Genomic DNA, 55,216 nt, shown 5'->3' with positions numbered 1-55,216 from the left:
GACATACATATATTATGGTATGTCTTAATTTTATAGTAAGAGGAAGATTTTAATATGGCTAAAACAAAATCCAAATTCATCTGCCAATCCTGCGGCTACGAGTCTCCAAAATGGATGGGGAAATGTCCGGGCTGCGGTGCTTGGAATACAATGGTGGAAGAAATGATTAAAAAAGCGCCGGCCAATCGGAGAGCGGCTTTTTCTCATTCTGTTCAAACCGTACAGAAACCTTCACCGATTACATCAATCGAAACATCAGAAGAACCCCGGGTAAAAACCCAGCTTGGCGAGTTTAACAGAGTGCTCGGCGGCGGTGTGGTGAAGGGCTCACTTGTTTTAATTGGCGGGGACCCCGGCATCGGAAAATCGACCTTATTGCTGCAAGTATCCGCTCAGTTATCTGGTTCAACACGTCATGTTCTGTACATTTCAGGAGAAGAATCGGTAAAACAAACGAAATTAAGAGCAGACCGTCTGGGCATAAATAATCCCTCACTGCATGTTTTATCCGAAACCGATATGGAGTATATTTCGTCTGCTATAGAAGAGATGAATCCAGCGTTTGTGGTTGTTGACTCTATTCAAACGGTCTATCAAAGCGATATCACCTCGGCTCCCGGCAGTGTGTCACAGGTAAGAGAATGTACAGCCGAGCTGATGAAAATTGCAAAGACAAAAGGTATTCCGATATTTATTGTAGGTCACGTAACGAAAGAAGGATCCATAGCGGGGCCGAGACTGCTGGAGCATATGGTTGACACTGTTTTATACTTTGAAGGAGAACGTCACCATACTTTCCGAATCTTACGGGCTGTAAAAAACCGCTTTGGTTCTACAAACGAAATGGGTATTTTTGAAATGCGGGAAGAAGGGCTCACTGAGGTACTGAATCCTTCAGAGATCTTCTTAGAAGAGCGTTCGGCGGGATCTGCGGGGTCGAGCATAACGGCTTCTATGGAAGGTACAAGGCCGATTCTTGTTGAAATTCAGGCGCTCATCTCGCCAACAAGCTTTGGCAATCCGCGGCGCATGGCAACAGGGATAGATCATAACAGGGTGTCACTGTTAATGGCTGTGTTAGAAAAAAGAGTAGGTCTGCTGCTGCAAAACCAGGATGCATATTTGAAGGTAGCGGGCGGCGTCAAACTTGATGAACCTGCGATTGATCTTGCTATAGCGGTCAGTATCGCATCAAGCTTTAGAGACACACCTCCAAATCCTGCAGATTGCTTTATAGGAGAAGTGGGATTAACCGGAGAAGTCCGTCGGGTATCAAGGATTGAACAGCGTGTAAAAGAAGCGGCAAAGCTTGGTTTTAAACGCATGATCATACCTGCGGCAAATCTGGATGGATGGACGAAACCAAAAGGGATTGAGGTCATCGGAGTAGCAAATGTTGCAGAGGCACTTCGTACTTCATTAGGAGGATAATAGATGGAAAAAGAGAAAAAAGGGGCGAAACATGAGTTAGACCTGTCTTCTATTTTGCAGTTTGTTGCTCCTGGAACACCGCTCAGAGCGGGGATAGAAAATGTACTGAGAGCAAATACAGGCGGTCTGATTGTTGTTGGATATAATGATAAAGTAAAAGAAGTGGTGGATGGCGGTTTCCACATTAACACTGCTTTTTCTCCGGCGCATTTATATGAACTGGCTAAAATGGATGGTGCGATTATTTTAAGTGATTCTGGTCAAAAGATCCTATATGCCAATACACAATTGATGCCAGAAGCCACAATTTCTTCGTCAGAAACAGGAATGCGGCACCGCACCGCCGAAAGAGTAGCTAAGCAAACCGGCTGTCTCGTTATCGCAATTTCTGAGAGAAGAAATGTCATAACGTTATATCAGGAAAGTATGAAGTATACACTAAAAGACATAGGGTTTATTTTAACAAAAGCGAATCAAGCCATTCAAACTCTAGAAAAATATAAAACAATTCTGGACAAAACGATTAATGCACTAAACGCATTGGAGTTTGAGGAACTCGTTACATTCAGCGATGTTCTGTCTGTGATGCACCGTTATGAAATGGTGCTGCGAATCAAAAATGAAATCAACATGTATATCAGGGAACTGGGAACAGAAGGTCATTTGATTAAGCTGCAGGTCATCGAACTGATTACTGATATGGAAGAAGAGGCTGCTTTATTTATTAAGGATTATGTGAAAGAAAAAATTAAAGATCCATTTGTCCTTTTAAAAGAGCTGCAGGATATGTCCAGCTATGATTTGCTTGACGATTCCATTGTTTATAAGCTGCTTGGTTATCCGGCTTCTACAAATCTTGATGACTATGTTCTGCCTAGAGGATACAGGCTGCTAAATAAGATTCCGCGCCTTCCGATGCCGATTGTGGAGAATGTGGTGGAGGCATTTGGCGTTCTGCCGAGAATTATTGAGGCCAGTGCAGAAGAATTAGATGAAGTAGAGGGTATCGGTGAAGTACGAGCCCAAAAAATCAAAAAGGGCTTAAAACGCCTTCAAGAGAAGCATTATTTAGACAGGCAGCTATGATTTTCGGTTAAAACCATATCTTTACGGGTATATTATTGTTGGTTTTTGTTTATTCTGATATTCGTAGGTTGCTTAAAATCTTGTGAAATACAACAATTTTCTTTAAAGGAGGTGGGGGTATGTTAAAACGAATAGTTCAGGCGTTCTTCATTATCTTCGGCGGCGTTGTTGGTATATTTTTAATACCTGAATTGTTTGTACTGTTAAGTTTACAGGACATACCTTTAATAACAAACGCATATACGTCTGCGGCAATAGGTGCAATTATCTTTTTTCTCATCAGTATATGGGGTACAGATTACGTTGTGAACTGGGTGAAGTGGATAGAGGATTCATTATTAAAAGCGCCGGTTCCAGATTTGTTATTTGGAAGTCTTGGCTTAGTATTTGGACTTATAATTGCTTATCTTATCGTAAACGTTATTCCTTTAGACAATATACCTTACCGCATACTCAGCACAATCATCCCTGTGTTTTTAGCTTTCTTTCTCGGTTATCTTGGCTTTCAGGTGGGCTTTAAGAAAAAGGATGAATTGATCAGCCTATTCTCCATTTCCGCCAGAATGCAAAAGAAAAAAGGAACTGCCGATGAAGAGAACGAGGTCCAAGACAAAAAGCTGAAAATCCTGGACACAAGTGTTATTATTGATGGGAGAATTGCGGATATTTGCCAGACTGGTTTTTTAGAGGGAATTATCGTGATTCCGCAGTTTGTCCTTGAGGAATTGCAGCATATCGCTGACTCCTCAGATGTGTTAAAACGCAACAGAGGGCGCCGCGGTCTTGATATCCTGAACCGCATTCAAAAAGAATTAGATATTAAAGTTGAAATTTATGAAGGTGACTTTGAAGATATTCAGGAGGTTGACAGCAAGCTGGTCAAACTCGCTAAACTGACATCCGGAGTCGTTGTGACGAATGATTTTAATTTAAATAAAGTGTGCGAGCTTCAGAAGGTAGCAGTGTTAAACATTAATGACCTTGCCAACGCGGTCAAGCCTGTTGTGCTTCCGGGTGAGGAAATGAATGTTCAGGTCATTAAAGACGGCAAAGAGCATAATCAGGGAGTCGCTTACTTGGATGACGGCACTATGATTGTCGTTGAAGAAGGACGGAATTATATCGGCAAACACATTGATGTTCTCGTCACAAGCGTGCTGCAGACAGCAGCGGGACGAATGATTTTTGCCAAGCCTAAGCTGTTGGAGAAGGCGCTGTAAAGGGAGAAAGAACAATGAATTATGATGTGGTAATTCTTGCGGCCGGACAGGGGAAACGGATGAAAGCAGGGAGAAATAAACTGTTTATCGAGCTGAAAGGAGACCCGGTTATCATTCACACTTTACGGGTGTTTGACAGCCATCGTCCGTGCGGCAGAATCATTTTGGTGATTAACGAGCGCGAACGGGACGACTTTCAGCAATTGCTGAATCAATATCCGTTTCAAACCGCTATCGAGCTTGTAGCAGGCGGAGATGAACGCCAGCACAGTGTTTATAAAGGGCTCAAAGCCGTTAAACAAGAAAAGATTGTCCTCGTTCACGACGGCGCTCGCCCTTTTATAAAGCATGACCAGATTGACGAACTGATTGCTGAAGCGGAGCAGATCGGAGCGGCCATCCTGGCTGTTCCGGTAAAAGATACGATTAAACGCGTTCAAGATTTAGAAGTCAGTGAGACGATTGAACGTTCAAGCTTGTGGGCTGTCCAAACGCCACAAGCTTTTCGTCTTTCTTTATTGATGGAGGCTCACGCTGAGGCAGAGCGCAGAGGGTTTTTAGGAACGGATGACGCCAGTCTCGTCGAACAGCTTGAGGGCCGTTCGGTTCGTGTTGTAGAAGGTAACTATACAAATATTAAGCTGACGACTCCTGATGATTTAACGTCAGCTGAAGCTATCATGGAAGCAGAAAGTGGGAATAATCATGTTTAGAATCGGACAAGGTTTTGATGTGCACCAATTAGTAGAGGGCCGGCCTCTCATTATCGGCGGAGTAGAAATCCCGTATGAAAAAGGATTGCTCGGACATTCTGACGCGGATGTATTATTGCACACTGTTGCTGACGCATGCCTCGGAGCTGTCGGGGAGGGCGACATCGGCAAGCATTTCCCTGATACAGATCCGGAGTTCAAGGATGCTGATTCGTTTAAATTACTTCAGCATGTCTGGGGGATTGTGAAACAGAAAGGGTATGTACTTGGAAATATTGACTGTACGATCATTGCACAGAAGCCGAAGATGGCGCCGTACATAGAAGGCATGAGAAAAAGAATCGCCGAAGGGCTTGAGGCAGAGGTTTCCCAAGTGAATGTTAAAGCGACCACAACCGAAAAGCTTGGATTTACAGGAAGGGCGGAAGGAATAGCCGCTCAAGCCACAGTGCTGATACAAAAAGGCTAACTTGTTTTGATGCCCGGTCTATTTGGTGGTAGAATAGATGCATACATTTAGCCTGAGGCCATACATGAGATGAAAGGAAGTATATGAAATGGGAAACGAAGTACGCGTCCGTTATGCACCGAGTCCAACAGGACATTTGCATATTGGAAATGCCAGAACGGCGCTTTTTAATTATTTATTTGCCCGCAACCAAGGCGGCAAGTTTATTATCCGTGTTGAGGACACTGATAAAAAACGCAACATTGAGGGCGGAGAACAAAGCCAGCTCAACTATTTAAAATGGCTTGGCATCGACTGGGATGAGAGTGTGGATGTCGGCGGAGAGTACGGCCCATACCGTCAATCAGAGCGTAACGATATCTATAAGGTTTACTATGAAGAGCTGCTTGAAAAAGGGCTTGCTTATAAATGTTTCTGTACGGAAGAAGAACTTGAAAAAGAACGTGAAGAGCAGATTGCCCGCGGAGAGATGCCGCGTTATTCCGGAAAGCACAGAGATCTGACTCAGGAAGAACAGGAAAAATTCCTTGCAGAGGGCAGAAAACCGAGTATTCGTTTCCGTGTCCCTGAAGGAAAAATCATTGCGTTTAATGATATTGTAAAAGGTGAAATTTCTTTCGAATCTGATGGCATCGGCGACTTTGTTATTGTGAAAAAAGACGGAACGCCGACTTATAACTTTGCAGTAGCTGTGGATGACTATCTAATGAAAATGACGCACGTGCTGCGCGGTGAGGACCATATTTCGAATACACCAAAACAGATCATGATCTTTCAAGCGTTCGGCTGGGATATTCCTCAGTTCGGCCACATGACGCTGATTGTAAATGAAAGCCGTAAAAAGCTCAGCAAACGTGATGAATCCATTATTCAATTCATTGAGCAATATAAGGAGCTTGGCTACTTGCCGGAGGCGCTGTTCAACTTTATCGGCCTGCTGGGCTGGTCGCCGGTGGGAGAAGAAGAGCTTTTCACAAAAGAAGAGTTTATTGACATTTTTGATGTGAATCGTTTATCTAAATCACCAGCTTTGTTTGATATGCATAAGCTGAAATGGGTCAACAACCAATATGTGAAAAAATTGGATCTTGATCAGGTTGTTGAGCTTACGCTTCCGCATCTTCAAAAAGCCGGCAAAGTTGGCAATGAACTATCTCCTGAAGAACAAGAATGGGTTCGTAAACTGATTTCTCTATATCATGAGCAATTGAGCTACGGTGCGGAAATTGTTGAGCTGACTGATTTGTTCTTTACGGATGAGATCGAGTATAATCAAGAAGCAAAAGCTGTTTTAGAAGAAGAACAGGTGCCTGAAGTGCTCAGCACATTCGTTGCGAAGCTTGAAGAGCTGGAGGAGTTCACTCCGGACCAGATCAAAGCTTCTATCAAAGCAGTGCAGAAAGAAACAGGTCATAAAGGGAAAAAACTGTTTATGCCGATCCGTGTTGCTGTAACAGGCCAAACTCACGGTCCTGAGCTTCCGCAATCAATTGAACTGATCGGAAAAGAATCTGCAATTCAGCGATTGAAAAATATCTAAATAGATGATTGTTGACAGGGAAGAGTATAAAGCTTTAGACCAATACAGAAAGGATCTTCATTGGCTGAGAGAGATCCAGGAGTCGGGTTTTAGAAGTGCGCCCTTAAGACCTTTGAAGAACGTTTTTTGAAATCAGTATTCAAAGGCGGCCGCCGCCGTTACAGGCTGAAGTTGGGAGAGCAGGAGTCTGCTTTTCAAACAGAGTGGAACCGCGCGGTCAAAGCGTCTCTGTCATGTTTACATGCAGAGGCGCTTTTTTTATTGGGCCTAGAGGAAATAGATAGATGATAGCGGGTAGAATGGGGGGAAGCATGTGTTTTTTAAAATGCTCAAAGAAGACATTGATACGGTGTTCGATCAAGATCCTGCAGCACGAAGTTATTTTGAAGTGATTTTAACTTATTCCGGTTTACATGCTATATGGGCGCATCGGATTGCACATGCTTTATATAAACGAAAATTTTATTTCCTTGCACGCCTTATATCTCAGGTGAGCCGATTTTTTACAGGAATTGAAATCCATCCAGGGGCTACGATCGGAAGAAGATTTTTCATAGACCATGGGATGGGGGTTGTCATTGGGGAGACATGTGAAATCGGCAATAACGTAACCGTTTTTCAGGGGGTTACCCTCGGAGGAACGGGGAAAGAAAGGGGCAAAAGGCATCCGACAATTAAAGATGACGCATTGATAGCGACAGGTGCTAAAGTGCTCGGTTCAATAACTGTCGGTGAAGGCTCTAAAATAGGGGCTGGTTCAGTTGTGCTGCACGATGTTCCGGACTACTCTACAGTTGTCGGCATCCCGGGAAGGGTTGTTGTGCAAAACGGCAAGAAAATCAAACGGGATTTAAACCATCAGGATTTACCCGATCCGGTTGCTGACCGGTTTAAGTCTTTGGAACAGCAGATTTTAGAGCTGAAGACGGAACTTGAAGACAGAAAAGAAAGGATTAATCAAAAATGACAATCACTCTTTATAATACATTGACTAGACAGAAGGAAACGTTTGTTCCTCTTGAAGAGGGAAAAGTGAAAATGTACGTGTGCGGACCGACGGTTTACAATTATATTCATATTGGAAATGCCCGTCCGGCCATCGTTTATGACACGGTTCGAAACTATTTGGAGTATAAAGGCTACGATGTCCAATATGTCTCTAACTTCACAGATGTAGATGATAAATTAATTAAAGCGGCAAATGAACTTGGTGAAGATGTTCCGACCATTTCTGAGCGTTTTATTAAGGCATACTTTGAAGATGTGGGCGCTCTTGGCTGCAGAAAAGCGGACCTTCATCCGCGCGTCATGGAAAACATGGACGCGATTATTGATTTCATAGATCAGCTGGTAAAAAAGGGCTATGCTTATGAATCTGAAGGTGACGTTTATTTCAAAACAAGAGCATTTGAGGGATACGGAAAGCTCTCGCAGCAATCGATTGATGAATTGAGATCTGGCGCGCGCATCCGAGTTGGCGAGAAAAAAGAAGATGCTCTTGATTTCGCTCTGTGGAAAGCGGCTAAAGAAGGAGAAATCTCTTGGGATAGCCCTTGGGGGAAAGGACGTCCGGGCTGGCACATCGAATGCTCTGCGATGGTGAAAAAGTACTTAGGTGATCAAATTGATATCCATGCAGGCGGCCAGGATTTAACATTCCCTCACCATGAAAATGAAATTGCTCAATCAGAAGCGCTGACTGGCAAAACATTTGCGAAATACTGGCTTCATAACGGCTATATCAATATCGATAATGAAAAAATGTCAAAATCACTCGGCAACTTTGTGCTTGTGCATGACATTATTAAACAGCATGATCCGCAGCTGCTCAGATTCTTTATGCTGTCTGTTCACTATCGTCACCCAATTAACTATTCAGAAGAGCTTCTGGAGAACACAAAGAGCGCGTTTAACCGGTTGAAAACAGCGTACAGCAACCTTCAGCACCGTTTAAACAGCAGCACGAATTTAACAGAAGATGATGATAAATGGCTTGCAAAGATTGAAGAACATCGAACAGCATTTGAAGAAGCAATGGATGATGATTTTAATACAGCGAATGCCATTTCTGTTTTATTCGATTTGGCGAAGAATGCGAACTATTATCTTCAGGAAGATCATACGGCAGATCACGTTATTACAGCGTTTATTGACATGTTTGACCGAATGGTTTCTGTCCTCGGTTTCTCACTGGGTGAGCAGGAGCTTCTGGATCAAGAGATTGAAGATTTGATTGAAAAAAGAAATGAAGCGCGCCGCAATCGTGATTTTGCTCTGTCTGATCAGATCCGCGACCAGCTGAAAAGCATGAATATCATTCTTGAAGATACGGCTCAAGGCACTCGCTGGAAACGAGGAGAATAACGGATGCTTGATTTTGAAACGATAAAAGATTCAAAGCAGCTTAACGGCCTTGCGCTTGCTTATATAGGTGATGCCATTTTTGAAGTTTATGTGAGGCATCACCTGCTTAAGCAGGGATTTACCAAACCAAATGATCTTCACAAGAAATCAAGCCGGATCGTATCGGCAAAGTCACAGGCTGAGATCCTTTTCTTTCTGCGGAATCAATCATTTTTCACGGAAGAAGAGGAAGCGGTGCTGAAAAGAGGCAGAAATGCCAAGTCGGGAACGATACCTAAAAATACAGATGTGCAGACGTACCGCTACAGTACAGCATTTGAAGCACTGCTGGGCTATCTTTTTCTTGAGAAAAAAGAAGAAAGACTGAATCAGCTTGTTGCTGAAGCTATACAATTCGGAACGGTCAGGGAGGAAAACAAATGAGTCAGCAACATGATTACGTCATAGGAAAAAATGCAGTGATCGAGACGTTAAAGTCAGATCGCAAGCTGTATAAGCTGTGGATGGCGGAAAACACCGTAAAGGGACAAGCACAGCAGGTGATTGAGCTCGCGAAAAAGCAGGGCATCACCATTCAATACGTCCCTAGAAAAAAACTCGACCAAATGGTGACGGGGCAGCACCAAGGTGTAGTGGCGCAGGTCGCAGCGTATGAGTACGCGGAACTGGACGACTTATATAAAGCGGCAGAGGAAAGAAATGAACAGCCTTTCTTTCTCATTCTGGACGAGCTTGAGGACCCTCATAATCTCGGTTCAATTATGAGAACAGCTGATGCAGTCGGCGCCCATGGCATTGTAATTCCAAAACGCAGAGCTGTCGGTCTGACAACTACAGTGGCAAAAGCTTCAACAGGCGCAATTGAGCATATTCCAGTGGCGAAGGTCACCAATTTGGCGCGAACGCTAGAGGAAATGAAAGAGCGGGGAATCTGGGTTGTCGGAACGGATGCATCCGCGCGGGAGGATTACCGCACAATGGACGGCAGCATGCCTTTGGCTCTCGTCATCGGAAGTGAAGGAAAAGGAATGGGACGCCTGATTAAAGAAAAATGTGATTTTCTTATTAAACTCCCGATGGCAGGTAAAGTTACTTCACTCAATGCATCTGTAGCGGCGGGGCTTTTGATGTATGAAGTCTATCGGAAGCGAAACCCTCTGGGAGAATAATGATCAATGGATATCCTGTTAGTAGACGGATACAACATGATTGGAGCCTGGCCGCAGCTGAAGGATTTAAAAGCGAACAGTTTTGAAGAGGCGAGAGACGTACTGATTCAGAAAATGGCGGAATATCAATCGTATACAGGAAACAGGGTTATTGTCGTATTTGACGCGCATCTTGTGAAGGGAATTGAGAAAAAACAGACTAACCACAGAGTTGAAGTGATTTTCACAAAAGAAAATGAGACTGCGGATGAGCGGATAGAAAAGCTGGCACAGGATCTGAATAACATTGCGACCCAAATTCATGTTGCGACCTCTGACTACACTGAGCAGTGGGCGATTTTCGGACAGGGGGCATTGCGAAAATCGGCCCGGGAGCTCTTGAGAGAGGTAGAAGCGATAGAAAGGCGAATCGAAAGGCGGGTAAGAAAGATCACTTCTGAAAAGCCAGCGGGTAAAATTGCTTTATCGGAAGAGGTTTTGAAAACGTTTGAAAAATGGCGGCGGGGCGACTTAGATTAAGTTGACGCTTTTTTGTCCAGTAATGTATAATATTTCTATCTACGTGCGCCGGGGGGATCGGAGTGAATCTACAGAACAACAAGGGAAAATTCAACAAAGAGCAGTTTTGCCAGTTGGAGGACGAGCAGGTCATTGAAAAGGTTCATGTTGGGGACAGTGATGCGTTAGATTACTTGATTACGAAGTACCGAAACTTTGTTCGTGCAAAAGCAAGATCCTATTTTTTAATAGGTGCGGACAGAGAAGATATTGTTCAGGAAGGAATGATAGGCCTCTATAAGTCTATTCGTGACTTCAAAGAGGACAAGCTTACCTCTTTCAAAGCTTTCGCAGAATTATGTATTACCCGCCAAATTATTACCGCAATAAAGACAGCTACTCGCCAGAAACACATTCCTTTGAATTCCTACGTCTCATTAGATAAACCGATTTTTGATGAAGAATCAGATCGAACGCTGCTTGATGTCATTTCGGGAGCGAAAACGTTAAACCCAGAAGAAATGATTATCAATCAGGAAGAATTTGATGATATTGAAATGAAAATGGGAGAACTTTTAAGTGATTTAGAGAGAAAAGTACTTGTATTATATCTAGACGGAAGAAGCTACCAAGAGATTTCAGATGAGCTGAACCGCCATGTCAAATCGATCGATAACGCCCTTCAGCGAGTCAAACGCAAGCTGGAGAAGTACCTGGAAATTCGCGAGATCAGTTTGTAATAGGGATTTATGGTATATTGACAGTATTTTTCTTACTATGATATGTTACTTAAGATAAGAACTAATGTCTATTTAGAAAAAGGTGTAATGACATGAGAAAAAAGATTACGTTAGCATGCAAAACATGCGGAAACCGTAACTATACGACAATGAAGAGCTCTGCATCAGCGGCTGAGCGATTAGAAGTAAAGAAATACTGCAGTACTTGCAATTCACATACATCTCATCTTGAAACAAAATAGTGTTTGCGCTTTTAAATTGTGGAGGTCTTTTACATGCGTATTATGAGATTCTTTAAAGATGTTGGGAAAGAAATGAAAAAGGTAAGCTGGCCTAAAGGAAAAGAGTTAACTCGCTATACCATCACGGTTATTTCAACAGTTATCTTTTTTATTATCTTTTTTGCCCTCCTTGACACAGGAATTTCTCAATTAATTCGTTTAATAGTTGAATAATGATCAGCAATACGTGCTATAATAGATCATAATATCACTTGCCAAAACCCGTTCAGCGGGTTTTTTATTGTGGGTTAAAAATGAAAGTTATCATAGGCTTACCGCCTATTTTTTGCATGAAGCGTTATGGTAGTACACTAAAACCAAATGCGGGGAGGGAAGGACTGGACAGTCCTGAAGAGAATGGAAAAGAATTGGTATGTTGTTCACACGTACTCTGGTTATGAGAACAAAGTAAAAGCCAACTTGGAAAAACGTGTTGAATCAATGGGGATGCAGGATAAGATTTTTCGTGTAGTCGTACCTGAAGAAGAAGAGACGGATATCAAAAACGGCAAGAAAAAAGTCGTTAAAAAGAAAGTATTCCCTGGTTACGTCCTTGTTGAAATCGTAATGACGGATGATTCTTGGTATGTTGTCCGCAATACACCAGGTGTTACTGGATTCGTAGGTTCTGCCGGCTCTGGTTCAAAACCGACGGCGCTTCTTCCTGGCGAAGCAGAAACCATTCTGAAGAGAATGGGTATGGACGAACGCAAAACTGACATTGACTTTGAATTAAAAGAGACAGTGAAAGTGATAGACGGACCTTTTGCCAACTTTACGGGATCAATTGAAGAGATTGACTACGATAAAAGCAAGGTTAAAGTTTTCGTTAATATGTTCGGCCGTGAAACGCCGGTTGAGCTGGAATTTACCCAGATCGACAAATTGTAATGTGAAAAAACTTGAAATTGCTATATATAAATGATAATATAGCAAAGGTACGTCTTGGACTTATCCAAGGCAGCTAGCTTGATATTTCGTCATTCATATAAAGAATGAAACCTTGAGTGGGAGGGTTTACCCTATTACCACATCACGGACTTAAGGAGGTGTGTCTCGTGGCTAAAAAAGTAGTAAAAGTTGTAAAATTGCAAATTCCTGCTGGAAAAGCTAACCCAGCGCCGCCAGTTGGACCTGCACTAGGTCAAGCCGGTGTTAATATCATGGGATTCTGTAAGGAGTTTAACGCTCGTACAGCTGACCAAGCTGGTTTAATCATTCCTGTTGAAATTTCGGTTTACGAAGACCGTTCATTTACATTTATTACAAAAACTCCGCCTGCTGCAGTATTGCTTAAAAAAGCAGCTGGAATTGAGTCTGGTTCTGGTGAACCAAACCGTAATAAAGTGGCAACCGTTAAGCGCGATAAAGTACGCGAAATCGCTGAAACGAAAATGCCTGACTTAAACGCAGCAGACGTTGAAGCGGCAATGCGCATGGTTGAAGGTACTGCACGCAGTATGGGTATTGTAATCGAGGATTAATTTGTTTCTTGTCGGGTTGCGAGTTTTCACAAGTTCGCAACCCTTATTCGTGGGAGGTTATTCCGCTATAACCACATAAGGAGGAAATTTTAAAATGGCTAAAAAAGGTAAAAAGTACGCAGAAGCTGCTAAGCTTGTAGATCGTGCGAAAGCTTACGATGTTTCTGAAGCAGTAGCTCTCGTTAAAAAAACAAACACAGCTAAATTCGACGCTACAGTTGAAGTTGCATTCCGTCTAGGGGTTGACCCTCGTAAAAACGACCAGCAAATCCGCGGAGCAGTTGTGCTTCCAAACGGAACTGGTAAAACTCAGCGCGTTCTCGTTTTCGCAAAAGGCGAAAAAGCGAAAGAAGCTGAAGCTGCTGGTGCAGATTACGTTGGAGATACTGACTACATCAACAAAATTCAACAAGGCTGGTTCGATTTCGATGTAATCGTAGCTACACCTGACATGATGGGTGAAGTTGGTAAAATCGGTCGTGTGCTTGGACCAAAAGGTTTAATGCCTAACCCTAAAACTGGTACAGTTACTTTCGAAGTTGAAAAAGCAATCGGCGAAATCAAAGCTGGTAAAGTTGAATACCGCGTTGATAAAGCTGGAAACATCCATGTTCCTATCGGTAAAGTTTCTTTCGAGGATGAAAAACTTGTTGAGAACTTCACAACAATGTATGATACAATCCTGAAAGCAAAACCTGCTGCAGCAAAAGGTGTTTACGTGAAAAACGTTGCTGTCACTTCTACTATGGGACCTGGTGTCAAAGTAGACGCTTCAACTTTCAACGTAAAATAATATTGACATGAATTCAACATTCTGATATGATTCAAAATGTTGTAAAATATAATATATCATTTATACCGTAGACAGTAGGGGCTTAACGGCTTAATATCCTACCGAGGTGTATATTATCACAGCTATTACGTTACGTATGCTTGTATATACAGCCTCCATGTCTCATGGAGGCTTTTTATATGGAATCCGTTTCTCAGTCGTGATCACCTGACGGTATAAGTGTTACACAAGAATCTACAGGAGGTGTAACCATGAGCAGCGCAATTGAAACAAAAAAAGTTGTTGTTGAAGAAATTGCTTCTAAATTAAAAGAAAGCAAATCAACGATCATCGTTGATTACCGCGGACTTAACGTTTCTGAAGTAACAGAACTTCGTAAACAGCTTCGTGAAGCTAACGTTGAGTTCAAAGTTTACAAAAACACAATGACTCGCCGTGCGGTTGAACAAGCTGAACTTGATGGTTTGAATGATGTCTTAACTGGACCGAATGCAATTGCATTCAGTACTGAGGATGTTGTCGCTCCAGCTAAAGTTCTTAACGAGTTTGCTAAACAGCATGAAGCTCTTGAAATCAAAGCTGGCGTTATCGAAGGTAAAGTTTCTACTGTTGAAGAAGTGAAAGCTCTTGCTGAACTTCCATCACGCGAAGGCTTGCTTTCTATGTTGCTTAGCGTACTTCAAGCTCCAGTTCGCAACCTTGCTCTTGCTGCAAAAGCTGTGGCAGATCAAAAGGAAGAACAAGGCGCTTAATCTAATCAGTTTTTAAAAATCAAAACAAATGGAGGAATTACAAATGGCTTTAAATATCGAAGAAATCATTGCTTCCGTTAAAGAAGCAACTGTACTTGAATTGAACGACCTAGTAAAAGCAATCGAAGAAGAATTTGGCGTAACTGCTGCTGCTCCTGTAGCTGTAGCTGGCGGAGCTGCTGCAGGCGGAGCTGCTGAAGAGCAAAGCGAATTCGACCTTATCCTTGCTGGTGCAGGTTCTCAAAAAATCAAAGTTATCAAAGTTGTACGTGAAATCACTGGTCTTGGCTTGAAAGAAGCTAAAGAACTTGTTGACAACACTCCAAAACCACTTAAAGAAGGTATTGCTAAAGAAGAAGCTGAAGAGCTTAAAGCTAAACTTGAAGAAGTTGGCGCTTCTGTAGAAGTTAAGTAATCTTCACTTGCCTGTAGGGGAAGCTCGCTTTTATGAGGCGGGCTTTTTCTTTGCCATTCTTTAAGTTATGAAAAAAAGGAGGTTCTAATAATGAGTGAGCACTATTATTCAGAAAAACCTTCAGTAAAAAGCAACAAACAAACATGGTCTTTTAGGCTTCGAAACAAGGAGTTTACGTTTACCAGCGACAGCGGTGTTTTTTCTAAAAAGGAAGTCGATTTTGGCTCGCGCCTGCTGGTCGAATCTTTTGAAGAGCCTGAAGTTGAGGGCAGCTTTCTAGATGTAGGCTGCGGCTATGGCCCGATTGGATTATCGCTGGCCAGTGACTTTAAAGACCGGACCATCCACATGATTGATGTTAATGAAAGAGCCGTAGAGTTATCAAATGAAAATGCAGAACAAAACGGAATAACAAACGCTGAGATTTACCAAAGCGATTTGTTTTCAAACGTTGACTCTGCTCAAACATTTGCTTCTATTCTTACAAATCCCCCAATCCGAGCCGGAAAAAAAGTTGTCCATGCTATCTTTGAGAAAAGCGCTGAACACTTAAAAGCTTCAGGTGAATTGTGGATCGTCATACAGAAAAAACAAGGTGCGCCTTCTGCCATTGAAAAGCTTGAGGAACTGTTCGAAGAAGTTTCTGTCGTTCAAAAAAAGAAAGGCTATTATATCATAAAAGCAAAAAAAGTTTGACTCGGTATTTTGGCTATGTTAATATTATAAAATGCCAATGTATATATTTAGATTGATATGATGAAATGTCAATATCTATGTATAATTTATACAAGTATGGAAATGCTAATAAAATCGGTATTTGTTTTTGGATGTGGTTTTCTTAATTAGAAACCCTTTTTTCTTTTGTCTTGTAAAAGTGTTTTCTTTCTTTCTTTGGAAGAAATGCTTATTACACATATAATACGCATGATTTGAGGGGTGAATCAGTTGACAGGTCAACTAGTTCAGTATGGACGACACCGCCAGCGCAGAAGCTATGCTCGCATTAGCGAAGTGTTAGAATTACCAAATCTCATTGAAATTCAAACCTCTTCTTATCAGTGGTTTCTTGATGAGGGTCTTAGAGAGATGTTTCAAGACATATCGCCAATTGAGGATTTCACTGGTAACCTCTCTCTTGAGTTCATTGATTACAGTTTAGGGGAGCCTAAATATCCTGTAGAGGAATCAAAAGAACGTGATGTGACTTACTCAGCTCCGCTAAGAGTGAAGGTTCGTTTAATTAACAAAGAAACTGGAGAGGTAAAAGACCAAGATGTCTTCATGGGGGATTTCCCTATTATGACAGATACAGGTACTTTTATCATTAACGGTGCGGAACGCGTTATTGTTTCCCAGCTTGTTCGGTCTCCAAGTGTATATTTCAGTGGTAAAGTAGACAAAAACGGTAAAAAAGGTTTTACCGCAACTGTCATTCCAAACCGTGGCGCATGGTTAGAATACGAAACTGATGCGAAAGATGTTGTTTATGTACGCATTGATCGCACACGTAAGTTGCCGGTTACGGTTCTTTTGCGTGCTCTCGGCTTCGGCTCCGATCAAGAGATTCTTGATCTTGTAGGAGAAAACGAATACCTGCGAAATACGCTTGATAAAGATAACACAGAAAACAGCGATAAAGCGCTGCTCGAAATCTACGAGCGCCTCCGTCCTGGAGAGCCGCCTACAGTGGAAAATGCGAAAAGCTTGCTTGATTCTCGTTTCTTTGATCCGAAACGATACGATCTTGCCAATGTAGGACGCTATAAAATTAATAAAAAGCTTCATATTAAAAATCGCCTCTTTAATCAGAGACTTGCTGAAACGCTTGTTGATCCTGAAACAGGAGAAATCCTGGCTGAAAAAGGTCAGATTCTTGATAGAAGAACACTTGATAAAGTACTGCCATACTTAGAAAACGGAATCGGTTTCAGAAAGCTGTATCCGAACGGCGGTGTTGTTGAGGACGAAGTAACGCTTCAATCCATTAAAATCTTTGCTCCTACTGATCAAGAAGGAGAACAGGTTATTAATGTCATCGGCAATGCTTACGTTGAAGAAGAGATTAAAAACATTACACCTGCTGATATCATTTCTTCTATCAGCTACTTCTTCAACTTGCTGCACGGAGTAGGCGACACAGATGATATTGACCATCTTGGAAACCGCCGTTTACGTTCTGTAGGTGAACTTCTCCAGAACCAATTCCGTATCGGTTTAAGCCGTATGGAGCGTGTGGTTCGTGAGAGAATGTCAATTCAAGATACGAATACAATTACACCTCAGCAGCTGATCAATATTCGTCCTGTTATTGCATCCATTAAAGAGTTCTTTGGAAGCTCTCAGCTTTCTCAATTCATGGACCAGACGAACCCGCTTGCTGAATTAACACATAAGCGCCGTCTGTCGGCTCTTGGACCGGGCGGATTGACACGTGAGCGTGCCGGAATGGAAGTGCGTGACGTTCACTACTCCCACTATGGCCGTATGTGTCCGATTGAAACGCCAGAGGGACCGAACATCGGTTTGATCAACTCGCTATCATCATATGCAAAAGTAAACCGTTTTGGCTTTATTGAAACGCCATATCGCCGCGTTGATCCTGAAACAGGAAAAGTGACGCCAAGAATCGATTATTTAACTGCTGATGAAGAAGATAACTACGTTGTCGCTCAGGCAAATGCACGACTCGATGACGAAGGTGCGTTTGTGGATGACAGCATTGTAGCCCGTTTCCGCGGAGAGAACACCGTTGTTCCTAGAAACCGTGTTGATTACATGGATGTATCGCCTAAGCAGGTAGTATCTGCTGCGACAGCATGTATCCCGTTCTTGGAAAACGATGACTCGAACCGTGCCCTAATGGGAGCGAACATGCAGCGTCAGGCTGTGCCTTTGATGCAGCCGGAAGCGCCATTTGTAGGAACTGGTATGGAATACGTATCAGGTAAAGACTCTGGTGCCGCTGTGATTTGTAAACACCCTGGTATCGTTGAACGTGTAGAAGCGAAAAACGTTTGGGTTCGCCGCTATGAAGAAGTAGACGGTCAAAAAGTAAAAGGAAACCTGGATAAATACAGCTTGCTGAAATTTGTCCGCTCTAACCAAGGTACTTGCTACAACCAGCGTCCGATCGTAAGTGTCGGCGATGAAGTGGTAAAAGGAGAAATCCTTGCTGACGGTCCTTCTATGGAGCTTGGTGAACTTGCGCTTGGCCGTAACGTAATGGTCGGCTTCATGACATGGGATGGCTACAACTATGAGGATGCCATCATCATGAGTGAACGTCTTGTGAAAGATGATGTTTATACATCTATTCACATTGAAGAATATGAATCAGAAGCACGTGATACTAAACTCGGGCCTGAAGAAATCACTCGCGATATTCCGAACGTCGGTGAAGATGCGCTTCGCAATCTTGATGACCGCGGAATTATCCGTATCGGGGCAGAAGTAAAAGACGGAGATCTTCTTGTTGGTAAAGTAACGCCTAAGGGTGTAACAGAACTTACTGCAGAAGAACGCCTTCTTCACGCTATCTTTGGTGAAAAAGCCCGCGAGGTTCGTGATACTTCTCTTCGTGTGCCTCACGGCGGCGGCGGAATTATTCACGATGTTAAAGTCTTCAACCGTGAGGACGGAGACGAACTTCCTCCAGGTGTAAACCAGTTAGTACGCGTATATATCGTTCAGAAACGTAAAATTTCTGAAGGGGATAAAATGGCCGGTCGTCACGGTAACAAAGGTGTTATCTCTAAGATTCTTCCTGAAGAGGATATGCCTTATCTTCCTGACGGCACACCAATTGATATCATGCTTAACCCGCTGGGCGTACCATCACGTATGAATATCGGGCAGGTATTAGAGCTTCATATGGGTATGGCCGCTCGTTACCTTGGCATCCACATTGCGTCACCGGTATTTGACGGAGCGCGTGAAGAGGATGTTTGGGAAACACTTGAAGAAGCCGGAATGTCTCGTGACGCTAAAACCGTTCTTTACGACGGACGTACCGGAGAGCCGTTTGATAACCGTGTATCTGTCGGCATCATGTACATGATTAAACTGGCTCACATGGTTGACGATAAACTTCATGCACGCTCTACAGGTCCTTACTCACTTGTTACGCAGCAGCCTCTTGGCGGTAAAGCTCAATTTGGCGGACAGCGTTTTGGTGAGATGGAGGTTTGGGCACTTGAAGCTTACGGTGCAGCTTACACTCTTCAAGAGATTCTGACTGTTAAGTCTGATGACGTGGTTGGACGTGTGAAAACATACGAAGCCATCGTTAAAGGCGACAACGTTCCTGAACCTGGTGTTCCGGAATCATTCAAAGTATTAATTAAAGAACTTCAAAGTTTAGGTATGGATGTGAAAATCCTTTCTAGCGATGAAGAAGAAATAGAAATGAGAGATTTAGAAGACGAAGAAGATGCAAAACAAGCTGACGGCCTGGCGTTATCAGGTGATGAAGAGCCGGAAGAAACAGCATCTGCAGACGTTGAACGCGATGTAGTAACAAAAGAATAATCTCTAGTTATAAAGGCAAGTGACATCGGTTAATCCGAAGATAAAAAGGGAGGTAGGCCCCTTGCTAGATGTGAACAATTTTGAGTATATGAACATCGGTCTTGCTTCACCGGATAAAATCCGTTCATGGTCTTTTGGTGAAGTGAAAAAGCCTGAAACGATAAACTATCGTACGTTAAAACCTGAAAAGGACGGTCTATTCTGCGAACGCATTTTCGGACCGACTAAGGACTGGGAATGTCATTGCGGGAAGTACAAGCGAGTTCGTTATAAAGGCGTAGTTTGTGACCGCTGCGGAGTTGAAGTAACACGGGCTAAAGTCCGTCGTGAGAGAATGGGGCACATTGAACTGGCTGCCCCAGTTTCCCACATTTGGTATTTCAAAGGTATCCCAAGCCGTATGGGTCTAGTGTTAGATATGTCGCCTCGTGCACTGGAAGAAGTTATTTACTTTGCTTCTTACGTTGTAACTGATCCGGCAAACACACCGCTTGAAAAGAAACAGCTTCTATCAGAAAAGGAATACCGTGCGTATCTTGATAAGTACGGTAATAAGTTCCAAGCATCTATGGGTGCGGAAGCGATTCATAAACTTCTTCAAGATATCGATCTTGTAAAAGAAGTTGATATGTTAAAAGAAGAGCTGAAAACATCTCAAGGACAGCGTCGTACTCGTGCGATCAAACGCCTTGAAGTTTTGGAAGCCTTCCGTAACTCAGGAAACAAGCCTTCTTGGATGATCCTTGATGTGCTTCCTGTTATTCCTCCTGAGCTCAGACCGATGGTTCAGCTTGATGGCGGACGTTTTGCGACTTCTGATTTGAACGACCTTTATCGTCGTGTCATCAACCGTAACAATCGTTTGAAACGCCTTTTAGACCTTGGTGCGCCTAGCATTATCGTTCAAAACGAAAAGCGTATGCTTCAAGAGGCTGTCGATGCTTTAATTGACAACGGCCGTCGCGGACGCCCTGTAACAGGTCCTGGTAACAGACCATTAAAATCTCTTTCTCACATGCTGAAAGGGAAGCAAGGCCGTTTCCGTCAAAACCTTCTTGGTAAACGTGTCGATTACTCCGGACGTTCTGTAATCGTCGTTGGTCCTCATTTGAAAATGTACCAATGCGGATTACCGAAGGAAATGGCGCTCGAACTTTTCAAACCTTTCGTTATGAAAGAGCTTGTTGAAAAGGGTCTTGCTCACAACATTAAGAGTGCGAAACGTAAAATTGAGCGCGTACAGCCTGAAGTATGGGATGTACTAGAATCAGTTATCAAGGAGCATCCGGTCCTTCTGAACCGTGCCCCTACGCTTCACAGATTAGGTATCCAAGCGTTTGAACCAACACTTGTTGAAGGACGCGCAATCCGTCTTCACCCGCTCGTATGTACAGCTTATAACGCTGACTTTGACGGTGACCAAATGGCGGTTCACGTACCATTATCTGCAGAAGCACAAGCTGAAGCACGCATCTTGATGCTTGCTGCTCAAAACATCTTGAACCCTAAAGATGGTAAACCGGTTGTTACACCGTCTCAGGATATGGTACTGGGTAACTATTACCTGACTCTGGAGCGTGCTGGTGCTGTCGGTGAAGGTATGGTCTTCAAGAATACGGATGAAGCGCTTCTTGCTTATCAAAACGGATATGTTCACCTTCATACGAGAGTGGCTGTTGCAGCGAACTCCCTTAAGAACGTGACATTTACCGAAGAGCAGCGCTCAAAATTGTTAATTACAACTGTCGGTAAACTGGTCTTCAATGAAATTCTTCCAGAATCATTCCCTTACATGAATGAACCAACGAAGAGCAACATTGAAGAGAAAACACCTGACCGTTTCTTCTTAGAAAAAGGTGCCGATGTAAAAGCTGCCATCGCACAGCAGCCAATCAATGCACCATTTAAAAAAGGTATTCTGGGTAAAATCATCGCGGAAATCTTTAAACGATTCCACATTACGGAAACGTCTAAAATGCTTGACCGCATGAAAAACCTAGGTTTCAGATATTCAACAAAAGCTGGTATTACAGTTGGGGTTTCTGATATCGTCGTTCTTGATGATAAACAAGAAATTCTTGAAGAAGCACAAGGCAAAGTTGATAACGTTATGAAGCAGTTCCGCCGCGGTCTGATCACTGAAGAAGAACGCTATGAGAGAGTTATCTCTATCTGGAGTTCTGCAAAAGACGTTATCCAAGGCAAACTGATGAAATCACTTGATGAGCTCAACCCGATCTACATGATGAGTGACTCTGGTGCCCGTGGTAACGCGTCTAACTTTACTCAGCTTGCCGGAATGCGCGGTCTGATGGCCAACCCGGCTGGACGTATCATTGAGTTACCGATCAAATCTAGTTTCCGTGAAGGTCTGACAGTATTGGAGTACTTTATCTCCACTCACGGTGCGCGTAAAGGTCTTGCCGATACCGCCCTTAAAACTGCTGACTCAGGTTACCTTACACGCCGTCTTGTTGACGTTGCACAGGATGTTATCATCCGTGAAACTGATTGCGGAACTGACCGAGGCATCCTTGCTCAACCGCTTAGAGAAGGCACTGAAATCATTGAGCGCTTAGAAGAACGCTTAATCGGCCGTTTTGCAAGAAAACAAGTGAAACACCCTGAAACAGGTGAAGTGCTTGTAAACGAAAACGAACTGATCGATGAAGATAAAGCGATTGAAATCGTTGAAGCCGGCATTGAAGAAGTGTGGATCCGTTCTGCCTTCACATGTAATACGCCTCATGGTGTATGTAAACGATGCTATGGCCGAAACCTTGCGACTGGTACCGATGTAGAAGTCGGAGAAGCAGTTGGAATCATCGCTGCCCAATCAATCGGTGAGCCTGGTACACAGTTAACAATGCGTACATTCCATACAGGCGGGGTTGCAGGAGACGATATCACACAGGGTCTTCCGCGTATCCAAGAGCTTTTCGAAGCGCGTAATCCAAAAGGTCAGGCAACAATTACCGAAATCGACGGTACAGTTGTTGAAATCAATGAAGTTCGCGACAAACAGCAGGAAATTGTGGTTCAAGGCGCAGTTGAAACACGCTCTTATACGGCACCATATAACTCCCGCTTAAAAGTAGCGGAAGGAGATAAAATTACTCGAGGCCAAGTGCTGACAGAAGGTTCAATCGATCCGAAAGAACTTCTTAAAGTGACTGACCTGACTACTGTTCAAGAGTATCTTCTTCATGAGGTTCAAAAGGTTTACCGTATGCAGGGTGTTGAAATCGGCGATAAACACGTAGAAGTAATGGTTCGCCAAATGCTTCGCAAAGTACGTGTGATTGATGCCGGTGAGACTGATGTGCTTCCTGGCTCATTACTTGATATTCACCAATTTACTGAAGCGAACAAAAAGGTATTGCTGGAAGGCAAACGTCCTGCTACAGGCCGTCCTGTCTTACTCGGTATTACCAAAGCTTCTCTTGAAACTGATTCATTCTTATCTGCTGCTTCCTTCCAGGAAACAACACGTGTCCTTACAGACGCAGCGATCAAAGGTAAGCGTGACGAACTTCTCGGCTTGAAAGAGAATGTTATCATCGGTAAGCTTGTTCCGGCTGGTACTGGAATGATGAAATACCGAAAAGTAAAACCTGTTTCAAATGTTCAGCCGACTGAGGACATGGTTCCGGTTGAATAACTGATATCATGCTGCTGAGAGACTGCAAAACAGTCTTTCAGCAGTCATATTTAAATAAAAAAATCACTCTATGAGAAGATAGAAACTAAAAAATGTCATACCTTGTTGACATTCGTCTCCTAGAATGATAATATAACCAAGGTGCTCGAAATAAACCTGTTACTTTGGAGGATATGTTTATGTCTTATGATAAAGTATCACAGGCCAAATCAATTATTATTGGTACGAAGCAAACAGTGAAAGCTCTAAAACGAGGTTCAGTAAAGGAAGTAGTCGTTGCAAAAGACGCGGATCCTATTCTTACGTCAAGTGTGATAACACTTGCGAAAGATAATGGGATTACTGTCTCAATGGTTGAATCCATGAAAAAGCTCGGCAAAGCCTGCGGAATTGAAGTAGGAGCAGCAGCTGTTGCCATTATGTTATAACGTACTTTTTGTTTTTGCGTGAGATTTATTCTCGTGTAAAGACATTGTTTTTTGCCTATTGATGAACCACCTGGGTATGTGGGTTATAAAACGTAATGAAGGGAGGAACAAAACATGCCTACAATTAATCAGCTAATTCGCAAAGGACGCGTGAGTAAAGTAGAAAACTCAAAGTCTCCTGCATTAAACAAAGGATACAACAGCTTTAAAAAAGAGCACACTAATGTATCTTCTCCACAAAAACGCGGGGTATGTACTCGTGTTGGTACAATGACACCGAAAAAACCGAACTCAGCACTTCGTAAATATGCTCGTGTTCGTTTAACTAACGGAATTGAGGTTACTGCTTACATTCCTGGTATCGGTCACAACCTGCAAGAGCACAGTGTTGTACTTATCCGCGGCGGACGTGTAAAAGACTTACCAGGGGTACGTTACCACATCGTTCGTGGTGCGCTTGACACTGCTGGAGTTGAAAACCGTGCGCAAGGCCGTTCTAAATACGGTACTAAACGTCCTAAAGCAAAATAATAAACGTATAAACGTATAATTGATGAAGGGAGGATATTCAGATGCCACGTAAAGGTCCTGTAGCAAAAAGAGACGTTTTACCTGATCCGATTTACAACTCTAAGCTTGTATCTCGTCTAATCAACAAAATGATGATCGACGGTAAAAAAGGTAAGTCTCAAACAATCCTATACAAGTCATTCGATATCATTAAAGAACGTACTGGCAATGATGCAATGGAGGTTTTCGAACAAGCATTGAAAAACATCATGCCTGTACTTGAAGTAAAAGCACGCCGTGTAGGTGGTGCGAACTACCAAGTTCCTGTAGAAGTTCGTCCTGAACGTCGTACTACTCTTGGACTTCGCTGGTTAGTTAACTATGCTCGTCTTCGCGGAGAAAAAACGATGGAAGAGCGTTTAGCTAACGAAATCCTTGACGCAGCTAACAACACTGGTGCTGCTGTTAAGAAACGTGAAGATACTCATAAGATGGCTGAAGCAAACAAAGCATTTGCTCACTATCGTTGGTAGGATTTATATACTAAAAAACACAATTTCCCAATAAGGAAGGAGAAATTACCCAATGGCAAGAGAGTTCTCCTTAGACAAAACTCGTAATATCGGGATCATGGCTCACATTGATGCCGGTAAAACGACTACTACAGAACGTATCTTGTTCTATACTGGTCGTATCCACAAAATTGGTGAAACTCATGAAGGAGCTTCACAAATGGACTGGATGGAGCAGGAACAAGAACGTGGTATCACAATCACTTCCGCTGCGACAACTGCACAGTGGAAAGGATACCGCGTAAACATCATCGATACTCCAGGACACGTAGACTTCACAGTTGAAGTTGAACGTTCTCTTCGTGTACTTGATGGTGCTGTTGCTGTACTTGACGCACAGTCTGGCGTTGAGCCTCAAACAGAAACTGTTTGGCGTCAAGCAACAACTTACGGAGTACCGCGTATCGTTTTCGTCAACAAAATGGACAAAATCGGTGCAGACTTCCTTTACTCTGTAGGAACTTTAAGAGATCGTCTTCAAGCTAACGCTCATGCAATTCAATTGCCGATCGGTGCTGAAGACAACTTCGAAGGTATCATTGACCTAGTAGAAAACGTTGCGTATTTCTACGAAGATGATCTTGGAACTCGTTCTGATGCGAAAGAAATCCCTGAAGAGTACAAAGAGCAAGCTGAAGAGCTTCGCAACAGCCTCATTGAAGCTGTATGTGAGCTTGATGAAGATCTTATGGACAAATACCTTGAGGGTGAAGAGATCACTATTGACGAGTTAAAAGCAGGTATCCGTAAAGGTACTTTAAATGTTGAATTCTACCCAGTTCTTGTTGGTTCTGCCTTCAAAAACAAAGGTGTTCAACTAGTACTTGATGCTGTTCTTGACTACCTTCCTGCACCAACAGACGTTGCTGCAATCAAAGGTATACGTCCTGATACAAATGAAGAGATTGAGCGTCATTCTTCTGATGACGAGCCATTCTCTGCACTAGCATTTAAAGTTATGACTGACCCTTACGTTGGTAAGCTGACGTTCTTCCGCGTGTACTCTGGAACACTTGATTCTGGTTCATACGTGAAAAACTCAACTAAAGGCAAACGTGAGCGTGTTGGACGTATCCTTCAAATGCACGCCAACAGCCGTGAAGAAATCGCTACTGTATATGCAGGCGATATCGCAGCTGCTGTAGGTCTAAAAGATACTTCTACTGGAGATACTCTATGTGATGAAAAGGATCTAGTTATCCTTGAATCAATGGAATTCCCAGAACCAGTTATCGACGTTGCAATTGAGCCTAAATCAAAAGCTGACCAAGATAAAATGGGTATCGCTTTAGCAAAACTTGCTGAAGAGGATCCAACATTCCGTACTCAAACAAACCCGGAAACTGGTCAGACAATCATCTCTGGTATGGGTGAGCTTCACCTTGATATCATTGTTGATCGTATGAAGCGTGAATTCAAAGTAGAAGCTAACGTTGGTGCTCCTCAAGTTGCGTACCGTGAAACATTCCGTTCCGGTGCAAAAGTTGAAGGTAAATTCGTACGTCAGTCTGGTGGACGCGGTCAGTTCGGTCACGTTTGGATTGAATTCGAACCAAACGAAGAAGGCGCTGGCTTTGAATTCGAAAATGCGATTGTCGGTGGGGTTGTTCCTCGTGAATACATCCCAGCTGTTCAAGCAGGTCTAGAAGATTCACTTGAAAATGGTGTATTAGCTGGATTCCCGCTTATCGACATTAAAGCAAAACTTTTTGATGGCTCTTACCATGATGTTGACTCAAACGAAATGGCGTTTAAAGTTGCTGCTTCTATGGCATTGAAAAATGCAGTCAGCAAATGTAACCCAGTTCTTCTTGAACCAATCATGAAAGTAGAAGTGGTTATTCCTGAAGAATACATGGGAGACATCATGGGTGATGTTACTTCTCGTCGCGGACGCGTAGAAGGTATGGAAGCTCGCGGTAACGCGCAAGTTGTTCGTGCGATGGTTCCTCTTGCTGAAATGTTCGGTTACGCTACTGCCCTTCGTTCTAACACGCAAGGTCGCGGTACGTTCACTATGCACATGGATCACTACGAAGAAGTGCCGAAGAGCATTGCTGAAGAAATTATCAAAAAAAATAAAGGCGAATAATTGATTTTGCCTCTTAACTCAAGTATAACTACTATTGTAAGATGAGGAAGTGAAAGCTTTCTTTCACTTCCTATCACTCTATACATTACTAATTAAAAGCTCTTAAGGAGGATTTTAGAATGGCTAAAGAAAAATTCGACCGTTCCAAATCACATGCCAATATCGGTACAATTGGACACGTTGACCATGGTAAAACAACTTTAACTGCTGCTATCACAACAGTACTTCATAAGAAATCTGGTAAAGGTACAGCTATGGCGTACGATCAAATTGATGGTGCACCAGAAGAACGTGAGCGCGGTATCACAATCTCTACTGCACACGTTGAGTATGAAACTGAAACTCGTCACTATGCACACGTTGACTGCCCAGGACACGCTGACTATGTTAAAAACATGATCACTGGTGCTGCGCAAATGGACGGAGCTATCCTAGTAGTATCTGCTGCTGATGGCCCAATGCCACAAACTCGTGAGCACATCCTTCTTTCTAAAAACGTTGGTGTACCATACATCGTTGTATTCTTAAACAAATGCGACATGGTAGACGACGAAGAGCTTCTTGAACTAGTTGAAATGGAAGTTCGCGATCTTCTTAGCGAATACGACTTCCCTGGTGATGATGTACCAGTTATCAAAGGTTCTGCTCTTAAAGCTCTTGAAGGAGATGCTGAGTACGAAGCGAAAATCTTCGAACTTATGGATGCAGTTGATGAGTACATCCCAACTCCAGAACGTGACACTGAAAAACCATTCATGATGCCAGTTGAGGACGTATTCTCAATCACTGGTCGTGGTACAGTTGCTACTGGACGTGTTGAGCGTGGACAAGTTAAAGTCGGTGACGAAGTTGAAATCATCGGTCTTCAAGAAGAAAACAGCAAAACAACTGTTACTGGTGTTGAAATGTTCCGTAAGCTTCTTGATTACGCTGAAGCTGGAGACAACATTGGAGCCCTTCTTCGCGGTGTAGCTCGTGAAGATATCCAACGTGGTCAAGTACTTGCTAAACCAGGTACAATCACTCCACACAGCAAATTCAAAGCTGAAGTTTACGTTCTTTCTAAAGAAGAGGGTGGACGTCATACTCCATTCTTCTCTAACTACCGTCCTCAGTTCTACTTCCGTACAACTGACGTAACTGGTATCATTCATCTTCCAGAAGGCGTAGAAATGGTTATGCCTGGAGACAACACTGAAATGAACGTTGAGCTTATCTCTACAATCGCTATCGAAGAAGGAACTCGTTTCTCTATTCGTGAAGGCGGACGTACTGTTGGTTCAGGCGTTGTTTCTACAATCACTGAGTAATAGTATATTGAAAACGAGACCCTTTGGGTCTCGTTTTTTTGTGTACTTTTTTGTTTGCTTGTATAATAAGGTTTATCTTATTTGAGGAGCTATGGGTTATGAGTGAAAACACATCAATTTCTTTCATGAAAAAACTGAGGATCGAAAATACGAAGCAGATGCTCATGATCAATGGAAATGATAAAGCAAACCCATTGCTGCTTTTTTTACATGGTGGACCCGGAACTTCCCAAATCGGATTTATCAGGAGCTATCAAAAGGAACTGGAACAGCACTTTACAGTTGTAAATTGGGATCAAAGGGGTTCGGGTCTTTCCTATACTAAACAGATTCCGCAGAGTTCAATGACAATCAGTCAAATCATTAAAGACACTATTCAAGTTACTGAATGGCTCTTAGATTATTTTTCAAAAACAAAAGTGTACCTTGCAGGTCACTCTTGGGGTTCGCTGCTGGCTCTTCATGTACTGCAAGAGAGGCCGGATCTTTTTCACGCTTATTATGGAATCAGTCAGGTCACTAATACTCAGCTGGAAGAAAAAACGGCCTATGATTCTCTGCGCAAGACAAATCGCTTTCTTTCAGTAGCCTTAGGCTTACTCGGCCCTCCACCTTGGAACAAGAAAATTCAGCACTTCATCTTTCGAGTCTGTATTGAACTGAGCAGGGGAGGATTCACTCATCATCGCCGGCACATTCTTACAGTATTGTATCAGTTGCTTGCTGGAAATGAGTATGGAATAAAAAACATCTCTCGTTTCATCAGAGGACAGCGCTTCAGCGCAAAGTATTTAACAGATGATTTATTTCGTTTTGATGCATTTAATTCAGTTTCTTCTATTAAAGTACCGAGCTTTTTTATTTCGGGGAGACATGATTTGATTGTTCCTGCTGAAACATCGAAACAGTATTATCAGTTTGTGGATGCTCCTGAAAAACGCTGGCATTATTTTAAAAACTCCGCTCACACGCCGCATATCGAGGAGCCATCATTATTTGCCAATACTCTGAGTAAACACGCAGTGTACCACTTATGATAGAAGAAAATTCCCTTATTCACTCGCTTCTTGATAAATAAGAAAAACACCTGTATAATACTAAAAGTGTGCAAATCATGCATATTCTAAATAAGTCTTGCAACATACGTCTATTTTCTGTATAATGGTGTATGTTGGTCTTTGACTGCGATGAAGTGAGAGGTTGCTGACACACCCGGCCGCTTTGCCATGGCAAGGTGTTCAGGTTTTTCTCACGGAGAACTGTCTAACGTGAAGTAGGCGAAAAGGAGGGAAAATAATGGCAAAACAAAAAATTCGTATTCGTTTGAAAGCATATGATCATAGAATCCTTGATCAATCTGCAGAGAAGATTGTTGAAACGGCAAAACGTTCTGGTGCCAGCGTATCTGGTCCGATTCCGTTGCCAACTGAAAAATCAGTTTACACAATCCTTCGTGCGGTGCACAAATACAAAGATTCTCGTGAGCAATTTGAAATGCGTACACATAAACGTTTAATCGACATTGTGAACCCAACACCACAAACTGTTGATGCGCTCATGCGATTAGACTTACCATCTGGTGTCGATATCGAAATTAAACTTTAATTCTAAAATATAGAATGATCTTAATAGGAGGTGTGACGAATGACCAAAGGAATCTTAGGAAGAAAAATTGGTATGACGCAAGTATTCGCAGAAAACGGTGATCTTATTCCGGTAACTGTTATTGAAGCTGCTCCGAACGTTGTTCTCCAAAAGAAAACAGCTGAAAACGACGGCTACGAAGCAATCCAGCTTGGTTTTGACGACAAGCGCGAAAAGCTTTCTAACAAACCTGAACAAGGACACGTTGCTAAAGCGGAAACTGCTCCTAAGCGCTTCGTAAAAGAATTACGCGGAGTGGAAATGGATGCGTATGAAGTTGGTCAGGAAGTCAAGGTTGAAATTTTCTCTGCTGGAGAAATCGTAGATGTAACAGGAGTATCTAAAGGTAAAGGTTTCCAAGGTGCGATCAAGCGCCACGGACAATCTCGCGGACCTATGTCTCACGGTTCACGCTACCACCGTCGTCCTGGTTCAATGGGACCTGTAGATCCTAACCGTGTATTCAAAGGTAAATTATTGCCTGGACGTATGGGCGGAGAGCAGATCACTGTTCAAAACCTTGAAGTCGTAAAAGTTGATGCGGAACGCAATCTTCTTTTGATCAAAGGTAACGTACCTGGTGCGAGAAAATCTTTAATCACTGTTAAAAGTGCTGTTAAATCTAAATAACTCTCTTAGGAAAGGAGGAAATTGATCATGCCAAAAGTAGCATTATACAACCAAAACGGTTCTACTGCTGGTGACATCGAATTAAACGCTTCTGTATTTGGTATCGAGCCAAATGAGAGTGTTGTATTCGACGCTATTCTTATGCAAAGAGCTTCCTTACGTCAAGGATCTCACAAAGTAAAAAATCGTTCTGAAGTACGCGGCGGAGGTCGTAAACCATGGCGTCAAAAAGGTACTGGACGTGCCCGTCAAGGTTCTATCCGTTCACCGCAATGGCGCGGAGGTGGTGTCGTATTCGGCCCAACACCACGCAGCTATTCTTATAAATTACCTAAAAAAGTTCGCCGCTTGGCAATCAAATCAGTATTGTCTTCTAAAGTAAACGACAACAACATCATCGTACTTGAAGATCTTACTCTTGATACGGCTAAAACAAAAGAAATGGCAGCTATCCTTAAAGGATTATCTGTTGAGAAAAAAGCTTTAATCGTAACTGCAGATGCTAACGAAGCAGTAGCTTTATCTGCTCGCAACATTCCTGGAGTTACTGTAGTTGAAGCTAACGGAATCAACGTTTTAGACGTTGTCAACCACGAGAAGCTTCTGATTACAAAAGCAGCGGTTGAAAAAGTAGAGGAGGTGCTTGCATAATGAAAGATCCTCGTGATGTTCTAAAGCGCCCCGTCATTACTGAACGTTCTGCTGATTTAATGGCTGAAAAGAAATATACTTTTGAAGTTGATGTAAGAGCTAATAAAACAGAAGTGAAAGACGCGGTTGAAAGCATCTTTGGAGTGAAGGTTGACAAAGTCAACATCATGAACTACAAAGGTAAATCAAAACGTGTCGGACGCTATACTGGTATGACTAGCCGTCGCAGAAAAGCGATCGTAAAACTTACTGCAGACAGCAAAGAAATCGAAATTTTTGAAGCTTAATTATCTGTAAAAAGAAGGAGGGAAATTCAAAATGGCGATTAAAAAGTATAAACCGACCTCTAATGGACGTCGTGGCATGACAACTTCAGACTTTGCTGAAATCACGACTGACAAGCCGGAAAAATCCTTGCTTGCTCCCCTTCACAAAAAAGGCGGACGTAACAACCAAGGTAAATTGACTGTACGTCACCAAGGTGGCGGACATAAACGCCAATACCGTGTTATCGACTTCAAACGCGATAAAGATGGTATACCTGGACGCGTTGCTACAGTTGAATACGATCCAAACCGTTCAGCTAACATCGCTCTAATCAACTATGCAGACGGAGAAAAACGTTACATTCTTGCTCCAAAAGGAATTCAAGTGGGTACTGAAATCATGTCAGGTCCAGAAGCTGACATCAAAGTAGGTAATGCACTTCCACTTATCAACATCCCTGTTGGTACAGTTGTGCATAACATTGAATTAAAACCTGGCAAAGGCGGACAGCTTGTACGTTCAGCTGGTACATCTGCTCAGGTTCTTGGTAAAGAAGGTAAATACGTTCTTGTACGTCTTAACTCTGGAGAAGTTCGCATGATTCTTTCTGCTTGCCGTGCTTCTATCGGTCAAGTAGGTAACGAACAGCACGAACTTATCAACATTGGTAAAGCTGGACGTTCTCGCTGGAAAGGCATCCGTCCAACAGTTCGTGGTTCTGTAATGAACCCTAACGATCACCCACACGGTGGTGGTGAAGGACGTGCGCCAATCGGACGTAAATCACCAATGTCTCCATGGGGCAAACCAACTCTTGGATTCAAGACACGTAAGAAAAAGAACAAATCTGATAAATTTATCGTACGTCGTCGCAAAAATAAATAACGGGGTTGTCTACGGTTCACTTCGGACCGTAGTGCAATCACGAAGGGAGGTTCCAAAATGGCTCGCAGCTTGAAAAAAGGACCATTTGTCGATGGACACTTGATGACAAAAATCGAGAAATTAAATGAAACAGACAAGAAACAAGTCGTAAAAACTTGGTCTCGTCGTTCTACTATTTTCCCACAGTTTATTGGTCACACAATCGCAGTCTATGACGGACGTAAACACGTGCCTGTATTCATCTCTGAAGATATGGTAGGGCATAAGTTGGGTGAATTCGCTCCAACTCGTACGTACAAAGGCCATGCTAGTGATGACAAAAAAACAAGACGCTAAGAGAGGAGGCTTTTAAATGCAAGCTAAAGCTGTTGCAAGAACAGTCCGTATTGCTCCTCGTAAAGCACGTCTAGTAATGGACCTGATTCGAGGCAAGCAAGTAGGTGAAGCAGTGTCAATCTTGAACCTAACACCGAGAGCTGCTTCTCCAATTATCGAGAAAGTATTAAAATCCGCTATTGCAAATGCTGAGCATAACTATGAAATGGACGCTAATAACCTGGTTATTTCTCAAGCATTCGTTGACGAAGGCCCTACGTTAAAAAGATTCCGCCCACGTGCTATGGGACGTGCGAGCCAAATCAACAAACGTACGAGCCACATTACAATCGTTGTATCAGAAAAGAAGGAGGGATAAGTAGTGGGTCAAAAGGTAAATCCAGTCGGTCTTCGTATCGGAGTCATTCGTGATTGGGAATCTAAGTGGTACGCTGGTAAAGATTACGCTGACTTCCTGCACGAAGATTTAAGAATTCGTGAATACATTAGCAAACGACTTTCTGACGCTTCTGTTTCTAAAGTTGAAATCGAGCGCGCAGCAAATCGTGTTAACATTACGATCCACACAGCTAAGCCTGGTATGGTTATCGGTAAAGGCGGTTCTGAAGTTGAAGCACTTCGTAAAGCCCTTAACAGCCTTACTGGCAAGCGTGTACACATTAACATTCTTGAAATCAAAAGAGCAGATCTTGATGCACAGCTAGTTGCTGACAACATCGCTCGTCAATTAGAAAACCGTGTTTCTTTCCGCCGTGCGCAGAAACAACAAATCCAACGCACAATGCGTGCTGGAGCACAAGGTGTGAAAACAATGGTTTCTGGTCGTCTTGGCGGTGCAGATATCGCTCGTTCTGAATACTACAGTGAAGGAACTGTTCCATTGCACACATTACGTGCGGACATTGACTATGCAACATCTGAAGCTGACACTACTTACGGTAAGCTTGGTGTAAAAGTCTGGATCTATCGTGGAGAGGTTCTTCCTACTAAGAAGAAAACTGAGGAAGGAGGAAAATAATATGTTATTACCTAAACGCGTTAAATATCGCAGAGAGCATCGCGGAAAAATGCGTGGCCGTGCGAAAGGCGGTACTGAAGTACATTTCGGTGAGTTCGGTATCCAAGCTCTAGAAGCTTCTTGGATCACTAACCGTCAAATCGAAGCTGCCCGTATTGCGATGACTCGTTACATGAAACGTGGCGGTAAAGTTTGGATCAAAATTTTCCCTTCTAAACCTTACACTGCTAAACCACTTGAGGTACGTATGGGATCCGGTAAAGGGGCTCCAGAAGGTTGGGTAGCTGTTGTAAAACCGGGCAAAGTTTTATTTGAGATTTCTGGTGTGTCTGAAGAGGTTGCTCGTGAAGCACTTCGTCTTGCATCTCACAAATTGCCAATTAAAACGAAGTTCGTAAAACGTGAAGAAATTGGTGGTGAATCAAATGAAAGCTAATGAAATTCGTGACCTTACCACTGCTGAAATTGAACAAAAAGTAAAGTCTCTTAAAGAAGAACTTTTCAATCTTCGCTTTCAATTAGCGACAGGACAACTTGAAAATACTGCTCGCATTCGTGAAGTGCGCAAAGCTATCGCGCGCATGAAAACTGTGATTCGTGAAAGAGAAATTGCTGCTAATAAATAATCACTGAGGGGAGGTCGTGAGCATGAGCGAACGTAACCAACGCAAAGTTTACCAAGGCCGTGTTGTTTCTGACAAAATGGATAAAACCATCACTGTTGTTGTTGAAACATACAAGAAACATTCACTTTACGGTAAACGCGTAAAATACTCAAAGAAATTCAAAGCACATGATGAAAATAATCAAGCGAAAATCGGTGACATCGTAAAGATCATGGAAACTCGTCCATTGTCTGCAACTAAGCGTTTCCGTCTAGTTGAAGTTGTCGAAGAAGCTGTTATTATCTAATAAAGTTCGGAATTCTTTTTTCCGAAGGGAGGTAACAAATAATGATTCAACAAGAGACTCGTTTAAAAGTAGCTGACAACTCTGGCGCACGTGAAGTACTTACTATTAAAGTTCTTGGTGGTTCTGGTCGTAAAACAGCTAACATTGGTGATGTAATTGTTTGCACGGTTAAACAAGCAACACCAGGAGGCGTTGTCAAAAAAGGTGAAGTCGTAAAAGCTGTTATCGTTCGCACTAAAAGCGGAGCGCGCAGAAGTGACGGTTCATACATCAGCTTCGATGAGAATGCATGTGTTATCATCCGTGACGACAAGAGCCCGCGTGGAACTCGTATCTTCGGACCAGTTGCTCGTGAATTGCGTGAAAACAACTTTATGAAAATTGTTTCTCTAGCTCCAGAAGTTATCTAATGAAATAAATGCCTTATTCAAGGAGGTGCGATCAGGATGCATGTAAAAAAAGGCGATAAAGTTATGGTTATCTCTGGTAAAGATAAAGGCAAACAAGGAACAATCCTTGCTGCTTTCCCTAAAAAGGACCGCGTTTTAGTTGAAGGTGTTAACATGGTAAAGAAACACTCTAAACCAACTCAAGCTAACCCTCAAGGCGGTATTTCTAATCAAGAGGCGCCAATTCATGTATCAAACGTTATGCCGCTCGATCCTAAAACAGGTGAAGTGACTCGCGTAGGATACAAAGTGGAAGATGGCAAAAAAGTTCGTGTAGCAAAAAAATCTGGGCAAGTTCTAGATAAATAGTATTAAAGGAAGGGAGGTCTATCTCATGAACCGCCTTAAAGAAAAGTACAATAAAGAAATTGCACCTGCTTTAATGACTAAGTTCAACTATGACTCAGTTATGCAAGTGCCTAAAATTGAAAAAATCGTAATCAACATGGGTGTTGGTGACGCTGTTCAAAACGCAAAAGCAATCGACAGTGCTGTTGAAGAATTAACGTTTATCGCAGGTCAAAAACCTGTCGTTACTCGTGCGAAGAAATCAATTGCTGGATTCCGTCTTCGTGAAGGAATGCCTATCGGTGCGAAAGTAACTCTTCGCGGAGAGCGCATGTATGATTTCCTTGATAAACTTATTTCTGTATCTTTACCGCGTGTACGTGACTTCCGCGGGGTTTCTAAAAAATCTTTCGACGGTCGCGGTAACTACACACTTGGTATCAAAGAACAGTTAATCTTCCCTGAAATTGACTACGATAAAGTAACAAAGGTTCGCGGAATGGACATCGTTATTGTAACGACTGCTAATTCTGATGAAGAGGCTCGTGAGCTATTAACTCAAGTAGGTATGCCGTTCCAGAAATAATCAATGAAAGGGAGGCGAAATCGTGGCTAAGAAGTCAATGATTGCGAAACAACAACGTACACCAAAGTTTAAAGTACAAGAGTACACTCGCTGTGAACGCTGCGGACGTCCGCATTCAGTCATTCGTAAATTTAAACTTTGCCGTATTTGTTTCCGTGAGCTTGCATATAAAGGACAAATTCCTGGCGTGAAAAAAGCCAGCTGGTAATCCCCAAGAAAGGGAAGGAGGTAATTATTAATGGTTATGACAGATCCAATTGCAGATATGCTGACTCGTATTCGTAATGCAAACATGGTACGTCATGAGAAGCTTGAAATTCCTGCTTCTAAATTGAAAAGAGAAATTGCTGAAATTTTAAAGCGTGAAGGTTTCATTCGTGACGTTGAGTTCGTAGAAGACAGTAAACAAGGTATCATCCGCGTTTTCTTGAAATACGGACAAAATAACGAGCGCGTAATCACTGGTCTTAAAAGAATCAGCAAACCTGGTTTGCGTGTTTATGCTAAATCTAATGAAGTACCGCGTGTACTTAACGGTCTAGGAATCGCAATTCTTTCTACATCACATGGCGTTTTAACGGACAAAGAAGCCCGTGCAAAACAAGCTGGTGGAGAAGTATTAGCATACGTTTGGTAAAAAAGTTTAACATGAATGGAGGTGTTTGGTATGTCTCGTGTAGGTAAGAAGCTACTTGAGATTCCTTCTGATGTTACAGTAACGTTAAACGATAACAATACTGTAGCTGTGAAAGGACCAAAAGGAGAATTAACTCGTACGTTTCACCCTGATATGGAGATTAAAATAGAGGACAATGTGCTTACAGTCGCTCGTCCTTCTGATCAAAAAGAGCACCGTGCCTTGCATGGTACGACTCGCAGTCTGCTTGGCAACATGGTGGAAGGCGTATCTAAAGGATTTGAAAGAGGTTTGGAATTAGTCGGTGTCGGTTACCGTGCGTCTAAATCCGGAAATAAACTTGTTTTAAACGTTGGATACTCTCACCCTGTTGAGATCGTCCCTGAAGAAGGCATCGATATCGAAGTTCCTTCTCAAACTAAAGTAGTCGTTAAAGGTACAGACAAAGAACGTGTAGGAGCTATTGCTGCTAACATTCGCGCTGTCCGTTCTCCAGAGCCTTACAAAGGTAAAGGAATCCGCTACGAAGGTGAAGTTGTTCGCCGTAAAGAAGGTAAATCTGCTAAGTAAGATCGCTTAAAGTGAAGAAAGGAGTGACCTAGATGATTACGAAAACTAGCAAAAATGCTGCTCGTCTTAAAAGACACGCTCGTGTTCGCGCTAAACTTTCTGGTACTGCTGAAAGACCGCGTCTTAACGTTTTCCGTTCAAACAAGCACATTTACGCTCAAATCATCGATGATGTAAATGGTGTAACACTTGCTAGTGCATCTACTCTCGATAAAGACTTGAACGTTGAAAGCACTGGAGATACTTCAGCTGCTGCTAAAGTTGGAGAATTAGTTGCAAAACGCGCTGCTGAAAAAGGCGTTTCTGACGTAGTATTTGACCGTGGCGGATACTTATACCATGGACGTGTAAAAGCTTTGGCTGATGCCGCTCGTGAAGCTGGACTTAAATTTTAATAAAAGAAGGAGGGACACATGATTATGCGTCGTATTGACCCAAGCAAATTAGAGTTAGAAGAACGCTTAGTTACGGTTAACCGCGTAGCGAAAGTTGTTAAAGGTGGTCGTCGTTTCCGCTTCGCAGCTCTAGTCGTTGTCGGTGACAAAAACGGACACGTAGGATTCGGTACTGGTAAAGCACAAGAAGTACCAGAAGCGATCCGCAAAGCTGTTGAAGATGCGAAAAAGAATTTAATTGAAGTACCAATGGTTGGAACTACAATTCCACATGAAATCATCGGACGTTTCGGTGCAGGTAACATCTTGTTAAAACCTGCTTCTGAAGGTACTGGAGTTATCGCTGGAGGCCCTGTACGTGCGGTACTTGAGCTTGCTGGTGTAGCTGACATCCTTTCTAAGTCTTTAGGTTCTAACACACCGATCAACATGATTCGTGCAACACTTCAAGGCTTAAGTGAACTTAAGCGTGCTGAAGAGGTTGCGAAGCTTCGTGGAAAATCTGTAGAAGAACTGTTAGGATAAGGAGGGAATATTAATGGCTAAATTAGAAATTACCCTCAAACGAAGTGTAATCGGTCGCCCGGAAGATCAACGCGTTACTGTGAGAACACTTGGTTTAAAGAAAACAAACCAAACTGTTGTTCATGAAGACAACGCTGCGATTCGTGGTATGATTAATAAAGTATCTCATTTAGTTTCTGTTAAAGAACAATAAAAATAATTGATCGGATAAGGAGGTGTCCTAATGAAACTTCATGAATTAAAACCTTCAGAAGGTTCACGCAAAACGCGTAATCGCGTAGGTCGTGGTATTGGTTCTGGCAACGGTAAAACAGCTGGTAAAGGTCACAAAGGTCAAAACGCTCGTTCTGGCGGCGGTGTACGCCCAGGGTTCGAGGGGGGACAAATGCCTTTATTCCAACGTCTTCCTAAACGCGGTTTTACTAACATTAACCGTAAGGAATACGCTGTAGTCAACCTAGACAAATTGAACGGTTTTGCAGAAGGAACGGAAGTCACTCCTGAACTTCTTCTTGAGACTGGTGTTATAAGCAAACTTAATGCAGGAGTAAAGATTCTTGGCAACGGTAAATTAGAGAAAAAATTAACTGTAAAAGCCAATAAATTCTCTGCTTCTGCGAAAGAAGCTGTTGAAGCTGCTGGCGGTACAGCTGAGGTGATCTAACTTGTTTAAAACAATCTCCAACTTTATGCGTGTGAGTGATATCCGGAATAAAATCATATTCACTTTACTCATGCTTATCGTCTTTCGCATAGGTGCGTTTATTCCTGTGCCGTATGTTAACGCTGATGTGTTACAGGCACAGTCTCAAATGGGAGTATTTGATCTTCTTAATACATTTGGCGGCGGTGCGCTTTACCAATTCTCTATTTTCGCAATGGGGATTACTCCTTACATCACAGCTTCAATCATCATCCAGCTGCTTCAGATGGATGTTGTGCCGAAGTTTACTGAGTGGTCTAAGCAGGGTGAAGTCGGCCGCCGTAAATTGGCTCAGTTCACAAGATACTTTACGATTGTCCTTGGATTTATCCAAGCGTTGGGTATGTCATACGGATTTAACAATTTGGCTAACGGATTGCTGATTGAAAAATCCGGCGTATCCACATATCTGATCATCGCTTTAGTACTCACTGGCGGAACTGCCTTTTTAATGTGGCTTGGAGAACAAATCACATCTCATGGAGTAGGCAACGGAATATCGATCATTATCTTCGCGGGGATTGTGTCTAGTATTCCGAAAACGGTTGGACAAATATATGAGACTCAATTTGTCGGCAGCAACGATCAGCTGTTTATTCATATTGTGAAAGTCGCTCTTCTTGTGATTGCGATTTTAGCAGTTATTGTTGGAGTTATTTTCATTCAGCAAGCTGTACGGAAAATTGCGATTCAATATGCTAAAGGCACAGGTCGTTCACCTGCTGGCGGAGGTCAGTCTACTCACCTTCCATTGAAAGTGAATCCTGCCGGTGTTATTCCAGTAATCTTTGCGGTTGCGTTTTTAATAACACCGCGTACGATCGCGTCATTCTTTGGAACAAACGATGTGACAAAGTGGATTCAAGCCAACTTTGACAATACACATCCGGTGGGGATGACTATATATGTTGCGTTAATTATTGCCTTTACGTACTTTTATGCTTTTGTCCAGGTTAATCCTGAACAAATGGCTGATAACCTTAAAAAACAGGGTGGCTATATCCCGGGGGTTCGTCCAGGGAAAATGACTCAAGATAGAATTACGAGCATTTTGTATCGACTTACGTTTGTGGGTGCTTTATTCTTAGCCGTGATTTCCATTCTTCCTATCTTTTTCATTCAATTCGCTGGATTGCCTCAAAGTGCACAAATTGGCGGAACATCTTTGTTAATTGTTGTCGGGGTAGCCTTGGAGACAATGAAACAACTAGAAAGCCAGTTGGTGAAACGAAACTACCGTGGATTTATGAAAAACTAGAGGAAATGGATTTATCCATTCCCTCTTAATTAAGAGAGGACGGGGGAAATCCGAATGAACTTAGTCTTAATGGGGCTTCCTGGTGCCGGTAAAGGTACACAGGGCGAACGAATTGTTGAGGATTATGGAATACCTCACATCTCAACAGGAGATATGTTCCGTGCTGCTATGAAAGAGGAAACATCACTCGGACTCGAAGCAAAATCTTATATTGATAAGGGTGAGCTCGTACCTGATGAAGTCACAATTGGAATTGTCAAAGAAAGACTTGGCAAAGATGATTGTGAAAGAGGTTTTCTTCTGGACGGATTTCCGCGAACAGTCGCTCAAGCCGAAGCTCTTGAAGAAATTCTTGAAGAATACGGCAAGCCGATTGATTATGTCATTAACATTAAAGTTGATAAAGATTCTTTAATGGAACGTCTGACTGGACGCAGAATTTGCAGTGTTTGCGGCACAACCTATCATTTAGTCTTTAATCCGCCGAAAACGCCGGGTGTTTGTGATAAAGACGGAGGCGAACTCTATCAACGGGCAGATGATAATGAGGAAACAGTCTCTAAACGGCTTGAGGTAAACATGAAGCAGACTCAGCCTTTACTCGATTTCTATTCTGAGAAAGGTTATCTTGTAAACGTGAATGGCCAGCAGGACATTCAAGATGTTTATGCAGATGTGAAGGATCTTCTTGGAGGATTAAAAAAATGATTATCTGTAAAACCCCACGTGAACTTGGTATCATGCGGGAAGCAGGGCGAATCGTGGCTTTGACTCACGAAGAGTTAAAAAAGCACATTAAACCAGGAATCTCGACAAAAGAATTGGATCAAATTGCCGAACGTTTTATTAAGAAGCAGGGTGCAATCCCATCTTTTAAGGGGTATAATGGGTTTCGCGGGAGCATTTGCGTATCAGTGAATGAAGAGCTCGTTCACGGCATTCCTGGCAACAGGGTGCTGCGTGACGGTGACATCATCAGTATTGATATCGGTGCTAAATTAAATGGTTATCATGGTGACTCTGCATGGACATATCCGGTAGGAAACATCAGTGATGATGATAAAAAACTTCTGGATGTGACAGAGGAATCTTTATATAAAGGCTTGCAGGAAGCAAAACCAGGTGAACGTTTGTCGAATATTTCCCACGCAATACAAACGTATGTCGAAAATGAGCAGTTTTCAGTTGTTAGGGAGTATGTCGGACATGGTGTTGGTCAAGACTTGCATGAGGACCCGCAAATTCCTCATTACGGTCCGCCGAACAAAGGACCACGACTCAAACCTGGCATGGTTCTCGCTATTGAACCTATGGTGAACGCTGGCAGCCGCTATGTGAAAACTTTGGCTGATAACTGGACGGTTGTAACGGTAGATGGGAAAAAGTGTGCTCATTTTGAACATACAATTGCGATTACGGAAACGGGTTTTGATATACTGACAAAAGTCTAGATGATGACTTAATTCCGAAGGCAGATGTTTTTCCGGCTTGATAGGGCAGAAGGTTCGGTTTAACATTGGCAGGAGCGAATTCATCTTGCCGTTGTCGGTGGAATTGTAATCATCATGTACTAATAGCAGACGGAGAAAAGCGTACATTTCATTCTCCTAAGAAATAGAATATCAATCATTTAACCCTTTATGATTGCGTATCTCCGGAAGTTCAGAACAGTATAAACGAAACAGGGCGTGTGACAAACGGAAAACTGAGATTTTCTCTTTTGAAATTTGTCAGAAAGCAAGTTACTGATTTGAAGAAGGGAGAACACTTGAATGGCGAAAGACGATGTAATTGAAGTGGAAGGTACGATAGTCGAAACATTGCCAAACGCGATGTTCAAAGTTGAACTCGAAAATGGACACACTGTTTTGGCTCACGTATCTGGTAAAATCCGCATGCACTTCATTCGCATTTTACCTGGAGACAAAGTTACGGTAGAATTATCTCCATATGACTTAACTCGTGGCAGGATTACGTACCGTTACAAATAAAGCACTCCGGAAACTGAAGGAGGTTGGAAACACATGAAAGTGAGACCATCAGTTAAACCAATCTGTGAAAAATGCAAAGTTATTCGCAGAAAAGGAAAAGTAATGGTGATCTGTGAAAATCCAAAGCATAAACAAAAACAAGGATAATTTATAAGGAGGTGCCCAGAGAATGGCTCGTATTGCTGGTGTAGATATCCCACGTGACAAACGTGTTGTTATTTCTTTAACATATGTCTTCGGAATTGGCCGCACAACGGCTCAGCAAGTCTTGAAAGAGGCTGGTGTTTCAGAAGATACTCGTGTGCGTGATCTTACTGAAGAAGAACTTGGTAAAATCCGTGATGTTATTGACAAACTGAAAGTAGAAGGTGACCTTCGCCGTGAAGTTTCTCTTAACATTAAGCGTCTGATCGAAATCGGAAGCTACCGCGGAATCCGTCATCGCAGAGGTTTGCCTGTTCGCGGACAAAACTCTAAAAACAATGCGCGTACTCGTAAAGGTCCGCGTCGTACTGTAGCTAACAAGAAAAAATAAGTAAGGGAGGTACCTAAACAATGGCTGCTGCTCGTAAATCTAACACGCGTAAACGTCGCGTGAAAAAGAATATTGAGTCTGGAATTGCTCATATTCGTTCAACTTTCAATAACACGATCGTTACGATCACTGACACTCATGGTAATGCTCTTTCTTGGTCTAGTGCCGGAGCTCTAGGATTCAGAGGTTCTCGTAAATCTACTCCTTTTGCTGCACAAATGGCTGCAGAAACAGCTGCTAAAGGTTCAATCGAACATGGACTTAAAACTCTTGAGGTTACTGTAAAAGGCCCTGGTTCAGGTCGTGAAGCTGCTATCCGTGCGCTTCAAGCTGCTGGATTAGAAGTCACTGCTATCAGAGACGTAACTCCTGTTCCTCATAACGGATGCCGTCCACCAAAACGTCGCCGCGTGTAATTTGTTTGTATAGATTTTGTGTCCCTGTCAATAATGGGTTATGATACAGTTATTTATTAAACGAATGCACCGACTCGTTGCCTGAGCACATACGGGACTAAACAATGGGGAATTTCGGATGGAATCTCATATGATTCTATTCGAGGTTTCGACGTTTTGAAGGAGGGTTTTAAGTAATGATCGAGATTGAAAAACCAAAAATCGAAACGGTTGAAATCAGCGACGATGCCAAATTTGGTAAGTTTGTCGTAGAGCCACTTGAGCGTGGATATGGTACAACTCTGGGTAACTCCTTACGTCGTATCCTCTTATCCTCACTCCCTGGTGCCGCTGTAACATCAATCCAGATAGATGGTGTACTGCACGAATTCTCGACAATTGAAGGCGTTGTGGAAGATGTTACAACGATTATCTTAAACATTAAAAAGCTTGCATTGAAAATCTACTCTGATGAAGAGAAGACGCTAGAAATTGATGTACAGGGTAATGGAACTGTAACAGCAGCTGATATTACACACGATAGTGATGTAGAGATCTTAAATCCTGATCTTCATATCGCGACTCTTGGTGAGAATGCGAGTTTCCGAGTTCGCCTTACTGCTCAAAGAGGACGTGGGTATACGCCTGCTGACGCAAACAAAAGAGACGATCAGCCTATCGGCGTGATTCCGATCGATTCAATCTATACGCCAGTTTCTCGTGTATCTTATCAAGTAGAGAACACTCGTGTAGGCCAGGTTGCAAACTATGACAAACTTACACTTGATGTTTGGACTGATGGAAGCACTGGACCTAAAGAAGCGATTGCGCTTGGTTCAAAGATTTTAACTGAACACCTTAATATATTCGTTGGTTTAACTGACGAAGCTCAGCATGCTGAAATCATGGTTGAAAAAGAAGAAGATCAAAAAGAGAAAGTTCTTGAAATGACGATTGAAGAATTGGATCTTTCTGTTCGTTCTTACAACTGCTTAAAGCGTGCGGGTATCAACACGGTTCAAGAGCTTGCGAACAAGACGGAAGAAGATATGATGAAAGTTCGTAATCTAGGACGTAAATCACTTGAAGAAGTGAAAGCGAAACTAGAAGAACTTGGACTCGGACTTCGCAAAGACGATTGACTAGTTTCCCTTGTGAACTAGGATTTTCGTGTGTTTATAATTCAGAAAAAGCATTCCAATAAAGGAGGGGACATCACATGTCATACAGAAAACTAGGACGTACGAGTGCACAGCGTAAGGCTATGCTTCGTGATCTTACAACTGATTTGATCATCAACGAAAGAATCGAAACAACTGAAACACGTGCGAAAGAACTTCGCTCTGTAGTTGAAAAAATGATCACGCTTGGCAAACGCGGTGATCTTCACGCTCGCCGTCAAGCTGCTGCATACATCCGCAACGAGGTTGCTAACGAAGAAAATAACCAAGATGCACTTCAAAAATTATTCTCTGACATTGCAACTCGTTACGAGGAGCGCCAAGGTGGATACACACGTATTATGAAGCTTGGTCCTCGCCGTGGTGACGGAGCACCAATGGCAATTATCGAATTGGTTTAATCACATATTTTTGTGTATCTAAAGAAGGGCGGGACAGTTTCTAACTGGATCTATGCCCTTTTTTTAGATACTGCAACTTTTTCAATAGAGAGACAAGCAGAGTATGAGCTGAGAGGAGGCCGGTTGTCCGTGAATCAAAATCAGTTGATATCGGTAGAGGATATCGTTTTTCGATATCGGAAAGACGCAGAAAGACGAGCACTAGATAGCGTCTCCCTGCAGGTGTATGAGGGTGAATGGCTTGCAATTGTGGGTCATAACGGTTCAGGGAAATCAACACTGGCCCGGGCATTGAATGGTTTAATCCTTCCTGAATCAGGCGACATAAAGGTTGCTGGAATTCAACTGACAGAGGAGTCAGTGTGGGAAGTGCGTAAGAAGATTGGAATGGTCTTTCAAAATCCGGATAACCAATTTGTCGGAACGACAGTTCGCGATGATGTGGCTTTTGGTTTAGAAAACAATGGTGTACCGCGGGAAGAAATGATTGAGAGAGTAGATTGGGCTGTCAAACAGGTCAACATGCAGGATTTTCTTGATCAAGAGCCGCACCATCTCTCCGGAGGCCAAAAGCAGAGAGTTGCGATAGCAGGGATTATTGCCGCACGTCCTGATATTATTATCTTAGATGAAGCAACATCCATGCTTGACCCGATAGGGCGAGAAGAAGTGCTTGAAACGGTAAGACATTTAAAAGAGCAAGGCATGGCAACTGTCATTTCGATTACACATGATCTGAATGAGGCAGCAAAAGCTGACAGAATCATTGTCATGAATGGCGGTAAGAAATATGCTGAGGGTACGCCTGAAGAAATTTTCAAATTGAATAAGGAACTTGTTCGAATCGGGCTTGATTTACCCTTCTCATTCCAGCTCAGCCAGCTCTTAAGAGAAAATGGACTGGCTTTGGAAGAAAATCATTTGACTCAGGAAGGGCTGGTGAACGAGCTATGGACATTACAATCAAAGATGTAGAGCATCGCTATCAGATAAAGACGCCGTTTGAGCGCCTTGCCCTGTATGATATCAATGCATCGATTAAGGAAGGCAGCTATGTGGCCGTAATAGGGCATACAGGCTCCGGTAAATCCACTCTTCTTCAGCATCTGAATGGTCTCCTGAAGCCTACAAAGGGGCATATTTCATTAGGCAATACCGTTATACAGGCAGGAAAAAAGAATAAAGAGCTTAAATCCCTCCGAAAAAAAGTCGGAATCGTTTTCCAATTCCCCGAACATCAATTATTCGAAGAAACAGTTCTCAAAGATATTTCATTTGGACCGATGAACTTTGGTGTAAAAAAGGAAGACGCTGAACAAAAAGCGAGAGAGATGCTGAAGCTTGTAGGTTTATCTGAAGAGCTTCTGGAAAGATCACCTTTTGAATTAAGCGGAGGACAAATGCGCAGGGTTGCAATTGCCGGGGTGCTTGCAATGGATCCTGAAGTGCTTGTTCTCGATGAGCCGACAGCAGGGCTGGATCCAAGAGGGCGAAAAGAGATCATGGACATGTTTTATGAGCTCCACCAACGGGGAAACCTGACGACAATTCTTGTCACCCACAGCATGGAAGATGCGGCTGCCTATGCTGATAAAATGATCGTGATGCATAAAGGAACTATCCAGGCATCAGGCAGTCCGCGAGACCTGTTCTCAAAAGGGGAAGAAATGGCCGGCTGGGGGCTGGATCTTCCAGAAACGATTAAATTCCAAAGACAGCTGGAAGCCGCACTTGATGTCAAATTTAAAGAGCCTCTGCTCACAATAGAAGATGCCGCTGCTGAAATCCGTGCTCTTTTTCAGGGGGGAAAAACCTTATGATGGACAGCATGATTATCGGCAAGTATGTGCCGGGTTCTTCACTTGTGCACCGGCTTGACCCAAGAACAAAATTGGTTACGATCTTTTTGTTTGTCTGTATCGTTTTCCTGGCCAATAATGTGCAGACATATGCGCTGCTTGGTTTATTTACAGCAGGCGTTGTTTCCTTAACTAGAGTTCCTTTTTCCTTTTTGATGAAAGGGCTAAAGCCGATCATCTGGATTGTTCTTTTTACGTTCCTGCTTCATATTATCATGACACATGAAGGGCCAGTCATTTTTGAACTTGGCTTTTTCAAGATCTATGAGGGCGGTTTGGTACAAGGGATTTTTATTTCCCTTAGGTTCGTCTATCTGATTTTAATGACAACTCTATTAACGCTGACAACAACACCTATTGAGATTACCGATGGGATGGAACAGCTGCTCAACCCATTTAAAAAATTGAAGCTTCCTGTTCATGAGCTGGCTCTTATGATGTCGATCTCTTTACGGTTTATCCCAACCTTGATGGAGGAGACAGATAAGATTATGAAGGCTCAGATGGCGAGAGGCGTGGATTTTACAAGCGGACCGCTTAAAGACAGAGTGAAGGCAATTGTGCCGCTGCTAGTCCCACTCTTTGTCAGCGCGTTTAAGCGTGCTGAAGAGCTTGCGGTTGCAATGGAAGCAAGAGGCTATCAAGGCGGAGAGGGACGCACTAAATACAGAAAGCTTGTATGGACGGCAAAGGATACTTCTGTCATCGTCAGCTTGTTCATATTGGCTGTTCTGTTATTTTTCTTAAGGGCTTAGAGGTGCTTTATGAGACTGAAATGCACGATTTCTTATGACGGACATTTGTTTAAAGGATATCAAGTACAGCCGGGTAAAAGAACGGTTCAGGATGAGCTGGAGAAGGCGCTGGCTGTCCTGCATAAGTCAAAAGACAGAATTCCGGTCGTTTCCTCTGGAAGGACGGACAGCGGGGTTCATGCAGCCGGACAGGTGATTCATTTTGATACACCGCTCTCTATTCCGGCTGAGAGATGGCCATATGCTTTAAATGCACTGCTTCCGGACGATATTGCAGTCAAAACGGCAGAAATTGCGGATGATGGGTTCCATGCACGATTTAGCGCAGTTAAAAAGGAATATCGCTACTTTGTATACACGGAGAAACACCCGGACGTATTTAAACGGCATTACGCTTACCATTTTTCATATCGCCTCAATGTGCAGAACATGAGAGAAGCGGCAAAGCATCTTTTAGGAACACATGATTTTACAAGCTTTTGTGCGGCTAAAACGGAAGTGCAGGACAAAGTGAGAACGATTTACGAACTCGAGTGGACTGAGACTGATGGCGGCCTGCAAATGCGGATCACAGGCAGCGGCTTCCTATATAATATGGTCAGAATTATTGCGGGTACTTTGCTGGATGCAGGTATTGGAAAAATTTCTCCCGATGATGTGAAATCCATGCTGGAAGCGAAGAACCGCGAAGCAGCAGGGCGCACAGCACCGGGACACGGACTGTACTTATGGAACGTTTACTATGACAACTAAACCAGGTGTATAATATTTTCTTGACAGAGTCTGCATAAAGTTATAAGATATCATATGGTATGTATTTCAACCCCACGATAAGCCCCGGAACTTATTGTGTTGTGAAATAGAACGTAATCGAAGTTTATTGAAAATGACAGATCATTTAGGAGGGAAATTCAATGCGTACAACACCTATGGCTAACGCAAGTACTATTGAACGCAAGTGGTTAGTTGTTGATGCTGCTGGCAAGACTTTAGGCCGTCTTTCTTCAGAAGTTGCAGCTATCCTTCGCGGAAAACACAAACCAACTTACACACCACACGTTGATACAGGAGATCATGTGATCATCATCAACGCTGAGAAAATCGAGTTAACTGGTAAAAAGTTAACTGACAAAATCTACTACCGTCACACTCAACATCCAGGCGGATTAAAATCAAGAACTGCTCTTGAAATGCGTACAAACTACCCTGAGAAAATGCTTGAGCTTGCTATCAAAGGCATGCTTCCAAAAGGTTCTCTAGGTCGTCAAATGTTCAAAAAATTGAACGTATACCGTGGTTCTGAGCATCCACATGAAGCACAAAAACCTGAAGTTTACGAACTTCGCGGTTAATTAAAAAGGAGGTTACCAATTTGGCACAGGTTCAATATTACGGTACTGGCCGTCGTAAAAGTTCTGTAGCGCGTGTGCGCTTAGTTCCAGGAGAAGGTCGTATCGTCGTTAATAATCGTGAAATCAGCGAGCACATCCCATCTCCAGCTCTAATCGAAGATATCAAACAACCATTAACTTTGACTGAAACAGCTGGCACTTATGATGTTTTAGTAAACGTACATGGAGGCGGCTTATCTGGTCAAGCTGGAGCAATCCGTCATGGTATCGCTCGTGCTTTGCTTGAAGCAGATCCAGAATACCGTGCAACACTTAAGCGTGCAGGTCTTCTGACTCGTGACGCTCGTATGAAAGAACGTAAAAAATACGGTCTTAAAGGCGCTCGTCGTGCACCTCAGTTCTCAAAACGTTAATTTTACGTTTCAAAGCTCTCAACCATGGGTTGGGGGCTTTTTTTATTTTCTTTTAAGAATTAAAGCAGAAGCGATTAAACAGGCATCCGTTTTTTGTTTTATAAAACGACCGTCTTTAAAAGCTGGTCTTTCCCACAAGGTTCCGAATAGCTTAAGCTTTTCAGGCTACCAGCCCAAAATGTGTCACCTTTCAAGTGCTTCAATGATCTATGTTGAGCCCCTGTAAACGAACAATGAATTTAAACCCTATGGTTGGTGTATCAACATCTTGATTAATAGTGCGCCTCTGCGTGCTGCATTCAAACGTCCTTTGCAAATGGCATACGCATTTATCGCTAAAATGGTTTGTTATCACAAATTGAAGGATTTTCAAATCGTTTTTGGAAACACGGAATCGTTCAAATACCAATTCGCATCGCAGAAAGAAACGTCTAGTGCTGGAGTGAGTCTTACATAAGTGTTCAAATGCCTTAGGGCAATGAAAAGCGTAATGCCGGCATCAAGTGCTTTTCCATTAATTTGATTTGAAAAAGTGATATTATAATCATTAGCAATAAAATCACATATCTCCTTTGTTAATTTATTGCGGTTTTATGAATTTTTTTCTGAATATGCAAAGGGAAAGCGGTATCAATCTAGAAATATTTGTTATACTCTAAACACTAAAGTAAGGAGAACGATTCATGAATGCGTTAGTAGATCATAATAGCAAAGCCTGGGATCAAAAAGTAGAGACAGGCAATGAATGGACTGTTGCTGTAGAGCGGTATGTCATTGAACAAGCGAAAAAAGGGAATTGGGATATAAGGTTAACCCCTATGAAAAATGTGCCAAAGGATTGGTTTCCTCCTGTAAAAGGCCTGAAGGTGCTTTGTTTGGCTTCAGGAGGCGGACAGCAGGCCCCGGTTTTAGCGGCAGCCGGAGCGGAAGTCACCGTCTTAGATAACTCAGAACAGCAGCTGGGACAGGACAGAATGGTTGCTGATCGCGACGGCTTGACCATACGCACCGTGAAAGGAAGTATGGATGATCTCAGTCAATTTGAAGATGAATCATTTGATTTCATCGTACATCCGGTTTCCAATGTTTTTGTTGAAGATATCCTTCCGGTTTGGAAAGAAGCGAACCGCGTGCTGAAAAGAAATGGCGTTTTAATTTCAGGATTTGTTAATCCAGTTGTTTTTCTGTTTGACATTGAATTAGAAGAGCAGGGCGTTTTAAAAGTAAAGCACTCCATTCCATACGCCGACTCAGAAGACCTTCCAAAACATAAGGTGAAAAAGCTGATTGAAAATAATGAAGCTCTGGAATTCGGGCACTCCTTAGAAGACCAAATTAAGGGACAGCTCGATGCCGGTTTTATTGTCACTGGTTTTTACGAAGATAAAGGCGGTTTTGTATTGGATCAATACATTAATACATATTCTGCAACAAGAAGCATTAAAGTATGAAGGCAGCGACCTATTAGAGGGAGCTGCCTTTTATTATTGTGCTGCCTCTGCTTTTGTGAACAAACATACGTTCTCTGTCCCGTAGAAAGCTGCTTTTTTTACACTCATTTTAATCTGTTCAAGTTATCGACACCTTCATTTGGGCGAATTTCCAACCGAATTCGGGCATGGTTTCACCTCCCAAACCTCAAAATAACCGGTAAAAGGAGAGTGAATTTGTATGGCACAGGTACTGTCTTTTATAGATGTGAAACGCCAAAAGGATTTTGAATTAGAAAAAAACTTGCTCAAAGAACTCTCACTTAGACAAATCATTCAGTCTGTAAAGGCATGTCTTACTCCATTATTTCCATTTTTGCAGGATGAAAGGGACGTTATTACTGAAGGCTGTATTGATTTTGCGATAGAAGCTTATTTGTTAGGCGGGCGTTTCGGGGTTTTCGGATATTATGGAGAATCTATGCAAAGTGTTAGTGCCCGCTCTGCAAGGGAAGAAGAAGAGCTTCGTATGGAGTTTTTTGAATACCTTTATCATTGGACACATGAGCAATACGCAACATTTGATAAAAACACAGTATATGAAGCAGCGCGAAAATTCATCAAAGACTGGTGGACAGAAGGGTTTGTCCAAAGAGAAAAACAATGTAAGCTTCGCATGCGTTAATCATATTTCCCGACCCTGTCCCATACTTATGTAATAACGGACAAGCGGGAGGGGAAGGGATGAGGAAAAAGCTTAAATGGCTCAGTTTTATGCTAGGCTTTATCGTATTACTGTTTCTATTCAAGTATCAATTCAGCAATAACGATTCTTGGAATCCGTGGAGTCTGCCTTTGAGCGGGAAAATTATTTATCTTGATCCAGGTCATGGCGGGCCGGATGGAGGGGCAGTGGGCGGCAAGCTGTTAGAGAAGGATATAACCCTGGAAGTGGCTTTCAGAGTCAGGGATTATCTTCAGGAACAAGGGGCCTTAGTGATTATGACTAGAGAAAGTGACACCGATCTAGCTCCTGAAGGGACAAGAGGCTATAGTAAACGAAAAGCGGAAGACTTAAGACAGCGAGTGAGCTTAATTAACAATTCAGAGGCTGAGCTCTACCTTAGCATTCATCTTAATGCGATCCCGTCACAAAAATGGAGCGGAGCCCAAAGCTTTTATTACGGAAAATACGAGGAAAACGAGAAAATTGCAAAATACATTCAGGATGAGTTGAGAACAAACCTGGAGAATACAACCCGAAAAGCAAAGCGAATTCATGGTATTTATTTAATGCAAAACGTCACAAAACCAGGTGCGCTTGTGGAAGTCGGTTTTTTATCCAATCCTGGAGAAGCAAAGATGCTGGGGAAACCGAAATATCAGGACAAAGTGGCATCTTCCATATATAAAGGAATATTGAGATACTTTACAGAAAAAGGCGACCCTCCGGAGTAAAGGAGGGTTTTCTCATGGTTCTAAGCAAAAGACACCCGCTGTTTATGTATGATATAATAATGTTTGTAAACGAATACACAAAAGGGTGAGGTTCGATGATAAGAGAAGATGAAGTAAGAAAACTAGTCGGTGAAATGCGCGAACCTTTTCTTCAAAGACCTCTGGGAGAATTGGATGCCGTTAAGGAAGTAAGAATAAAGCCTGAAAAACGGCATGTCAGTGTAAAAGTGGCTCTTGCAAAAACCGGAACAGCAGAACAAATGCAGGTTCAGCAAGAAATCGTAAATGTCTTAAAAGGGGCAGGCGCTGAGACGGTAGGCCTTCGATTTGAAGAGCTGCCTGAAGAAACAGTTGCGAAATTTCGGGCGCCGTCAACAGAGAACAAAACATTGTTAAATATGGATAACCCGCCGGTTTTCCTTGCTGTAGCGAGCGGAAAAGGCGGAGTAGGCAAATCAACTGTGTCAGTGAACCTTGCTATTTCTCTGGCTCGGCTTGGGAAAAAGGTCGGTTTAATTGACGCGGATATCTACGGCTTTAGTGTGCCGGATATGATGGGCATTACAGTGCGTCCAACAATTGAAGGAGACAAACTGCTTCCTGTTGAACGCTTCGGTGTAAAGGTCATGTCGATGGGTTTCTTCGTTGAAGAAAATGCTCCTGTCGTCTGGAGAGGGCCAATGCTGGGCAAGATGCTCAACAACTTTTTCCACGAAGTAGAATGGGGAGAAGTAGACTATATCGTTCTCGATCTTCCGCCTGGAACAGGGGACGTCGCACTTGATGTACATACGATGCTTCCGAGCAGTAAAGAAATTATCGTATCAACGCCGCACCCGACTGCAGCCTTTGTTGCGGCCAGAGCGGGGTCTATGGCTATTAAAACAGATCATGAGGTCGTTGGCGTCATAGAGAACATGGCTTATTATGAAAGTGCAAAGACCGGGGAAAGAGAATATGTCTTTGGCAAAGGCGGCGGAGATAAACTTGCTGAGGAGCTTAAAGTGCCTTTGCTCGGCAGAATACCGTTAAAACAGCCTGATTGGGATAAAGACCAATTTGCTCCATCTGTTTATGATGAAAGCCATCCAATCGGTGAAATATATCATGACATTGCAAAAAAAGTCGTTGAAAAAATAGAAGTGCAAATATAAAAAGGCGAACCGGGATTTTTTAATCCCGGCTTCCCTTTACTCACTTTCTTTAGCGGTTTCTGCTGCTGCTTTTTTCAGTTCATCTTCGAACTGTTTTTTGTAAAGCGGACTAGAAAGTGTTTCGGTAATTACTTGTTCTAAATAACTACGGAATTCTTGGCTTTTTGCCAGTTCGCTGTATTTTTTATTCATTCCCGGGTCCTGCATAACACTCATCAGCATTTTCTGGTAATCCGGATCCTTCATCAGCTTTTTAATTACTTTTTCATGCTCTGTTTGAAGGGTTTTAGCAAAGCTTTCCGCAAATTCAGTGTCTTCAAAGATGTTTTTCCAAAAATCCGCACCTTTTTTAGAGGTGAGTGTTTTTTCTATTGTTTCTTTAATGGCATCCTGATCAATCACCAGTGCTTCATTCATCGCATCATCGTTTAATAATTCCTTAATTGCTTTCTTTCCATCATCTGTTTTTAATATATCAACAACCATTTTTTTGGTCTGATCATAATCCATATCCGCTGCTTGGTCTTTTGGAGCGCAAGCTGTTACAGATAATATCAAAAAACAGCCCATCAATAGCATTTTGGCTTTTGACATGCTTAAGCTCCTTTCACATACTTATCTTACTTTTAATATGATTCATCCGGTTGGAATTATACATAACAAAATATCGCGATATGCGATTTTTGAGGGGTTGAATAAAGAAATGAAAAGCCGTGGCTTAGTTCGTTTTTTCTTTTCTATTTTAGCTGTCGGAGCGGTTGTAACGAGTGTTGTGGGTTTTGCTTTAAAATGGGGGGGATATAAGGAGCTGTTTCTGAATTTTGAAGCGGGCCAGATTTTCTCTGTTTTATTTTGGTTTATCGGTGTCGGCATGATTTTTAGTGTCATCAGTCAAATGGGCTTTTTCGTGTTTTTAACAGTTCACCGGTTTGCACTCGAAATATTAAGATCTTCATCTTTATGGAATTTACTGCAGCTGTTTTTCATCCTGTTTGTCGCTTTTGATTTAATGTACGTGCGGTTTTTATTTTTCGGAGATAGAGGAGAGTCAATGGCTGGCTATGCTTGGCTGCCGTTATTTTTATTGATCTTCGGTTTGCTTACCGCGTATATAAAACAAAAGCAGTCCTCAAAGAAAACGTTTGTGTCATCTTTATTTTTAATGGTTGTGATCACTGCATTGGAATGGTTTCCTGCGCTCAGAGTAAATGATGAGGACTGGCTTTACTTAATGCTCTTTCCGTTAATGGCGTGTAATGCTTTTCAATTGCTGATGCTGCCGAAGTATGCAGCGAAATAATTTATTTTACTTCGGCGGATTTAGCATCTGTGTTTGCAATGAGATCTCCCACGTTGACATTTTTTAAACCTTTTGCTCTCATATGATGGATAATCTCAGGCAGGGCCTCTTCTGTTTGTTTAGCTGAGTCTGAGGCGTGTAAAAGAATAATGTCTCCTCCTGAAACTTGACGGTTTACATTATCGACGATTTTTTCAACGCCTGGATTCGTCCAGTCATGGGAATTCACACTATAGTGAACGACTGTATAGTTATACTGCTTTGCGATTGATAGGACATTTTTATTGAACTGACCAGTAGGAGGTCTTAGGAGCCGTATGTCTTTGATTCCTAATTTTTCAAAGGCAGTCCTCGCACGGTTAATGTCCTTTTTTATTTCACTATCCTCTAGATTTGCATAGTTTTTATAAGCATAACCCATACTCCCTATTTGATGGCCGTCCTTTACAATGCGAGCCACCGTGTCCGGGTGGCGTTCGGCCCAAGAAGCGGAAAGAAAAAACGTAGCGTTTTTGATACCGTTGGCTTTCAGGGTATTAAGGATAGGCTCGGCTTTTTCATCCCCCCAGCTGATATCAAAGGTAAGAGCAATGTCTTTTGAATCTGTTTCTCCTTTATAAATGGCTTTCGGTCCGCTATCAGTCGAAAATACAGGGAGCGGGACAGCTCTTTGGATATAAAAAAAGCTGGCTGCAGCAAATGCGGCGATAAGTATAATGATAAATTGTTTAACGCGTTTTATGTGCCACACATAGAAGTGATTCACTGATGATGCCTCCTTATCTTGTCCATCATTCTTGTGTTACATCTTATGTGCCTGGCCAAATGAATATAACTGATAAAAAGTCTCTTTAAAACTGATTAAATTAGTTATTGACCATTTGATAATATCCGTGTTATATTATTATTCGTCGCTGATGAACAGCTGACAACAAATAAAAGCTTCATCAACCCTTTTAAAAAAAGTGTTGACTTAAAAGAAGCTGAATGTTATAGTAATAAAGCTGCTTCGTTAAGTGGCATAAATGATCTTTGAAAACTAAACAAGACAAAACGTACCTGTTAATTCAAGTTTTATTATAAAATCGCACAGCGATGTGCGTAGTCAGTCAAACTAAGGCCTGCACGATGCAGGTCACGCAGATGTTGTCACAGGATGTGATGAATTTAATCTGCGATCCAT

70 protein-coding genes, 2 pseudogenes and 2 other annotated features are annotated in these 55,216 nt (G+C 42.5%); of the genes and pseudogenes, 70 read left to right on the top strand and 2 right to left on the bottom strand.

The window, feature by feature from the left end:
* Positions 1-54: 54 nt before the first annotated feature.
* The 69 genes and pseudogenes from radA to salA all read left to right on the top strand — a co-directional run bounded on the left by radA (position 55) and on the right by salA (position 52,733).
* Positions 55-1,431: a DNA repair protein RadA gene (radA, locus tag AU387_RS20205; RefSeq protein ID WP_044153447.1), complete on the top strand. Its 1,377-nt coding sequence runs from the start codon at positions 55-57 to the stop codon at positions 1,429-1,431.
* 3 nt (positions 1,432-1,434) lie between these two features.
* Positions 1,435-2,517, top strand: coding sequence for a DNA integrity scanning diadenylate cyclase DisA (gene disA, locus AU387_RS20200; protein ID WP_003242042.1), 1,083 nt, complete (start codon positions 1,435-1,437; stop codon positions 2,515-2,517).
* Positions 2,518-2,636: 119 nt separating this feature from the next.
* Positions 2,637-3,737 carry a PIN/TRAM domain-containing protein gene (locus AU387_RS20195; protein WP_044153446.1) on the top strand — a complete coding sequence of 367 codons (1,101 nt, stop codon included), beginning with the start codon at positions 2,637-2,639 and terminating at the stop codon, positions 3,735-3,737.
* A gap of 14 nt (positions 3,738-3,751) precedes the next feature.
* Positions 3,752-4,450 carry a 2-C-methyl-D-erythritol 4-phosphate cytidylyltransferase gene (ispD, locus tag AU387_RS20190; protein ID WP_059336719.1) on the top strand — a complete coding sequence of 233 codons (699 nt, stop codon included), beginning with the start codon at positions 3,752-3,754 and terminating at the stop codon, positions 4,448-4,450.
* Positions 4,443-4,919: a 2-C-methyl-D-erythritol 2,4-cyclodiphosphate synthase gene (gene ispF, locus AU387_RS20185; RefSeq protein ID WP_059291690.1), complete on the top strand. Its 477-nt coding sequence runs from the start codon at positions 4,443-4,445 to the stop codon at positions 4,917-4,919. The genes ispD and ispF overlap by 8 nt, the downstream gene beginning before the upstream one ends.
* Positions 4,920-5,007: 88 nt before the next feature.
* A complete protein-coding gene (gene gltX / locus AU387_RS20180) occupies positions 5,008-6,459 on the top strand; it encodes a glutamate--tRNA ligase (protein WP_059336718.1) in 1,452 nt (483 codons plus the stop codon).
* Between the two features lie 2 nt (positions 6,460-6,461).
* Positions 6,462-6,692 (top strand) — a binding site (T-box leader).
* Between the two features lie 80 nt (positions 6,693-6,772).
* Positions 6,773-7,426, top strand: a complete 654-nt coding sequence (gene cysE, locus AU387_RS20175; RefSeq protein WP_059336716.1) for a serine O-acetyltransferase — start codon at positions 6,773-6,775, stop codon at positions 7,424-7,426.
* Positions 7,423-8,823 carry a cysteine--tRNA ligase gene (gene cysS, locus AU387_RS20170; RefSeq protein WP_059336715.1) on the top strand — a complete coding sequence of 467 codons (1,401 nt, stop codon included), beginning with the start codon at positions 7,423-7,425 and terminating at the stop codon, positions 8,821-8,823. Before cysE ends, cysS begins: the two co-directional genes overlap by 4 nt.
* Positions 8,824-8,826: 3 nt before the next feature.
* A pseudogene (locus tag AU387_RS20165) lies at positions 8,827-9,259 on the top strand (mini-ribonuclease 3).
* Entirely contained in the window at positions 9,243-9,992 is a 750-nt protein-coding gene (rlmB, locus tag AU387_RS20160; protein ID WP_059336713.1) for a 23S rRNA (guanosine(2251)-2'-O)-methyltransferase RlmB, read from the top strand. The pseudogene AU387_RS20165 and the gene rlmB overlap by 17 nt, the downstream one beginning before the upstream one ends.
* A gap of 6 nt (positions 9,993-9,998) precedes the next feature.
* On the top strand, positions 9,999-10,511 hold the full coding sequence (gene rae1, locus AU387_RS20155) for a ribosome-dependent mRNA decay endonuclease Rae1/YacP (RefSeq protein ID WP_044153431.1): 513 nt from the start codon (positions 9,999-10,001) through the stop codon (positions 10,509-10,511).
* Between the two features lie 62 nt (positions 10,512-10,573).
* Complete coding sequence (gene sigH, locus AU387_RS20150; protein ID WP_003225758.1) at positions 10,574-11,230, top strand: RNA polymerase sporulation sigma factor SigH; 657 nt, start codon at positions 10,574-10,576, stop codon at positions 11,228-11,230.
* Positions 11,231-11,322: 92 nt separating this feature from the next.
* Positions 11,323-11,472: a 50S ribosomal protein L33 gene (gene rpmG, locus AU387_RS20900; RefSeq protein ID WP_044153430.1), complete on the top strand. Its 150-nt coding sequence runs from the start codon at positions 11,323-11,325 to the stop codon at positions 11,470-11,472.
* Between the two features lie 33 nt (positions 11,473-11,505).
* On the top strand, positions 11,506-11,685 hold the full coding sequence (secE, locus tag AU387_RS20145) for a preprotein translocase subunit SecE (protein ID WP_010327716.1): 180 nt from the start codon (positions 11,506-11,508) through the stop codon (positions 11,683-11,685).
* A gap of 183 nt (positions 11,686-11,868) precedes the next feature.
* Entirely contained in the window at positions 11,869-12,402 is a 534-nt protein-coding gene (nusG, locus tag AU387_RS20140) for a transcription termination/antitermination protein NusG (protein WP_010332761.1), read from the top strand.
* A gap of 167 nt (positions 12,403-12,569) precedes the next feature.
* On the top strand, positions 12,570-12,995 hold the full coding sequence (rplK, locus tag AU387_RS20135; protein ID WP_003156430.1) for a 50S ribosomal protein L11: 426 nt from the start codon (positions 12,570-12,572) through the stop codon (positions 12,993-12,995).
* 94 nt (positions 12,996-13,089) lie between these two features.
* On the top strand, positions 13,090-13,788 hold the full coding sequence (gene rplA, locus AU387_RS20130) for a 50S ribosomal protein L1 (protein WP_003225765.1): 699 nt from the start codon (positions 13,090-13,092) through the stop codon (positions 13,786-13,788).
* 47 nt (positions 13,789-13,835) lie between these two features.
* Positions 13,836-13,975, top strand: a sequence feature (ribosomal protein L10 leader region).
* A gap of 64 nt (positions 13,976-14,039) precedes the next feature.
* On the top strand, positions 14,040-14,540 hold the full coding sequence (rplJ, locus tag AU387_RS20125; RefSeq protein ID WP_044153425.1) for a 50S ribosomal protein L10: 501 nt from the start codon (positions 14,040-14,042) through the stop codon (positions 14,538-14,540).
* A gap of 43 nt (positions 14,541-14,583) precedes the next feature.
* A complete protein-coding gene (gene rplL, locus AU387_RS20120; RefSeq protein WP_003156436.1) occupies positions 14,584-14,955 on the top strand; it encodes a 50S ribosomal protein L7/L12 in 372 nt (123 codons plus the stop codon).
* A 90-nt stretch (positions 14,956-15,045) separates the two neighbouring features.
* On the top strand, positions 15,046-15,651 hold the full coding sequence (locus tag AU387_RS20115) for a class I SAM-dependent methyltransferase (RefSeq protein ID WP_044153424.1): 606 nt from the start codon (positions 15,046-15,048) through the stop codon (positions 15,649-15,651).
* Positions 15,652-15,900: 249 nt separating this feature from the next.
* Positions 15,901-19,482 carry a DNA-directed RNA polymerase subunit beta gene (gene rpoB / locus AU387_RS20110; RefSeq protein ID WP_044153423.1) on the top strand — a complete coding sequence of 1,194 codons (3,582 nt, stop codon included), beginning with the start codon at positions 15,901-15,903 and terminating at the stop codon, positions 19,480-19,482.
* A gap of 61 nt (positions 19,483-19,543) precedes the next feature.
* A complete protein-coding gene (gene rpoC, locus AU387_RS20105) occupies positions 19,544-23,143 on the top strand; it encodes a DNA-directed RNA polymerase subunit beta' (protein WP_044153421.1) in 3,600 nt (1,199 codons plus the stop codon).
* A gap of 179 nt (positions 23,144-23,322) precedes the next feature.
* Positions 23,323-23,571: a 50S ribosomal protein L7ae-like protein gene (locus tag AU387_RS20100; protein WP_044153419.1), complete on the top strand. Its 249-nt coding sequence runs from the start codon at positions 23,323-23,325 to the stop codon at positions 23,569-23,571.
* Between the two features lie 114 nt (positions 23,572-23,685).
* Positions 23,686-24,102, top strand: coding sequence for a 30S ribosomal protein S12 (gene rpsL, locus AU387_RS20095; protein ID WP_003156445.1), 417 nt, complete (start codon positions 23,686-23,688; stop codon positions 24,100-24,102).
* Between the two features lie 41 nt (positions 24,103-24,143).
* Positions 24,144-24,614, top strand: coding sequence for a 30S ribosomal protein S7 (gene rpsG / locus AU387_RS20090; protein ID WP_003225784.1), 471 nt, complete (start codon positions 24,144-24,146; stop codon positions 24,612-24,614).
* Positions 24,615-24,666: 52 nt separating this feature from the next.
* Positions 24,667-26,745: an elongation factor G gene (gene fusA / locus AU387_RS20085; RefSeq protein WP_044153418.1), complete on the top strand. Its 2,079-nt coding sequence runs from the start codon at positions 24,667-24,669 to the stop codon at positions 26,743-26,745.
* Between the two features lie 119 nt (positions 26,746-26,864).
* Complete coding sequence (gene tuf, locus AU387_RS20080; RefSeq protein WP_010332768.1) at positions 26,865-28,055, top strand: elongation factor Tu; 1,191 nt, start codon at positions 26,865-26,867, stop codon at positions 28,053-28,055.
* A gap of 98 nt (positions 28,056-28,153) precedes the next feature.
* Positions 28,154-29,092, top strand: coding sequence for an alpha/beta fold hydrolase (locus tag AU387_RS20075; RefSeq protein ID WP_059336712.1), 939 nt, complete (start codon positions 28,154-28,156; stop codon positions 29,090-29,092).
* A gap of 259 nt (positions 29,093-29,351) precedes the next feature.
* On the top strand, positions 29,352-29,660 hold the full coding sequence (gene rpsJ, locus AU387_RS20070; protein WP_003156464.1) for a 30S ribosomal protein S10: 309 nt from the start codon (positions 29,352-29,354) through the stop codon (positions 29,658-29,660).
* Positions 29,661-29,699: 39 nt separating this feature from the next.
* Positions 29,700-30,329, top strand: a complete 630-nt coding sequence (rplC, locus tag AU387_RS20065) for a 50S ribosomal protein L3 (protein WP_059291697.1) — start codon at positions 29,700-29,702, stop codon at positions 30,327-30,329.
* A 27-nt stretch (positions 30,330-30,356) separates the two neighbouring features.
* Positions 30,357-30,980 carry a 50S ribosomal protein L4 gene (gene rplD / locus AU387_RS20060; RefSeq protein WP_003242004.1) on the top strand — a complete coding sequence of 208 codons (624 nt, stop codon included), beginning with the start codon at positions 30,357-30,359 and terminating at the stop codon, positions 30,978-30,980.
* The gene (gene rplW / locus AU387_RS20055) at positions 30,980-31,267 is read left to right on the top strand and encodes a 50S ribosomal protein L23 (RefSeq protein WP_003225793.1); all 288 of its coding nucleotides are present in this window, start codon (positions 30,980-30,982) and stop codon (positions 31,265-31,267) included. The genes rplD and rplW overlap by 1 nt, the downstream gene beginning before the upstream one ends.
* A 31-nt stretch (positions 31,268-31,298) precedes the next feature.
* Entirely contained in the window at positions 31,299-32,132 is an 834-nt protein-coding gene (rplB, locus tag AU387_RS20050) for a 50S ribosomal protein L2 (RefSeq protein WP_003225795.1), read from the top strand.
* A gap of 57 nt (positions 32,133-32,189) precedes the next feature.
* Entirely contained in the window at positions 32,190-32,468 is a 279-nt protein-coding gene (gene rpsS / locus AU387_RS20045) for a 30S ribosomal protein S19 (protein ID WP_003156472.1), read from the top strand.
* 16 nt (positions 32,469-32,484) lie between these two features.
* Positions 32,485-32,826 (top strand): 50S ribosomal protein L22, encoded by a 342-nt coding sequence (gene rplV / locus AU387_RS20040; RefSeq protein ID WP_003156475.1) that lies wholly within the window; start codon positions 32,485-32,487, stop codon positions 32,824-32,826.
* A gap of 3 nt (positions 32,827-32,829) precedes the next feature.
* A complete protein-coding gene (gene rpsC / locus AU387_RS20035) occupies positions 32,830-33,486 on the top strand; it encodes a 30S ribosomal protein S3 (RefSeq protein WP_010332773.1) in 657 nt (218 codons plus the stop codon).
* Position 33,487: 1 nt separating this feature from the next.
* A complete protein-coding gene (gene rplP, locus AU387_RS20030; RefSeq protein ID WP_003225801.1) occupies positions 33,488-33,922 on the top strand; it encodes a 50S ribosomal protein L16 in 435 nt (144 codons plus the stop codon).
* Complete coding sequence (rpmC, locus tag AU387_RS20025) at positions 33,912-34,112, top strand: 50S ribosomal protein L29 (protein WP_003156482.1); 201 nt, start codon at positions 33,912-33,914, stop codon at positions 34,110-34,112. The genes rplP and rpmC overlap by 11 nt, the downstream gene beginning before the upstream one ends.
* Before the next feature lie 22 nt (positions 34,113-34,134).
* On the top strand, positions 34,135-34,398 hold the full coding sequence (gene rpsQ / locus AU387_RS20020) for a 30S ribosomal protein S17 (RefSeq protein ID WP_003178345.1): 264 nt from the start codon (positions 34,135-34,137) through the stop codon (positions 34,396-34,398).
* Positions 34,399-34,439: 41 nt separating this feature from the next.
* A complete protein-coding gene (rplN, locus tag AU387_RS20015) occupies positions 34,440-34,808 on the top strand; it encodes a 50S ribosomal protein L14 (RefSeq protein WP_003225805.1) in 369 nt (122 codons plus the stop codon).
* A 36-nt stretch (positions 34,809-34,844) separates the two neighbouring features.
* Positions 34,845-35,156 carry a 50S ribosomal protein L24 gene (rplX, locus tag AU387_RS20010; RefSeq protein ID WP_003156486.1) on the top strand — a complete coding sequence of 104 codons (312 nt, stop codon included), beginning with the start codon at positions 34,845-34,847 and terminating at the stop codon, positions 35,154-35,156.
* A gap of 25 nt (positions 35,157-35,181) precedes the next feature.
* Positions 35,182-35,721 carry a 50S ribosomal protein L5 gene (gene rplE / locus AU387_RS20005; protein ID WP_044153413.1) on the top strand — a complete coding sequence of 180 codons (540 nt, stop codon included), beginning with the start codon at positions 35,182-35,184 and terminating at the stop codon, positions 35,719-35,721.
* A 22-nt stretch (positions 35,722-35,743) separates the two neighbouring features.
* A complete protein-coding gene (gene rpsN / locus AU387_RS20000) occupies positions 35,744-35,929 on the top strand; it encodes a 30S ribosomal protein S14 (RefSeq protein ID WP_003156488.1) in 186 nt (61 codons plus the stop codon).
* Positions 35,930-35,959: 30 nt separating this feature from the next.
* A complete protein-coding gene (gene rpsH, locus AU387_RS19995) occupies positions 35,960-36,358 on the top strand; it encodes a 30S ribosomal protein S8 (RefSeq protein ID WP_010332776.1) in 399 nt (132 codons plus the stop codon).
* 30 nt (positions 36,359-36,388) lie between these two features.
* A complete protein-coding gene (rplF, locus tag AU387_RS19990) occupies positions 36,389-36,928 on the top strand; it encodes a 50S ribosomal protein L6 (RefSeq protein ID WP_010332777.1) in 540 nt (179 codons plus the stop codon).
* 32 nt (positions 36,929-36,960) lie between these two features.
* The gene (gene rplR, locus AU387_RS19985; protein ID WP_044153410.1) at positions 36,961-37,323 is read left to right on the top strand and encodes a 50S ribosomal protein L18; all 363 of its coding nucleotides are present in this window, start codon (positions 36,961-36,963) and stop codon (positions 37,321-37,323) included.
* 24 nt (positions 37,324-37,347) lie between these two features.
* A complete protein-coding gene (gene rpsE, locus AU387_RS19980) occupies positions 37,348-37,848 on the top strand; it encodes a 30S ribosomal protein S5 (RefSeq protein ID WP_003156493.1) in 501 nt (166 codons plus the stop codon).
* 13 nt (positions 37,849-37,861) lie between these two features.
* Entirely contained in the window at positions 37,862-38,041 is a 180-nt protein-coding gene (gene rpmD, locus AU387_RS19975; protein WP_003156497.1) for a 50S ribosomal protein L30, read from the top strand.
* 30 nt (positions 38,042-38,071) lie between these two features.
* Positions 38,072-38,512, top strand: coding sequence for a 50S ribosomal protein L15 (gene rplO, locus AU387_RS19970; protein WP_003225819.1), 441 nt, complete (start codon positions 38,072-38,074; stop codon positions 38,510-38,512).
* A gap of 1 nt (position 38,513) precedes the next feature.
* The gene (gene secY / locus AU387_RS19965; RefSeq protein WP_044153408.1) at positions 38,514-39,809 is read left to right on the top strand and encodes a preprotein translocase subunit SecY; all 1,296 of its coding nucleotides are present in this window, start codon (positions 38,514-38,516) and stop codon (positions 39,807-39,809) included.
* A 54-nt stretch (positions 39,810-39,863) separates the two neighbouring features.
* Positions 39,864-40,517, top strand: coding sequence for an adenylate kinase (locus AU387_RS19960; protein ID WP_010332780.1), 654 nt, complete (start codon positions 39,864-39,866; stop codon positions 40,515-40,517).
* Positions 40,514-41,260 carry a type I methionyl aminopeptidase gene (gene map, locus AU387_RS19955; protein WP_059291698.1) on the top strand — a complete coding sequence of 249 codons (747 nt, stop codon included), beginning with the start codon at positions 40,514-40,516 and terminating at the stop codon, positions 41,258-41,260. Before AU387_RS19960 ends, map begins: the two co-directional genes overlap by 4 nt.
* A gap of 107 nt (positions 41,261-41,367) precedes the next feature.
* Positions 41,368-41,604 (top strand): annotated as a pseudogene (locus AU387_RS22175) (KOW domain-containing RNA-binding protein); the annotation flags it as partial.
* A complete protein-coding gene (gene infA / locus AU387_RS19950) occupies positions 41,582-41,800 on the top strand; it encodes a translation initiation factor IF-1 (protein ID WP_003156508.1) in 219 nt (72 codons plus the stop codon). The pseudogene AU387_RS22175 and the gene infA, both read left to right, overlap by 23 nt.
* A gap of 33 nt (positions 41,801-41,833) precedes the next feature.
* On the top strand, positions 41,834-41,947 hold the full coding sequence (gene rpmJ / locus AU387_RS19945) for a 50S ribosomal protein L36 (RefSeq protein WP_003156543.1): 114 nt from the start codon (positions 41,834-41,836) through the stop codon (positions 41,945-41,947).
* A gap of 22 nt (positions 41,948-41,969) precedes the next feature.
* Positions 41,970-42,335, top strand: a complete 366-nt coding sequence (gene rpsM / locus AU387_RS19940; RefSeq protein ID WP_003156545.1) for a 30S ribosomal protein S13 — start codon at positions 41,970-41,972, stop codon at positions 42,333-42,335.
* Positions 42,336-42,355: 20 nt separating this feature from the next.
* The gene (rpsK, locus tag AU387_RS19935; protein ID WP_010332782.1) at positions 42,356-42,751 is read left to right on the top strand and encodes a 30S ribosomal protein S11; all 396 of its coding nucleotides are present in this window, start codon (positions 42,356-42,358) and stop codon (positions 42,749-42,751) included.
* Between the two features lie 176 nt (positions 42,752-42,927).
* Positions 42,928-43,872: a DNA-directed RNA polymerase subunit alpha gene (locus AU387_RS19930; protein WP_059291699.1), complete on the top strand. Its 945-nt coding sequence runs from the start codon at positions 42,928-42,930 to the stop codon at positions 43,870-43,872.
* Between the two features lie 77 nt (positions 43,873-43,949).
* Positions 43,950-44,312 (top strand): 50S ribosomal protein L17, encoded by a 363-nt coding sequence (rplQ, locus tag AU387_RS19925; RefSeq protein WP_003225836.1) that lies wholly within the window; start codon positions 43,950-43,952, stop codon positions 44,310-44,312.
* Between the two features lie 129 nt (positions 44,313-44,441).
* Complete coding sequence (locus AU387_RS19920; RefSeq protein ID WP_010332784.1) at positions 44,442-45,287, top strand: energy-coupling factor ABC transporter ATP-binding protein; 846 nt, start codon at positions 44,442-44,444, stop codon at positions 45,285-45,287.
* Positions 45,263-46,132: an energy-coupling factor ABC transporter ATP-binding protein gene (locus AU387_RS19915; protein ID WP_059291700.1), complete on the top strand. Its 870-nt coding sequence runs from the start codon at positions 45,263-45,265 to the stop codon at positions 46,130-46,132. Before AU387_RS19920 ends, AU387_RS19915 begins: the two co-directional genes overlap by 25 nt.
* Complete coding sequence (locus tag AU387_RS19910; protein WP_059336710.1) at positions 46,129-46,926, top strand: energy-coupling factor transporter transmembrane component T family protein; 798 nt, start codon at positions 46,129-46,131, stop codon at positions 46,924-46,926. The genes AU387_RS19915 and AU387_RS19910 overlap by 4 nt, the downstream gene beginning before the upstream one ends.
* A gap of 9 nt (positions 46,927-46,935) precedes the next feature.
* On the top strand, positions 46,936-47,679 hold the full coding sequence (gene truA, locus AU387_RS19905; protein WP_059336709.1) for a tRNA pseudouridine(38-40) synthase TruA: 744 nt from the start codon (positions 46,936-46,938) through the stop codon (positions 47,677-47,679).
* 161 nt (positions 47,680-47,840) lie between these two features.
* Entirely contained in the window at positions 47,841-48,278 is a 438-nt protein-coding gene (rplM, locus tag AU387_RS19900) for a 50S ribosomal protein L13 (RefSeq protein ID WP_003241966.1), read from the top strand.
* A gap of 20 nt (positions 48,279-48,298) precedes the next feature.
* Positions 48,299-48,691: a 30S ribosomal protein S9 gene (rpsI, locus tag AU387_RS19895; RefSeq protein WP_003225846.1), complete on the top strand. Its 393-nt coding sequence runs from the start codon at positions 48,299-48,301 to the stop codon at positions 48,689-48,691.
* Positions 48,692-49,374: 683 nt separating this feature from the next.
* Positions 49,375-50,142, top strand: a complete 768-nt coding sequence (locus AU387_RS19890; RefSeq protein WP_059336707.1) for a class I SAM-dependent methyltransferase — start codon at positions 49,375-49,377, stop codon at positions 50,140-50,142.
* A gap of 220 nt (positions 50,143-50,362) precedes the next feature.
* Entirely contained in the window at positions 50,363-50,806 is a 444-nt protein-coding gene (locus AU387_RS19885) for a YbaK family protein (protein WP_059336706.1), read from the top strand.
* 59 nt (positions 50,807-50,865) lie between these two features.
* Positions 50,866-51,579 carry an N-acetylmuramoyl-L-alanine amidase CwlD gene (cwlD, locus tag AU387_RS19880; protein ID WP_059336704.1) on the top strand — a complete coding sequence of 238 codons (714 nt, stop codon included), beginning with the start codon at positions 50,866-50,868 and terminating at the stop codon, positions 51,577-51,579.
* A gap of 95 nt (positions 51,580-51,674) precedes the next feature.
* Positions 51,675-52,733, top strand: a complete 1,059-nt coding sequence (gene salA / locus AU387_RS19875) for an iron-sulfur carrier protein/transcriptional regulator SalA (RefSeq protein WP_059336702.1) — start codon at positions 51,675-51,677, stop codon at positions 52,731-52,733.
* 36 nt (positions 52,734-52,769) lie between these two features.
* Here the strand turns inward: salA and gerD are convergent, their stop codons facing one another.
* On the bottom strand, positions 52,770-53,327 hold the full coding sequence (gerD, locus tag AU387_RS19870; protein ID WP_059336701.1) for a spore germination lipoprotein GerD: 558 nt from the start codon (positions 53,325-53,327) through the stop codon (positions 52,770-52,772).
* A 109-nt stretch (positions 53,328-53,436) separates the two neighbouring features.
* Between gerD and kbaA the strand changes: the two genes are divergently transcribed.
* Entirely contained in the window at positions 53,437-54,033 is a 597-nt protein-coding gene (kbaA, locus tag AU387_RS19865; RefSeq protein ID WP_059336699.1) for a KinB-signaling pathway activation protein, read from the top strand.
* Position 54,034: 1 nt separating this feature from the next.
* On the opposite strand, the gene pdaB is transcribed toward kbaA, so the two are convergent.
* On the bottom strand, positions 54,035-54,799 hold the full coding sequence (gene pdaB / locus AU387_RS19860) for a polysaccharide deacetylase family sporulation protein PdaB (RefSeq protein ID WP_059336697.1): 765 nt from the start codon (positions 54,797-54,799) through the stop codon (positions 54,035-54,037).
* Between the last annotated feature and the right edge of the window lie 417 nt (positions 54,800-55,216).

Source organism: Bacillus halotolerans, from assembly GCF_001517105.1.
Classification (GTDB): Bacteria; Bacillota; Bacilli; order Bacillales; family Bacillaceae; genus Bacillus; species Bacillus halotolerans.
Note: the sequence above shows the minus strand (reverse complement) of the source record. Positions and strands in the feature narration are given on the sequence as shown.

Excerpts from the sequence above, each read along its gene's own strand:
- rplX (WP_003156486.1), top strand. The coding sequence starts at position 34,845 with ATGCATGTAAAAAAAGGCGATAAAGTTATGGTTATCTCTGGTAAAGAT.
- rplC (WP_059291697.1), top strand. The coding sequence starts at position 29,700 with ATGACCAAAGGAATCTTAGGAAGAAAAATTGGTATGACGCAAGTATTC.
- rplJ (WP_044153425.1), top strand. The coding sequence starts at position 14,040 with ATGAGCAGCGCAATTGAAACAAAAAAAGTTGTTGTTGAAGAAATTGCT.
- infA (WP_003156508.1), top strand. The coding sequence starts at position 41,582 with ATGGCGAAAGACGATGTAATTGAAGTGGAAGGTACGATAGTCGAAACA.
- AU387_RS19910 (WP_059336710.1), top strand. The coding sequence starts at position 46,129 with ATGATGGACAGCATGATTATCGGCAAGTATGTGCCGGGTTCTTCACTT.
- radA (WP_044153447.1), top strand. The coding sequence starts at position 55 with ATGGCTAAAACAAAATCCAAATTCATCTGCCAATCCTGCGGCTACGAG.
- AU387_RS19890 (WP_059336707.1), top strand. The coding sequence starts at position 49,375 with ATGAATGCGTTAGTAGATCATAATAGCAAAGCCTGGGATCAAAAAGTA.
- map (WP_059291698.1), top strand. The coding sequence starts at position 40,514 with ATGATTATCTGTAAAACCCCACGTGAACTTGGTATCATGCGGGAAGCA.
- rplP (WP_003225801.1), top strand. The coding sequence starts at position 33,488 with ATGTTATTACCTAAACGCGTTAAATATCGCAGAGAGCATCGCGGAAAA.
- rplV (WP_003156475.1), top strand. The coding sequence starts at position 32,485 with ATGCAAGCTAAAGCTGTTGCAAGAACAGTCCGTATTGCTCCTCGTAAA.
- tuf (WP_010332768.1), top strand. The coding sequence starts at position 26,865 with ATGGCTAAAGAAAAATTCGACCGTTCCAAATCACATGCCAATATCGGT.
- rplQ (WP_003225836.1), top strand. The coding sequence starts at position 43,950 with ATGTCATACAGAAAACTAGGACGTACGAGTGCACAGCGTAAGGCTATG.
- AU387_RS20195 (WP_044153446.1), top strand. The coding sequence starts at position 2,637 with ATGTTAAAACGAATAGTTCAGGCGTTCTTCATTATCTTCGGCGGCGTT.
- rpsJ (WP_003156464.1), top strand. The coding sequence starts at position 29,352 with ATGGCAAAACAAAAAATTCGTATTCGTTTGAAAGCATATGATCATAGA.
- AU387_RS20075 (WP_059336712.1), top strand. The coding sequence starts at position 28,154 with ATGAGTGAAAACACATCAATTTCTTTCATGAAAAAACTGAGGATCGAA.
- rpmJ (WP_003156543.1), top strand. The coding sequence starts at position 41,834 with ATGAAAGTGAGACCATCAGTTAAACCAATCTGTGAAAAATGCAAAGTT.
- rplF (WP_010332777.1), top strand. The coding sequence starts at position 36,389 with ATGTCTCGTGTAGGTAAGAAGCTACTTGAGATTCCTTCTGATGTTACA.
- AU387_RS19930 (WP_059291699.1), top strand. The coding sequence starts at position 42,928 with ATGATCGAGATTGAAAAACCAAAAATCGAAACGGTTGAAATCAGCGAC.
- rplD (WP_003242004.1), top strand. The coding sequence starts at position 30,357 with ATGCCAAAAGTAGCATTATACAACCAAAACGGTTCTACTGCTGGTGAC.
- secE (WP_010327716.1), top strand. The coding sequence starts at position 11,506 with ATGCGTATTATGAGATTCTTTAAAGATGTTGGGAAAGAAATGAAAAAG.
- rae1 (WP_044153431.1), top strand. The coding sequence starts at position 9,999 with ATGGATATCCTGTTAGTAGACGGATACAACATGATTGGAGCCTGGCCG.
- AU387_RS19960 (WP_010332780.1), top strand. The coding sequence starts at position 39,864 with ATGAACTTAGTCTTAATGGGGCTTCCTGGTGCCGGTAAAGGTACACAG.
- rplA (WP_003225765.1), top strand. The coding sequence starts at position 13,090 with ATGGCTAAAAAAGGTAAAAAGTACGCAGAAGCTGCTAAGCTTGTAGAT.
- ispF (WP_059291690.1), top strand. The coding sequence starts at position 4,443 with ATGTTTAGAATCGGACAAGGTTTTGATGTGCACCAATTAGTAGAGGGC.
- cysS (WP_059336715.1), top strand. The coding sequence starts at position 7,423 with ATGACAATCACTCTTTATAATACATTGACTAGACAGAAGGAAACGTTT.
- ispD (WP_059336719.1), top strand. The coding sequence starts at position 3,752 with ATGAATTATGATGTGGTAATTCTTGCGGCCGGACAGGGGAAACGGATG.
- rplO (WP_003225819.1), top strand. The coding sequence starts at position 38,072 with ATGAAACTTCATGAATTAAAACCTTCAGAAGGTTCACGCAAAACGCGT.
- rpsS (WP_003156472.1), top strand. The coding sequence starts at position 32,190 with ATGGCTCGCAGCTTGAAAAAAGGACCATTTGTCGATGGACACTTGATG.
- rpsK (WP_010332782.1), top strand. The coding sequence starts at position 42,356 with ATGGCTGCTGCTCGTAAATCTAACACGCGTAAACGTCGCGTGAAAAAG.
- rpsE (WP_003156493.1), top strand. The coding sequence starts at position 37,348 with ATGCGTCGTATTGACCCAAGCAAATTAGAGTTAGAAGAACGCTTAGTT.
- rpsL (WP_003156445.1), top strand. The coding sequence starts at position 23,686 with ATGCCTACAATTAATCAGCTAATTCGCAAAGGACGCGTGAGTAAAGTA.
- gltX (WP_059336718.1), top strand. The coding sequence starts at position 5,008 with ATGGGAAACGAAGTACGCGTCCGTTATGCACCGAGTCCAACAGGACAT.
- cwlD (WP_059336704.1), top strand. The coding sequence starts at position 50,866 with ATGAGGAAAAAGCTTAAATGGCTCAGTTTTATGCTAGGCTTTATCGTA.
- rplM (WP_003241966.1), top strand. The coding sequence starts at position 47,841 with ATGCGTACAACACCTATGGCTAACGCAAGTACTATTGAACGCAAGTGG.
- rplE (WP_044153413.1), top strand. The coding sequence starts at position 35,182 with ATGAACCGCCTTAAAGAAAAGTACAATAAAGAAATTGCACCTGCTTTA.
- rplB (WP_003225795.1), top strand. The coding sequence starts at position 31,299 with ATGGCGATTAAAAAGTATAAACCGACCTCTAATGGACGTCGTGGCATG.
- rpsG (WP_003225784.1), top strand. The coding sequence starts at position 24,144 with ATGCCACGTAAAGGTCCTGTAGCAAAAAGAGACGTTTTACCTGATCCG.
- rlmB (WP_059336713.1), top strand. The coding sequence starts at position 9,243 with ATGAGTCAGCAACATGATTACGTCATAGGAAAAAATGCAGTGATCGAG.
- AU387_RS20115 (WP_044153424.1), top strand. The coding sequence starts at position 15,046 with ATGAGTGAGCACTATTATTCAGAAAAACCTTCAGTAAAAAGCAACAAA.
- rpsH (WP_010332776.1), top strand. The coding sequence starts at position 35,960 with ATGGTTATGACAGATCCAATTGCAGATATGCTGACTCGTATTCGTAAT.
- rpmC (WP_003156482.1), top strand. The coding sequence starts at position 33,912 with ATGAAAGCTAATGAAATTCGTGACCTTACCACTGCTGAAATTGAACAA.
- AU387_RS19885 (WP_059336706.1), top strand. The coding sequence starts at position 50,363 with ATGGCACAGGTACTGTCTTTTATAGATGTGAAACGCCAAAAGGATTTT.
- AU387_RS20100 (WP_044153419.1), top strand. The coding sequence starts at position 23,323 with ATGTCTTATGATAAAGTATCACAGGCCAAATCAATTATTATTGGTACG.
- salA (WP_059336702.1), top strand. The coding sequence starts at position 51,675 with ATGATAAGAGAAGATGAAGTAAGAAAACTAGTCGGTGAAATGCGCGAA.
- disA (WP_003242042.1), top strand. The coding sequence starts at position 1,435 with ATGGAAAAAGAGAAAAAAGGGGCGAAACATGAGTTAGACCTGTCTTCT.
- rplN (WP_003225805.1), top strand. The coding sequence starts at position 34,440 with ATGATTCAACAAGAGACTCGTTTAAAAGTAGCTGACAACTCTGGCGCA.
- nusG (WP_010332761.1), top strand. The coding sequence starts at position 11,869 with ATGGAAAAGAATTGGTATGTTGTTCACACGTACTCTGGTTATGAGAAC.
- rpsM (WP_003156545.1), top strand. The coding sequence starts at position 41,970 with ATGGCTCGTATTGCTGGTGTAGATATCCCACGTGACAAACGTGTTGTT.
- rpsQ (WP_003178345.1), top strand. The coding sequence starts at position 34,135 with ATGAGCGAACGTAACCAACGCAAAGTTTACCAAGGCCGTGTTGTTTCT.
- kbaA (WP_059336699.1), top strand. The coding sequence starts at position 53,437 with ATGAAAAGCCGTGGCTTAGTTCGTTTTTTCTTTTCTATTTTAGCTGTC.
- rplR (WP_044153410.1), top strand. The coding sequence starts at position 36,961 with ATGATTACGAAAACTAGCAAAAATGCTGCTCGTCTTAAAAGACACGCT.
- rplW (WP_003225793.1), top strand. The coding sequence starts at position 30,980 with ATGAAAGATCCTCGTGATGTTCTAAAGCGCCCCGTCATTACTGAACGT.
- rplL (WP_003156436.1), top strand. The coding sequence starts at position 14,584 with ATGGCTTTAAATATCGAAGAAATCATTGCTTCCGTTAAAGAAGCAACT.
- AU387_RS19915 (WP_059291700.1), top strand. The coding sequence starts at position 45,263 with ATGGACATTACAATCAAAGATGTAGAGCATCGCTATCAGATAAAGACG.
- rpmD (WP_003156497.1), top strand. The coding sequence starts at position 37,862 with ATGGCTAAATTAGAAATTACCCTCAAACGAAGTGTAATCGGTCGCCCG.
- fusA (WP_044153418.1), top strand. The coding sequence starts at position 24,667 with ATGGCAAGAGAGTTCTCCTTAGACAAAACTCGTAATATCGGGATCATG.
- rpmG (WP_044153430.1), top strand. The coding sequence starts at position 11,323 with ATGAGAAAAAAGATTACGTTAGCATGCAAAACATGCGGAAACCGTAAC.
- truA (WP_059336709.1), top strand. The coding sequence starts at position 46,936 with ATGAGACTGAAATGCACGATTTCTTATGACGGACATTTGTTTAAAGGA.
- gerD (WP_059336701.1), bottom strand. The coding sequence starts at position 53,327 with ATGTCAAAAGCCAAAATGCTATTGATGGGCTGTTTTTTGATATTATCT.